This is a genomic window from Niveispirillum sp. GW835-FHT14G11, assembly GCF_058793615.1.
On the sequence record NZ_JBXAFZ010000010.1, the window covers coordinates 1 to 57671 of the forward strand.

Here is a 57671-nt window from a genome sequence, read left to right on the forward strand (position 1 = left end):
CAGCAAAGGCAATCGCCGAACTCTTGCCATGGAATTGGAAGGCAAAACCCTGAATGGGCCTACGCCGGATGCTTACCGCCATCATATCACCTGCTCAAATGAAAGGGGGGAACCAGCGGTTCCCCCCTTTCATTCATTGCGGGTCAGAAGCTGATCTTCGCATCCACCCCGAACGTGCGCGGCTGCTTGTAGGAGCCCGCCGCATAGTTCAGCGATCCGAAATCGATGGCGAAGTCTATGTTCCGCTGATTGGTCAGATTGTCACCCCAGATCCCGATCTCCATTTCGCCCCCCTGCACCTGGATTTCAGACAGGGAGAGGCGCGCCTTCAGATTATGATCCGGCCGTGATCGCACCTGCTTGTTGAAAACATTGACCCGATCCAGATTGTTGTAATAGAGCGTGCTGCGATAAGCATAATCGACACGCGCCGTGAGACGCCCGAGTTCGACCGGTGTCGAATATTGTCCCCCGACATGCGCGTTGAACTTGGCCGATTGCGGCATGCGGGCTTCATCCGCCACATCGATCAGCACGTTGGTCAACGGGTCCCGATACAGATACTGCTTGTACTTGGGATCGGTGTAACCCAGCGACCCGTCGAAGGTCAGTCCCTCTACCGGCGCCACGGTCAGTTCGGCTTCAACCCCGCGCAATTGCACCTTACCGGCATTGACGATCAGCGAATTGACGCCGCCCGAACCGGCGGCGAACTGGTTGATCTGCTGATTGTCGTAATCGGTCTGGAACAGGGCGAGGTTGAAGCGGACGCGACGGTCGAACAGCTCCGTCTTGACGCCCCCCTCATAGGCCATCACGTCCTCGGGTTCAAACGCGTTGATCACGACGGCTCGTGGGCTCATGCCACCCGAACGATAGCCGGTGGAGAGCCGGACATAGCCCATCACGTCGTCAGTAAAGCGGTAATTGGCCGACAGCAGCCAGGACAGGTCATCGTAGCTTACCTTGCCATGCAGGTTCGGCACGACGTCACCGCGCAGATCGAGGGTCTTGCGATCCTCGGTGTAGCGCAGGCCACCGGTCAGTTCGAGCCTTTCCTCGAACAAAGCGGGCTTCCAGCTGACCTGACCGAAGGCAGCCTTCGAGGACGCCGTACCGCCGAACGCCTGGACCGGGGTCAGGTTGAGACCGAGGAGCCGCAAGCCGGGATTAAGCGCCGCGACGGCGTCCGCCACGCTCTGCGGAAAGCCGGCAAAGCCCAGCGCTGCGACAGGCAGCGCCACGGTCAGGGCCTGCTGGTTCGATTCCGAAGATTTCTCATAAAAATAATAGGCGCCCGCGACATAGCTGAACTCTCCGACCGTGCCCAGGGCCTGGAGCTCCTGGCTGAACTGCCACTGCTTCTGCGGGGCGTTGTTGCCGTTCAGCAGCGTTACCGGCTGCACCGAGGTCAGCGTCGGGGACGTGAAATCGATCACCCGCCCCCGCAGATTGCCGTTCCCACCCAGCGTCAGGATCGTATCCTGAAAGAAGGTGCGGTAGGAACTGATCGATTTCAGCGTCATTTCCGGCAGCGCTTCATATTCGACCGTCAGGCCATGGCCCTTGATCTTGGCGGTGGCATCATAACGCGTCTTGCCATCGCGATCCCGGAAGCCTGCCATCAGGCCGGTGCCGAGGCGATCGGGGCTGATCAGGAACGGATCGCCACCCAGCGATGCCGATTGGCCGAAATAGGCGATCGTGTCCGGCGTTGCCTGCAGAACCTGGAAATAGGGCGAGGAGCCGCGACGGTCATTATAGTCGAAACTGTAATTGACCGTGGCCTTCTCGAAATCGGCCTGGATGTTGGCGATGAATGCATCACCGTTCAACGCGCCCGGATCGTCGCTGGCGGGACGCAGCCGGTTGTCGACATAGCCGTCGCGCTGCCGGTGCATCGCGGAAAATGAAGCTTTGAATGGCGTGTCGGCGATAATGCCGGTATCGACCCGGCTGCGCAGATACCAGTCATTATAGCGGCCATAGCCGGCCTTGGCCTCGGCATGGAAATTGTCGGATGGCTTGCGCGACACAAGCTGGATGGCGCCACCCACCGTGTTGCGGCCGAACAGGGTGCCCTGCGGCCCGCGCAGAACCTCGATCCGTTCCAGGTCGACCAGATCGAACAAGGCACCGGCCGAGCGTGCGACATAGACGCCGTCCAGATAGATGCCGACCGCCTGTTCGGCGACCGACGAAGGTTCCTGGTTGCCGATACCGCGGATATAGACCGAGGCCGCCGTCGGGCTGGTCGATTGCTGTAGGATCGTCAGATTCGGCGTGAATTGCGGAATGGACGTGACATCCTTGATATTCTGCTGTTCAAGAAAGTCACCGCTGAGCGCCGTCACTGCCACGGGAATGGTCTGAAGCGATTCAGACACGCGCCGCGCCGTGACCACGATTTCCAGAAGACCGGAGAATTCATCCTGCGCGGGCGGCGCGCTTTTCTCCTGCGCCTGCACCGCCACAGGCGATACCAGCATCATAGCGGCAATGGCCGCCAACCGGCGGCTCCATGAAGCGTACATAATCCCTCCCATTTCCTTGATTTTCGGTTGTCGGCGGCCGTCTGCGCAGCCTTTCCGCAGGCCGCTCATGCGGCCTGTGATTTGATTTTTAATACGCATGATAAAACTTATCAAATCATATTATGTCTTTTTGCGTATGTTGCGCGCGATTCTGGAACGATATATGCGAAGCCACGTCAAGCGTCGAAGTTACCGCATCAGGGTGGCGACGCAGGCCCGGCTTCCTGCTTGACGATATCCAGGAACAGCGGGCGCTCCCCGCCGCCATGCACGGCCAGTTGCGCGCCACTGACATAGGCTGCCCCCGGCGAGGCGAGGAACAGGACCGCCTCAGCCACGTCACCGCCGCGCCCCATCCGCCCCAGGGGCAGAGATGCAGCAATCCGTTCCTGAGCGCGCGACGACCCATAGGTCATCTCCGCGCTCTCCGTTTCGATCAGGCCGACGATGATGGCGTTGACGCGCACCTCCGGCCCCCATTCCTGGGCCAGGCTGGTGGTCAGGCTGAGCAGGCCCGCCTTGGCGGCACCATAAATCGCCGTATCGGGCGATGGGCGCACGGCGCTGACGCTGGCGATATTGATGATCGACCCGCGCGATGTCTTCAGATGCGGATAAGCCGCCTGCGACACATGCAGCGGGGCCAGCAGGTTCAGTTGCAGGATACGTTCGGAAAAGCGCGGGCTGGCCGTTGCCGCCGCCGCCTGCGGCGACCCGCCGGCATTGTTGACCACGATGTCCAGCCGGCCATGGCGGCCAATGATCGCGGTGACCAGGGACGCCACCTGGACCGGATCGCGGATGTCGCATGCCTGGAATCCAGCCTCGCGGCCATCCTCCATAATCGACGCCTCCGGTGCGGACCTTCCGCAAGTTTCCACAACACAGCCCGCTGCCAGCAGCCGGCGCACGATCGCCGCGCCGATCCCACGCGTGCCGCCGGTCACCAGCGCGACCTTGCCGTCCAGTCGAATACCCATGTCGGTTTCCCCTTCCTCTGTCTCCCGATGGGCGGCGGCGATCCATGCGCGACCGCCGTCATCTGGATGGGAGATTAATATCATGCGTAAAACTAATAACATTTTGATCTACATCATCAACATTCTTCGTAATTTAATTGATCATTTGCGTAGATAAATTGATGCAGATATGATCCGCACCGACTTGCCCCTATGGGAAGGGGCGATGTATGATGGCGCATATATCGAACGAAAGGGTACCGACATGGTGACGTCAGCGGATTATCGACTGGGAAGCTTCGACTATCCACGCGGCTGGTTCATGATCGGCACGTCGGATGACGCGACCAAGAGCCCCAAGCCCATCCGCTATTTCGGCCAGGACCTGGTGCTGTATCGCGGCGAGAGTGGCACCGCCTATGTGGTGGAGGCCTACTGCCCGCACATGGGCGCGCATCTGGCCAAGAACGCCACTTCCTATATCGTGCGCGACGGGGAACAGATCGAAGGTGAGTCCATCCGCTGCCCCTATCATGGCTGGCGCTTCGGCGCCGACGGGGCCTGCGATCACATCCCCTATTCGCAGCAGCGGCCGAAGGCGGCGAAGCTGCGCACCTTCACCACGGTGGAACGGGCCGGTATCATCTGGATCTGGCACGACCCGGAACAACAGGAACCAGAATATCCCCTGCCCGACTTTGGTGGCCACTGGGACGAGGCTGGCTGGGTGCGCTGGAAGATCGACCATATGGGCGATCTCACCAGCCATCCGATCGAGATCGTGGACAACATGGCCGATCTGGCCCATTTCACGCCGATCCACGGGTCGGTCAACACCACCTATTTTGCCAATGAATTCAAGGGACATGTGGTCTATCAGTATTTCTCTTCGGGCCACCGCACACTGGTGAGCGCGCCAGGGGCGCAGCTCCATACCTCCACCTGGTATACCGGCCCGGCCATCCTGCAGTCTGAAATGAAGGGTGACTTCAATTCGCTGATCATGATTGCCCATACACCAGTGGAAGAAGGCTGCACCCGGGTTTGGCACGGGCTGATGGTGCAGGTGAATGACGGCAGCAGTCCCATCACCGACGAACAACGGGCAGGCGCCCTGGCCTATCAGGAAGGCAGCCGCCTGGCCCTGGCCCAGGATGTGGAGGTGTGGCAGTACAAGCGCCCCTGCATCAACCCCATGGTGGTGGCGGGCGACGGCCCCTTCGGCAAGCTTCGCACCTGGTACAAGCAGTTCTTCCAGCCGCGCGACAAGGTCGAGGAATGGCAGAAGCGGGTCAATGGTCTGGTCGTCAGCATCGACAAGCGTGACGGCAATCAGGCCGCCTGAAGCAGGAAGCAATCCATGGCGAACAGAAGCGAGCGCCCCGTGGCATTGGTCACGGGCGCCAGCCGGGGTGCGGGGCGCGGCATCGCCGTGGCCCTGGGCCAGAAGGGTTTCCGGGTCTATGTCACCGGACGCACCATCACCGAGGGTCAGGCGCCGCTGCCCGGTACCATCGGCGCAACGGCGGCGCAGGTCGACGCTGCGGGCGGCGAAGGCCGGGCGGTGCAGGTAGACCATGCCGACGAACAGGCCATCGCTGTCCTGTTCGACCGGGTCGCCACGGAGAGCGGCCGGCTCGACATCCTGGTCAATAATGTGGCGTCGCTGCATGACGATCTGGTGAGGCCGGGCCCGTTCTGGGAGAAATCCACCGGGCTGGTGGATATCCTGGATGTCGGCCTGCGGTCGCATTATCTGGCGAGTTGGCATGCAGCAAGGATGATGGTGCCGGCCCGTGACGGGTTGATCGCCTTCACCTCCTCCTTCGGTTCCGTCTGCTACATGCACGGGCCCGCCTATGGCGCGCAGAAGGCGGGCGTGGATAAGTTCGCCGCCGATATGGGGGTGGATTTCCGGGAAACGGGCGTGGCGGCGGTAGCGCTGTGGATGGGGCCATTGCTGACGGAACGAAGCGCCCGCACGCTGGCCGAACATCCCGCGCAATATGAGAAATTCATGGCCGATGCGGAGACGCCGGAATTCAACGGACGGGTGATCGCCGCCATCCATGCCGATCCAGCCCGTGCCGACCTGAACGGCCAAACGCTGATATCGGCGGAAATTGCCGGGCGCTATGGCCTGACCGACAGCAATGGACGTATCCCGCCCTCCTATCGCGCGATGCTGGGCGACCCACGCATCCCGCACCCGGCCATCGTCACCTAACAAGACCACCAAGGGAGAGGGGGAGGCGGCAACCGCCCCTTCCCCCCTCTCCTTCCTCAGCCCTGCCGCCCCAGGATCATGTCCGCTGCCTTTTCGGCGACCATCATCGTTGGGACATTGGTGTTGCCACCGGGCACGCGCGGCATGACCGACGCGTCGACGACGCGCAGCCCCTGGACGCCGTGCACTCGCAATTGCGGATCGACCACGGCCATCGGATCGTGCCCCATGCGGCAGGTGCCGACGCTGTGGATGTCGGAAATGGCGCTGGCCCGCAGATAGGCGTCCAACTCCGCGTCCGACCGCACATCGGCACCGGGGGCCAGTTCCTCACCACGCAGCGGATCGAACGGCGCCTGTGCAAATATATCGCGCACGGCGCGGATGGCGGCCCGGCCCATGGCCAGATCTTCCGGCGTCGACAGGATGTTGGGATCAATGGCCAGCGGGTCGGACGGCGACGGCCCCGTCAGGCGGATCTCGCCAACGCTGTGCGGGCTCAGCAGATCGATATGGGCGAAATACCCGTGCTGCATGATCAGCTTGCGCCCCATCGCCTCGTACAGCGCCATGGCGAAATGCACTTTCACGTCCGGTTCCGCCGATCCGGGCATGGTGCGCAGATAGGCGGACACCTCGGCCGGCGGATTGGCCAGGGGCCCTCGGCGGAACAGCAGGAAATTGACGATCCCCTTCGCCGCCACCAGCGGGTTGAAGAAATTGAACATGGAGATGGGCTGGGTGCAGGCCTGCTTGACCGTGACCGCCACATGGTCGCGGTAATTCTGCCCGACGCCGGGAAGGTCATGCACCACCGGCACGCCGTGCGCTGCCAGATGCGCGCCCTCCCCGATGCCGGACAGCATCAGGACATGGGGCGAATGGATGGCCCCGGCCGACACGATCACCTCACGCGTGGCCTGCGCCGTGACCCGTGTGCCCTTACGGCTATAGGTGACGCCCGTTGCCCGCCGGTTGGTAACCACGACCCGCTCCACATGCGCCTCGGTCACGACATGCAGGTTGGGCCGCCCGCGCGCCGGCCGCAGATAGGCGCGTGCGGCACTCCACCGCCGCCCGGCCGATGCCGTCACATCAGCGGGGCCGACCCCTTCGCGCGCAGCGCCATTGGTATCGTCATTATAGGGAACGCCCGCCGCCTGCGCCGCCGCCGCAAACGCGCGGGCCAGCGGGTGGACGATGCCCGGCCGGGTGACCAGTACCGGTCCGCCACGCCCGTGATAGGTGGCGTCGCCGCCCGGCCGGTAATCCTCCAGCTTGCGGAAATAGGGCAGCACATCGTCAAAGCTCCACCCCTCGTTCCCCAATTGCCGCCACAGGTCATAATCGCTGCGCGCGCCCCGGTCATAGACCATGCCGTTGATCGAGGAGGAGCCGCCCAGCACCTTGCCGCGCGGGGTATACATCTGCCGGTCACCGGCATGTTTCTGGGGAACGCTGACATGCATCCACTGGAACAGGCCACCATACATGATCGGCAGCAGGCCGCCGGGCGCCTGGATGAAGACACTGCGGTCATGCCCGCCCGCCTCGATCAGCAAGACCTTGTTGCGCGGGTCCGCGGACAGCCGGCCGGCTAGGACGCAGCCCGCCGAGCCCGCGCCCACAATGATGAAATCATAGGTGTCGGCCATGTTCTCTCCCCACGGCGCCCGGTGGCGCGGTCTATGCTATTGGCAAGCTGTTGGCATGTCAGCACCCGGTCAGTCGCCGGGATATCTCCATGACGCGAAGAATATCATGGAGGCCGGCCGGGATATCATATAAACATTGCCCGTGATATTGATGATTTGCGTAGCATACATCATCAAACCGAATGAACAACACGATCACGACAGGGGTAGGGAATGGCAGGGGCAGACCTTTGGGATCACGAGGTCGACGTGCTTGTGGTGGGCTCCGGCGCTGGCGGCCTGACCGCCGCCATCAACGCCGCCGACGCGCACGGCAAGGTGCTGGTGATCGAAAAGGCGGCGGAATTCGGCGGCACCTCGGCCACGTCCGGCGGCGGCATCTGGATTCCGTGCAGTGATGAGGCGCGTGCGGCCGGCCTGGAGGATAGCGCCGAGGACGCCTTCACTTATGTCCGCCCACAAAGCGCGCCCAATGTGCCGGACGGGGTGATCCGCGCCTTCATCCGCCACGCCCCGGAAATGCTGCGCTGGCTGCAGGTCAATACACCCGTGCGGTATGACAGCGTGCCCTATCCCGATTACCATGTCGAGTATCCGGGCGGGAAACATGGGTTCCGCACCCATCTGCCGCGCACCTTCGACGGTCGCCAATTGGGTGACGATATCCTGAAGCTGCGCGGCCCCTCGCCCGCCGCCAGCCTGGGTGGCGTCATCAACTGGAGTTTCGCCGACACCCACTATCTGCTGTTCCGCAACAAGGGATGGCAGAAGGTGCTGGCCAGGATGCTGTGGGACTATGTCAGCGACCTTCCCCACCGTTTCCGGTCACGCAAGGATCGGCGCCTGACTCTGGGCAACGCCCTGGTCGGCGGGCTGTGGATGGCCATCAAGCAACGCGGCATCCCCGTCTGGCTGGAAACGCCGCTGCTGGATCTGGTAGTCCAGGACGGGCGCGTGACCGGTGCCGTCGTCATGCAGGACGGCAAGAAGGTACGAGTCGGGACAAGTCGCGGGGTGATCCTGGCGGCCGGCGGGTTTGAGCGCAATCGCGAGATGCGGGCCAAATATCTACCGGGTTCCGATGATCCGGAGATCAGCGGCTCGCAGGTCAACAATACCGGCGACAGCATCCTGGCGGCCGACCGGATTGGCGCCGGCATGCGCAATCTACAATCCACATGGTCGGCCCCGGTCTTCCGCGTTCCGGGTGAGGATCGGGCCCGCCTCTCCTCCATCGAACGCGCCCTGCCCGGCTGCATCATGGTCAACCGGCAGGGCAAGCGGTATCTGAATGAGGCCGCGTCCTATCATGTGGTGGGCAAGCAGATGATCGCGATGGAGCGGGAGGGTGGCCAGACCAACCCCTCCTGGTTCGTGTTCGACGCCACCTACCGCCACAAATACCCGGCCGGCGCGCTGCTGCCGCTGATCCCCGACGCCCTGCACCCGGCGGGGGTGCGCCAGGTGCTGAAGAAGGCCCCGACGGTGGAGAAGCTGGCCGAAGCCATCGGCGTGCCGCCGGCCACCCTCAAGGCCACGCTGGAACGGTTCAACGCCGATGCGCGCAAAGGGGTGGACAGTGAATTCGACCGGGGTGGCCCCGCTTATGACCGGATGTATGGTGACCAGCGGGTGAAGCCAAACCCCACGCTGGCCCCCATCGAGAAGGGGCCCTTCTATGCGCTTCCTATCCATGGCGGCGATATCGGCACCAATGGCGGCATCGTCACCGACGAACATGCCCGCGTCCTGGACCGCGACGATCAGGTGATTGCCGGCCTCTATGCCGTGGGGAACAACGCCGCCTCTGTGATGGGCGAAAGTTATCCCGGTGCCGGTGTCACCCTGGGGCCGGCCATGACCTTCGGCTATATCGCGGGCCGGCATGCGATGGGTGCCAACCAGCCCTGACCGATAGGTCAGGGCCCTGGATCCCGCGCCGTCTCATCGCGGCGGCGCGGGCGGGACTTCAATGTCGGAGCGGGCGGCGACCAGCACCTGCTCGGCGCCCTTCTCGTCCACCTGCTTGACCAGCATGGACATGCGGCGGCTGACCGACCGGGTGATCCGCCACTGATCCCCGACACGGACGAATTCATCCTCGTAATTGACGGCCAACTGGGTGTGCCGTCTGGTGTCGGTGTCGATCTGAAAGAAGTGCAGATCGAACCATCCGGTGGCCTTGTCCGGGCCGGTCAGTTCGACGATGGCATTGCTGAGATGATGCATGTCCACGATGTTGGGCCGGCAGCCCCATTGCTGAAAGATCGCGGCGAAGGCGTCCGGGTCGGTGAACAGCGGAAAACCTTCGAAATCGATGACTGCATCGGCAGTGAAACAGTTCCTGACGATCTCCGGTTGCTTGCGGTCGCAGGCGCGGACATAGCGCGCCTTCAATGCCTGGATCGCCTGGATATCCTCCAGCCGCGCAATCCGGGCCTCCAGATCAGGGCTCATAACGCCTCTCCACTCAATGTTCTGCGTATATTTTTTAACAGATTTATACGCATTCGTCGAATGAAATTGAAGATTTGTTCGTATTGACGCACAATATGCCCAACAGCAGACAGTATCATTCATAGACTCCGGGAGAGAGCGCACCATGGCCGATCAACAGGCAATGCCGGCCCATTTTGACCGTGACGCCCTGTTGCGGGCAGCATCCGACCGCGCGGGTCTGGACGATTTCGGCGACACCTGGTTCCTGGAGCCGATGGACCGTTACATCGCCGCCGCCAATCAGGAAGGCCGCCTGACGGCACAGGGCCTTGCCATGCAGACAGAGGTGATTATCAAGGGGCTGACCAGCCGGCTGCGCATGGTGGACGACATCAAACGCCACCCCGACATTCTTGACGAGCGGGTGGAGGTCGCCGGCATCATCCTGGGACTTCCGCGTACCGGCAGCACGATTTTCCACCGCCTGCTGGCCCAGGCACCCGGCATGACGGCCATCCGCTGGTTCGAGGCGCAGAATTTCGCGCCATTCCCGAACGAAAAGCCCGGCGACCCGGTCGAACGCCGCGCCTATGCCCAGGCGATGATCGACGGCTGGCTGAACGCGGCCCCGGAACTGGCCTCCATCCACCCGCTCGACCCGGAGGCGCCGGACGAGGAAATCCTGATCCTGGGCCAGATGTTTGTCAGCACCATGGTGGAGGGCATGACCTTCGTGCCCAGTTTCGCCCGCTGGCTGAACGCCTATGACCAGTCCCGTGGGCATGAGGACCTGAAGACCATTCTGAAATACCTGCAATGGCAGGAGCCGTCGCGTCGCGGCAAACGCTGGATCCTGAAAAGCCCGTCGAACCTGCCCTATGCCGAATTGGCGGCCAAGGCGTTCCCCGACGCGCTGCTGATCATGACCCACCGCGACCCGCTGCAGACCGTGCCCTCCTATGTCAGCATGCAGGCCACCCTCTACAAGCTCGGCGCCCGGATATCGGACGCGGAGGTTGGTGCATTCTGGCTGGCCCGCCTGATCGAGTGGATGCAACGGTTCGAGACGGCGCGCGTGCGCATTGGCGAGGAACGGTTCATCGACATCGATTACCGTGCGGTGGCCCGGACGCCACTGCAGGAGGCCAGGCGCGTACTGGACCGAATGGGCATCCCGACCGGTCCCGACACCGATGCCGCCCTGACCGAATTCATGGAAGGTAATCAGCGGGAACAACGACCCGCGCATGACTATTCGCTGGAACGTTTCGGCTTGGACGAGGCGGCGATCAAGCAGGCCTTCGCGGATTACCGCGCCCGCTATATCCGATGATCCGGACGACATCACATGACCATGACGCTGGAAGCCCGGATCGACCGGCTGGAATCGCTGGACGCCATCCGTCAACTGCCCGCGAAATACGCGCTGGCGCTGGACATGCGCGATTCAGACGCCTGGGTGGGGTTGTTCCCCGAGGATGTGAAGGTCGGCGGCGGCAAGACCGGTCGCAAGGCGCTGCGCGACTGGTTCGACGAGACGCATTCGATACAGTTCGACGGCACCTCCCACCATATCGGCGGCCATATCATCGATTTCGATGATGCCGACCATGCCCAGGGCGTCGTCTATTCCAAGAACGAGCATGAAAGCGGACCGGAATGGGTCATCATGCAGATGATGTATTTCGACAAGTATGAGCGGATCGACGGGCGCTGGTATTTCCGCCGCCGCCTGCCGCTCTACTGGTACGCCAGCGACCTCAACAAGCCGCCCATCGGCCAGCGCAAGATGCGCTGGCCCGGCGTGCCGCCCTACGAAGGCAGCTTCCACGACCTGTTCCCCTCCTGGAAGGACTATTGGGCGCGCGACGGCAAGCCCCATGATGGCCCCGTCGCCCCACCCGCCCCCCTGGACCGCTTCATCGAGACCATGCGCCGGGACGCCCCCCTGCCCCGCCCGCGCGTGCGGAGTTAGGGCCTACCCTTGATCAGATGGCTGAAAGCGACCGGGAAAGTTTCCTCGCAAGGAAACTTTCCCGGTCGCACGCCATGTTCCCTTCGACCCGGCCCCTACCAGACCAGCTTCAGCGATTCAAAGCCCATAACGGCGCCGCCGAAGGCGGAAAAGGCTTCCTGATCCTCGGCCAACTGGAAGTCGGGGATCTGCTTCAGCCATTCCTGAAGCGAGATCATGATTTCCCGCTTGGCCAGATGCGATCCCATGCAGCGATGAGGTCCGACACCAAAGGTCACATGGTTGTTGACCTTGCGGTCGAGGTCGATGGTCTGCGGGTTCTCGAAAACCGCCGGATCGCGGTTGGCCACCGTATTGGGCAGCACTACGCGGTCGTTGCGCTTCAACTGGATGCCCCGGAATTCGCAATCATGCGTGACCCGGCGATAGAGGTTCGAGACGGCGTTGATGCGCATCAACTCCTCAATGGCCAGCAGGAAGGCTGCCGGATCATCCAGCTTGTCGCGGAAATGCGCGCGGGCGGCCGGGGTGGTCGCCAGATAACGCCAGACATAGGCCATGGTGTTGGTCACAGTGTCCAGCCCGGCCACGAACAGCAGGAAGCCGCAATTCAGGATATCGTGCCAGGCATGCTGCTTGCCCTCTGGCGTGCGGGCATTGACGATGGTCGAGGCGATGTCATTGCCTGGATTGCGTTCCTTCTCCCGGAACAGTTCCTCCAGCACACCATAGATCTCCGTCACGTTCGCGGCGCGGATGGCCGGGTCGGTGCTGCGGAAGAAGGTATTGGCGATGCGCAGGAATTCTGGCAGCCGTTCTTCGGGCAGGCCGAACAGATCCAGGAAGGTACCGGTGGGGAACTTCGACGCATAATCGGCGATGAAGTCGCAACCACTGCGACCGGCAAAACCGGAGATCAGCCCCTCTGCCCGGTGCTGAAGCCCCTCCGTCATCCGGCGCACGGCCAGCGGCGTGAACATCGGGGCCAGAAGCTGGCGGAAGATATTGTGATCGGGCGGATCGACACCCTGCGGCTGCATGGTGGGAAACGGCTCGATCGGTGGGATCGGCGTCTGATGGGTGGAAAACACCGTATGGTCGCGATAGGCTTCGACGATATCGGCGTAATTCAGGAACACCCAGTGGCCGCCATTATGCGGCGTATAGAAGATGGACGGCACTTTCCGGCGGACCAGCCCGTGCCAGATCTCCGCCGGGTCGTTCAGTCCTTCGGGGATATGGAAGAAATCGAAATCGACGATCAGGTCGACGGGCACATGATCGGGCGGGGACGGTTGCCACAGCAGGCTCATGACGCGGCTCCCTTCACGATGCGCAAGGCGCCTTCCGGGCAATTGCGGATGGCCAGCCGCACCTTGGCCTCAAGCTCGGACGGAAATTCCGGCTCGTTGATGACGCATTTGCCCAGGACCGCGTCGGTGGAGAACACCTCCGGACACAAATCCTCGCAGCGGGCATGTCCCTGGCAGACCGCCAGGTTGACGACCACTTTCATTGATCATTCCTCCCTAAAATCGTTGCCCGGATTTTAGCAGCGGCCCACTCCACCTCCCATTCGAGGGCTGGAACAGAAAGGGACATTCGGCGCTAATCGTGCTAATGGCTTTTTCCCCTGCTCCGGACTGCCACCATGGATTTCACACCTGCGACCCTTCACCAGATCGCGCTTGCCGATGGGCGGCTGGAACTGGTCGAATGGCACTTCCCTGACATGATCGATTTCCGGCGCACGGAAACCGATCTGATGCTGGAAATGTCGTTGCCGCCGCATTCAGCGGACGCATCGGCAGAGTTCCCCGACATCGCGCCGGGCCAGCACTGCTTCATGGGGACCTTGTTCGTCCGTTACCCGGATGTGGCCCTGCATGGCCGGGGCGAAGGCGGCCATATCCGCGTCATGCGCGCTGTCTTCGCCCCCACCGTTGCAGTTTCAATCCTGGGGGGTGACCGCCCTCCGCCCCTGCGGTTCCTGCAATCACTGTTGGATATACGCAGCGACGGCCTGCGCGCGCTTATGCGGCTGGCCTATCGCGAACTCACCAATGAGGTGGATCGGTCGGTCGATGCGCTGGATGCCCTTTTCAGTCTGCTGGTGATCGAGATGCGCCGCCTGTTCGAGCGGCAACCCCATACTCCGGCCAGCGGTCGGATGGCCGCCTGGCAATATCGACGGATACGCGAACGGGTCGCCGAAGGGGGAGAACCGCCATCGGCCGCTGACCTCGCCGCCTTGTGCGGCGTCAGCCCTCGCCACCTGCATCGGCAGTTCCAGGCCCTGACCGGCACCACCATCGCCAAATATGTGGAGAATTCACGGATCGAACGCGCCAAGGATTTACTGGTCAGCACCGATTGGCCGGTGAAGAATATCGCCTTTGCGTGCGGGTTTCCGCATCCCAACAGCTTCGCGCGTGTCTTCCGGCGGGTGACCGGCCTGCCGCCACACATTTTCCGGCAACGCGCGACGGGCGCCGGCGTTTGAGGAAAACGCAAGGTTAGCAGGGCGTTTCCGGTCACCGGAAATACGCTCTAAGCGACCCCGAACGATGGCGCTTTACGGGCAGAGCGGCCCATTGCCCGCGCCACCAGCAGGAACAGTGCCGCCACCGCCCCGCATGCGCCGATGACGATGATCGTCACCAGACCATAATCCCCCGTGATGTCGCGCACCCAGCCCGCTGCCGGCGGCAGGCAGAAGGTCAGCGGCAGGGTGAACAGGCCGAAAAAGCCAATCGCACGTGGCAGGGCGGCGATGCCGAAGGCCTGGGCTGCCATGATATTGACCGGCGGATAGATTGCCGGACCGCAGATACCCAGGACGAACACCGCCGGGATCATGGCCGGCAACCAGCTTGACGTGCCGATGACCAGCCAGCTTGCGGCAAAGCCGCTGCCCACCAGCGCAAGGGTCCGCGCCGCGCCGATCCGGTCGGCCAGAAAGCCCGACAGCATGGACCCCAGGATAGCCGCCGCCCCCATTACCGAAACAAGCAAGGCCGCCAGATCGACCTGCACACCCTTTTCCACCGCGAGCGCGACCATGTGGGAAATGCCGGTGATCCCCGCCGCGTTCAAGGTTCCGCCGCCCAGCACCATCACCCAGAATAATGGGCGGGAAAGAACGGCGCGCGCGTCGGCAGGCGCGGTCGTGGCATGGTCGCCTTTCTTCCCGTCAACGGTTGAACGGGGAACCGACGGTGGGTCGGCAATACCTAGAAGGAAAGGCAGCAGCAGCAGATGCAGCGCTGCCAGCGCCAGGAAAAATGACGGCAGGCCGAAACGCTGGATGATGCCCAGGCCCAGCAATGGAATGAGCGCGATCAACAGCGGGACATTGGCAAGACCCACGGCCCGGCCACGCCGCTGCGGATACCATCCACCCGCCAGCAGGCTGGTCGGAACGGACCCGCACAGCGCCAGACCTGGGCCGATCAGCAGGCCATACGCGGCAAGCACCACCGTCATATTCGGTGCAGCCGCAAGCAGTACGTAGCCGCTTCCCGATAACAGCAACCCCAGCAGCATGGTCGTCCGCAACCCGTTACGGATGATCAGACGCGCCGACACCGGACCCAGAAGCCCCATGGCAAGGACGGTGAGGGCTAGACCCATGGCGGCTAACCCGCGCGTTGCCTCAAACCGCTCCTGGATGGCCAGTACGCTGACACTGAAGCCCCCGAATGCACATCCGATCACGACGTTCTGTGCCAGGAAGGCGCGCAGCAGCATCCAGCGCGCCTGTCCAGCCAGGGGAGTGGTGGCGACATCCCGCAATGATCCAGACATTCTATCGCTCCGCGCTGATTCGCCGATTTCGTTGATGACTGACCATAGCCTCATCCATATGCGTCGTGATATACTAGATCTAATACGCATTGTGAAAGAATTTGAGAGACCATGGTGGATATCTTCTCACCCGTGCGGCTGGGCGCGATCAACCTGTCCAACCGCATCGTCATGGCGCCAATGACCCGCGACCGGGCGGGGTCGGGCGATGTACCCACGGCCCTGATGGTGGAATATTACCGGCAGCGGGCCAGCGCCGGCCTGATCATCACCGAAGGGGTGCAGCCCAGCCCTGCCGGCAAGGGCTACTGGCGGACGCCGGGCATCCACAGCACGGCGCAAATCGCCGGCTGGCGCGAGGTGGCGGGCGCAGTGCAAGGTGCTGGCGGAGGCATGGTGATGCAGATCATGCATGTGGGTCGCGTCTCTGTCCGCGCCAACAAGGATGCCGATGCTGACACGGTGGCACCATCCGCCATCGCGTCGCGCGATCCGGTTCCTGGTCCCGATGGCGTACCCGTGCCACCGGAAATGCCCCGCGCCCTGGAAACCGCCGAAATCCCGGCCGTGATCGCGGAGTTTGTCCAGGCTGCGCGCAACGCCCGCGCCGCCGGAATGGAGGGGGTGGAATTGCACTGCACCAGTGGTTATCTGCCCATGCAGTTCCTGTCGACCGGCAGCAACCAACGCACCGACAGATATGGCGGCGGCGCTACCAACCGCATCCGCTTCGTGGTGGAGGTGCTGGAGGGCATGGCCGGAGCCATCGGCGCCGACCGGGTGGGTTTCCGCATATTCCCCAACAACCCCTACAATGACATGCACGATGACGACCCCACCACAACCTATGGCGCGCTGCTGCGGGCGGCCGGTCCACTGGGGTTGGCCTATTTGCATGTCATCCACGCCCCGACGCCGGAACTGGACGCGCTGGCCCTGGTCAGGTCGCACTGGACCGGCCCCGTGATCGCCAACAACAATCTGAAGCGCGACACGGCCCAGGCCCTGCTGGATGGGGGGGGCGTTGACGCGGTGTCCTTCGGTCGGCCCTACATCAGCAACCCTGATCTGGTCGAACGTTTCTACCGCAATGCCCCGCTTTCCCGTCCGGATCGGGATACGATTTATAGTGGGCATGGTGATGACGCACGGGGATATACGGACTATCCGCCCCTATAGGTCGGGATCGGCTCACCCGGCGCTTTCAAGCCCCGGTACCGGCGCCATTGCGGGCGCATTGTGAATATAGCTCATCTCTTCACGCCGCTCGGTTATCCGCCAACCATCCGGCGTACGTACCAGCGTGTCCTTGTACCACAGCCCGATGAAGAACACCTGATCGGCCCCGTCAGCTCCCCGATGGACCATGGGGTTGAACAGAATGCTGCGGCAAGCGGCATGGTCGCCATTCAATGTCAGCTTGGAGGTGGCGACCATGTGCTGGAATGATGGAAAGCGCTCCAGCGCCATGGGCAGCCATCGTTTTATCTCGGGGTAATCGCCTTTTATGCCTCCGGCCTCACTATAGTCGATCCGGGCATCGGGCGTGAACACATGGTCCAGCCCGTCCCAATCCCGTTCATCAATCGCGTGGGCGTACCGGGCCAGAAGATCCTGAATCTCAAGCCGGTCGGAGATTTCCTGTAACGACAACATGCGTCACTCGCTATATGCGTTTTATGAACATATAGACATTACGCATATTCACAGCACATGGCCATGATTGTTTGCCTGTACCCAGTTCGAAACCCTTGTCACGCCAAAGCCAAAACGCTGGCCAAGATGAAGCGGATCAGGTCGGACTGGCCGCGGGCGCCCATCTTGGCATAGATCGTCTTGGAATAGCTGCGCGCCGTCTGCTCCGACAGGCCCAGATGGGCGGCTGCTTCCACAATCGTCATGCCACGGCTGAGCGCATAGGCCAGCCGCGCCTCGCTGGGCAGCAAGCCGAACAGTTCGGCGATCTGCTCGTGCCGGTCGGCAACCGACTCGCTGTCGCCATGCAGATAGGCAATGGCCACCGGGGCCGGGCCGGTGGGAGCCAGTTCCCGCTGGGCCGGCACGACCAGCATATCCACCCACGGGTCGCGGCTCACCGGCAGGGCGCGGGGACGGGCCTGGACATTATCCGCGCATTCCCGGATCACAACGTCCAGTTCCTTGCCCAGCGCCACCCGCCTGCCCGTCAGCCGCCCCTGCCGATCCCGGCACAATTCCGGACAATGGCGTAGCAGATGCTCAGCATGCGCGCTCGCCTCCACGATGCGCCCCTGCCGGTCCAGGCTGATCCATCCGAAATTCAGGCGCTGCACCGCCTGCGTCGCCACGCTGGCCCGGAACCGTTCCTTTTCGATCGCAACATAGGTGCGTAAAGCACCTCGTATATGGGGGACCAGCGCGCTCAACAAGGCGCTGTTGGCGGCGGTGAATTCCGGTTCGTCGCGCGCCGCGCACAGCCAGGCACTGACGCCCTGCGGCTCGGTGACCCTGACGATCCGGCCCCGGCGCATGCCGCTTGGCACCAGCAAATCCTGAAAAAACGTGCAATGCCGCGGGTCCTGCATGTCCAGCAGTTCCGACAGCGCATAGACGCGCCCCTCTCGCAGCCGGAAATACGGCAAGGGATCGCTGTAAATCTGTTGCTGGTAAAGCTGGCGCAATGCCGGGGGCGAACGGCTGCCGGCAAACAGTTCCACCGGATCGCCAGCATTCCGGTCCGGCGGACGGAAGATCAGGCTGACATAATTTGCCTGCAACTGTGCCCGCAAGCGCTCCAGAAAGCTCGACCAGAGCGGCTGTTCAAACGGCCCCTCATGGATCGCGGTCAGAAGATCGTCGCCCGTTGGCAGATTCATCGCGATCACCCCCCAGATGGGGGCTTTATACCGGTCGGGAACATGGCATGTCGAGGGACGACAAACAGCGTCTTCTGACGAACAAGAACAGGTTGAGGACATGACCATCCCAGAGCTCACCCACCTCCAGCGCCTTGAATCCGAGGCTATCCACATCATGCGTGAAGTGGTGTCTGAGGCAGGAAAACCCGTCATGCTCTATTCGGTGGGCAAGGACAGCGCCGTGATGCTGCATCTGGCGAAGAAGGCCTTCTATCCGTCCCCGCCGCCCTTTCCGTTATTGCATGTCGATACGACGTGGAAATTCCGCGACATGTACGCCCTGCGCGACCAGGCGGCAGCGGATGCGGGCATGGAACTGCTGGTCTACCAGAACCCGGAGGCGGTGGAGCGGGGCATCAATCCCTTCGATCACGGCGCCCTGCATACCGACATGTGGAAGACGGAGGGGCTGAAGCAGGCGCTGACCCTGCACGGTTTCGATGCGGCCTTTGGCGGCGCGCGACGGGACGAGGAGAAGAGCCGGGCCAAGGAACGCATCTTCTCCTTCCGCACCGCCTCGCACCGCTGGGACCCGAAGGCGCAGCGGCCCGAACTCTGGCGGCTTTACAATGCGCGCAAGGCCAAGGGTGAATCGATCCGCGTCTTCCCGATCAGCAACTGGACCGAACTGGACATCTGGCAATATATCCATCTGGAAGGCATCGACATCGTCCCCCTCTATTTCGCGGCCCCGCGCCCCACGGTGGAGCGCGATGGATTGCTGCTGATGGTGGATGACGACCGGTTCCGTCTGAATGAAGGCGAAGTGCCGGTGCAACGGTCCATCCGGTTCCGCACGCTGGGTTGTTACCCCCTGACGGGGGCGGTCGAAAGCCAGGCGAGGACCCTGCCTGAGATCATCCAGGAAATGCTGCTGACCACGACCAGCGAACGGCAAGGCCGCGCCATCGACAAGGATGCCGGCGACGCCAGCATGGAGAAGAAGAAGCAGGAAGGCTATTTCTGACGCTGCGCGTCGCCTTCCCTTTCAGATCAATGCAATGCCGGCCAAGCCCCGGCATGACGAGGTAGCGACATGACCGCTTTCCGACCCCTGACGGCCGATCCCGTCTACAGGACCGATGCCCTGATCGCGCAGGATATAGACACCTACCTTGAAACGCACCGTCACAAGACGATGCTGCGCTTCATCACCTGCGGATCGGTCGATGACGGCAAATCGACGCTGATCGGTCGCTTGCTCTATGACAGCAAGATGATCTTCGAGGATCAGTTGGCCGCCCTGGAGGCGGACAGCCGGCGTGTCGGCACCCAGGGGCAGGAGATCGACTTCGCGCTGCTGGTCGACGGCCTGGCGGCGGAGCGCGAGCAGGGCATCACCATCGACGTCGCCTATCGTTTCTTCGCGACCGAAAAGCGCAAATTCATCGTGGCCGACACGCCGGGGCACGAACAATATACGCGCAACATGGTGACCGGCGCGTCCACGGCCGATCTTGCCATCATCCTGATCGATGCGCGCAAGGGCGTGCTGACGCAGACCCGCCGTCACTCCTATCTGGCGCATCTGATCGGCATCAAGAACATCGTGCTGGCCGTGAACAAGATGGATCTGGTCGGGTACAGTCAGCCGGTATTCGATGCCATCGTGAAGGATTACGCTGCCTTCGCGCACACGATCGGCATCCATGACTTCTTGGCCCTGCCGATTTCCGGCTTCAAGGGCGACAATATCACCACACCCAGCGCGAACACGCCCTGGTATCAAGGTCCCTCCCTGATGCAGCATCTGGAAGCGGTGGAGATCGACGCGACCGCCGACGCGCGCAAGCCGTTCCGCATGGCCGTTCAATGGGTCAACCGCCCCAACCTGGATTTCCGTGGCTTCTCCGGCCTGATCGGTACCGGGTCGGTCCGGCCCGGCGACGCCATCCGCATCCTGCCGTCGGGCAAGACATCGACGGTCCGGCGCATCGTCACGCTGGACGGCGATCTCGATCAGGCCGTGGCCGGGCAGTCTGTCACCCTGACATTGGCCGACGAGGTCGATTGTTCGCGCGGCGACGTCATCGCTGCCGCCGACAGCCCGCCCCAGGTTGCTGACCAGTTCGAGGTGAGGATCGTCTGGATGGACGAGGCGGAGATGCTGCCCGGCCGTCCCTACTGGCTGAAGATTGGTACCCAGACAGTCACCGCGACGATCCAGCATCCCAAATATCAGGTCAATGTTAACACGATGGAACACCTGGCGGCGAAAACGCTGGATCTCAACGCCATCGGCGTCGCCAATCTATCGACCGACCGGCCGATCCCGTTCGATGCCTATGCCGACAGCCGCGACCTGGGCGGCCTCATCCTGATCGACAAGATGACCAACGCCACGGTGGCGGCGGGCATGCTGCATTTCGCGCTGCGCCGGGCCGACAATGTACATTGGCAGGCCCTGGACGTGACGCGCGAGCATCATGCCGCCATCAAGAACCAGAAGCCCGCCGTGCTGTGGCTCACCGGCCTGTCGGGGGCCGGGAAATCGACCATCGCCAATCTGGTGGAACGGAAGCTGGCGCGGATGAACCGCCACACCTTCCTGCTGGATGGCGACAATGTGCGCCATGGGCTGAACCGCGACCTGGGCTTCACCAATGCCGACCGGGTGGAGAATATCCGCCGCGTGGGCGAGGTGGCGAAGCTGATGACCGATGCCGGCCTAATCGTCATCACCGCCTTCATCTCGCCGTTCCGGTCCGAACGCGACATGGTTCGCCAGATGATGCAGCCCGGTGAATTCATCGAGGTTCATATCGACACAGCCCTGGCGGACGCCGAAGCGCGTGACGTCAAGGGCCTTTACGCCAAGGCGCGCGCCGGCAAGCTGAAGAACTTCACCGGCATCGACAGCCCCTATGAACCACCGGTCGACCCCGAAGTGCGCATCGACACCAGTGTGATGACCGCCGAGCAGGCCGCCGACGCCATCATTGCCCGCCTGATCCCGTGAGCACAGACCCCATGACCAACGCAAATACCATGACCGACGCCGAACTCGCAGCACATCTGGCCGAAACGGCCGGGCGCATCCTGCTGGAGGTCCGCGCATCAGGGCTGTTCGATCCAAAGGCGCTGGGCAAGGCTGGCGACCAGACGGCCAACCAGTTCCTGGTCCATGCCATCCGGGCGGCCCGCCCCGATGACGGCCTACTGTCGGAGGAGGAGAAGGACAATCCCGAACGGCTGCACAAATCCCGCGTCTGGATCATCGATCCCGTCGATGGTACCCGCGAATATGGGGAGGTGCGGCCCGACTGGGCGGTGCATGTCGCCCTGGCCATCGACGGCGCACCCTTGATCGGCGCCGTTGCCCTGCCCGGCCTTGACGGTGGCATGGTCCTGCGCTCCGACCGCACCGTCAGTGTCCCAACAGCGCCGGAAAGGCTGCGGATGGTCGTCTCCCGCACCCGGCCGGCGAAGGAAGCCGTAGCGGTGGCGGAAATGCTGGGGGCAGAACTGGTGCCGATGGGCTCGGCCGGCGCAAAAGCCATGGCGGTGATCCTCGGCCAGGCCGACATCTACCTGCATTCCGGCGGCCAGTATGAGTGGGACAGTTGTGCCCCCGCCGCCGTGGCGCGCGCCCACGGACTGCATATCTCACGCATTGACGGGTCGCCGCTGGTCTATAACCAGCGCGACACCTATATGCCCGACCTGCTGATCTGCCGGCCCTGTCACGCGCCATCCGTGCGCGCAGCCCTGGATGCGGTCAACTCCGGGGCCTGAACCGTGTGGAGTGCTGCCATACCCCCGGATGGGAGTGTGGCAGCACCCCGATGACCTTACAGCTTCACCACGCGGCAGGTCGGCACGGGATGGGCCTCCGCCTCGATCCAACGCCAGAGCGCGGTGCCGCTGCGATGACCGGCCAGGTCAATCCAGTTGCCGAAGCCCGGATCGACATCGGCGCAGACCAGAACGACGCGGCCATCCGCCTCGTACCGCGCCTTCGATCCGTTGATCCAGATCCTCTGGTTCACATGGTCGAGCGATTCCATCCACCAATTATCAAGCTGGAAATTCCAGAACCGGCATTTCGGCGGTGTGGCCTCCAGAACCAGCGCCTCGCCGGGCTGGAGGTCATAATAAAGGTGCCCGTACCAGATCTTCGGGTCGCCACCGGCCCGCCAGAAAATTGACTGGTCGGCCTCATAGAAACGGTTGGGCGTGGCCTTGAACCATTCCGACCAGTTGGCGAAGGTGTTGGCGGTACCGCGCACCCAGGCCGCTACCCCGCTTAACTGCGCCTCGATCTTTTCCGGGGTCAGCAGGGCCGGCACCTTAGGCTCCCCCACCCGCTCAATCCGGATATCGGCCGGCACCTGCGTGGCCTTGTCGTCAAAGGTCTGACGGATGATCAGCAGCGTCGTATCGTCCGCCATGGGCAGCCAATTGCCGGGCTTGGGCTCCCGGCTGACCAGGATCTCGAACCCGCCATCGGCGTCGAATACCATGTCAGAAAACTCGATCTCCCCGGTTGAGGCCATGGTGCCGTCGATGGCGTAACGGTTGGCCTTGCTGCCGATGCTGAGATAGGGAACGGTGCCGCGCGTGCCCCGGATACGATAATCCCGGTCGCCCCTGACCACGACCTGTTGATACAGATTGTCCGGATTGTCGGCCCCGATCTTGATCGTGTCGTCGGTCAGCAGGAAGATGCGGGGGAAATCAGGGTCGGATGAATCCACCAGCATGTTCAGTGCCGTGCGAGTCAGACGGCTGAGATAACGCACGCCTTCCGCCTGATCCAGCGGGTTGGTCGGCGCCTGCTCGCGCAGAAGCACCTCCCCCGCCTCTGCCAGACGCTCGCAGAAACTGCGCCATGTCTGGGCCAGACGCACGTCGCCGGCATTACCGGCGGACATATCCTCGCTCACGTCCCGCTCCCCCCGCCTTTTATGCCTCCCCGGATCACGGGGCCATCCATTCCCCGCCATTCACATCCAGCACCGCACCCGTCACCATCTTCGTGTAATCCGATACGAACATCAGGACAGTGCGGCCACACTCCTCCTCTGGCGGGATCACGCGCAGGGGAATGTTCTGCGCGACACCGGCGGCAATGGCCTCCACCGTTGTTCCGGCGTGTTGCGCCATCTCCTTCAGGGCGTTGCGCACCGGCGCTCCCCACAACCACCCCATCCGCGTGGCATTGACCCGGATATTGTAGGGGCCGAGTTCAGCCGCCAGTTGGCGCGAAGCCGTCACCAGCGCGCCCTTCGACACCGCATAGGAGAGCGAGCCACCGGGCAGATGCTTCTGCGCCTGCATCGTGGCGATATTCACAATCGCCCCGCCACCCTGCGCCTTCATCTGCGGTGCCACCGCCTGTGCCATCCGTACGGCGCCCAGGCAGGTGACGTCGATGACCTGGGCCCATTTCTCCACATCCGTGGTTTCCAGCGACCCCATCTCCCCGCCGGCATAGGCGCTGTTGACCAGACCATCGATCCGACCGAACGCATCAATGGTCGCCGCTACCAGCCGCGTGCAGTGACCGGCATCGCTGACATCGGTCTGCACGGCGATGGCCTGCCCGCCCGACGCCGTGATGTCCGACACCACCGCGTCAAGGAAGTCCTTGTTGCGCGCTGCCAGCGCCACCTTGGCGCCCTCCGCCGAAGCGATCCTGGCCATGGCCTGTCCCATGCCCGGCCCGACGCCGGTGATGACGACGACCTTATCCTTGAGCAGCATTGTTTCCTCCGTGAGAACCCGCCGCCGGCCCGAAATGGCGCGTCAGGCCACCTGCAACTGGGCGATTTCCTCGGCGCTGAGCTTGACGCCGATGGCCTTGACACTTTCAGTCAGTTGCTCCGGCCGGCTGGCCCCGATGATGGGGATGGTCTGCAATGGCTGGTCGATCAGATAGGCCAAGACAATCTCGTTGATGCTGACGCCATGCTTGACCGCCAGGGCCTGTGCCACGGCCAGCCGTGCCCGGTTTGTGTCATTGACGTAGAATGCCTTGAGATGATCGGGCAACGCCTCTTCCCCGTCGGCATCGACCTTGGTGAAGAAGCCCCGGCTCTGACCGCAATAGGGGATCATGGTCAGCCCGGCCTGGTGGGCGGCGGCCATGCCATCCTCGTAATACAGCACATAGCCCTGAGCGGCGGCAGCTTCGGCGTTGGGCTTGCCCAGGCCCCAGAAGGGCTGTACTGCCGCGAACCCAGGGTGCCCGACCGACTTCGCATAGGCCTGGGCTTCCAACACCCGGTCCGCCGACCAGTTCGACGCACCGAAATAGCGGATGCGGCCGGCCCTCTGATGTGCAATCAGGCTGTCGATCAACTCACCCACCGGGACGGCCGGATTGTCAGCATGCAGCCAGTAGAGATCGATCTGGTCCACGCCCAGATGATCCAGGCTCTCATTCAGATCCTTGGTCACGTCAGCGGGATTGGCCCGGTTGCGCCAATCACCGGCGCGGTAATCCATCTGCCCGCCCTTGGTAGCGATGACAATCTTGCTGCGGTCCTGGGTCTTCAGCCAGGCGCCAATGGCCCGCTCGCTGGCACCGGCGGGGGCGTCCGGTATCCAATCACCATAGGAGCGGGCGGTATCAAAGAAATTGCCGCCCAGCGCCACGAACCGGTCGAGCAGGGCGGAAGATCGCGCCTGATCCAGGGCCGTGCCCATCATGTTGGTGCCATAGCAGAGCGGGCTGACCTGCAGCGTGGTATTGTTGAGAACGATCTTCTCAAGCATGGATCTGTCCTTCCTGATGCGCGGACGGCGTTATGGGCCGACGCGGTTCATTGCGCCGACGCGGCGATGATATCCTTGATGGGCGTGGCGGCATCCCGCAGCCGCTGTGGGTCGATCGACATCCCGTCAGCCACCAGCTTCTTGCCCTGTACGTAATCCTTCATGCAGTTGACGCAATCGATGGCGATCACCCTGCCCTGTTTCAGATAGATCATGGAGAAGCTGCGTGTCGCCGGATCGCCACGCAGGATGCATTCGTCATGGCCGACCGACAGGCCGACGGTCTGCAGATGCAGGTCATATTGATGGGACCAGAACCAGGGCACGGACCGGTATTCGATATCGCCGCCCATGATGTCCTTGGCCGCGACAATCGCCTGATCGGTGGCATTCTGGACGGATTCCAGTCTGATCCAGGCACCGTCCGCAAAGGCGTTCCGGTGCGATGCGCAATCCCCGATGGCATGAATGTCGGGCAGGCTCGTCCGGCATCGCGCATCCACTGCAACACCGTTCCCGCCCTCCGCCCCCGCCGTCAGCAAGGGTTCAACAGCGGGGATGATCCCGATCCCGACAATCACCATGTCGGCTTGCATCACCTCGCCATTGGCAAGACGGATGCCCACAACATGGCCGTCCTTGCCCTCAATGCCGGTCACCTGGACATTATGACGGATCTCGACGCCCTGGGCCCGGTGCTCAGTCTCATAGAAGCGGGACAAGGGCTCACCGGCGACACGCGCCAGAACCCGGTCCAGGGCTTCCAGCACGGTGACCTTCTTGCCCAACTTGCGGAGCACGGCGGCCGCCTCCAGCCCGATATAGCCGCCCCCCACGATGGCCACACGCTCCGTCGCCGCCAGCGCCGACATGATGTGGTCGACATCCGCGCGGGTCCGCACGGTATGTACGCCGCTCAGGTCATGGCCGTCGCAAGTCAGGTGGCGCGGCGCACCCCCCGTGGCCCAGATCAGCCGGCCATACTCAAGCACCGAACCGTCACTAAACGTCACGGCATGTGCCGTGGCATCCACTGCCACAACCCTGCGTCCCAATCGCAGCTCGACCCCTCGCTCCTGCCAGAAATGCCGAGGCCTGATCAGCAGCCTGTCAAAGCCCTTATCCCCCGACAGATATTCCTTCGACAAGGGCGGACGTTCATAGGGGGGCTCCAGCTCATCGCCGATGATGGTGATGCGCCCCTGGAACTGCGCCTGCCGCAAGGAAATCGCCGCTTGCGCGCCGGCATGGCCGCCGCCCACGATCACCACATCCATCTGGTCGACCCCGTCCTCATCCATCCCCCAAACCGGCACAGCACCCGATGCATGGCGACGGATCAATCCTCGGGCGCCAGGGTGACACGCAGGCCTTCAACCTTGTCGGTGATGCTGATCTGGCACGACAGCCGCGACTGCGCCGTCTTGTGGGCGGAGCCTTCTAGCAGGTCACTCTCCGATTCCGTCACCGGCGTCACCGTCGCGGCAAAGGCGTCATCCACATAGACATGACAAGTGGAACAGGAACAGCAGCCGCCGCACAGCGCCAGCATCTCGTCGACGCCCGCGTCCCGGATCGCTTCCATGACCGTTGTGCCGACCTGCCCCTCGATCTTGATCTCATCCCCGGCACGGGTCACCACCGACATCGTTACCACAGCTTCCATCCCTTGATTTTCCTCCCCGGCGCCGTGTATCAGCCCAGGTTATTGCCGCCGGGTGCATGTGCCCCTTTTCGCGCAGGGTACCTACCGCCCAATCCACATGCAATACGATATTCGAATGATATGGACGTAAAGTTCTTCAATATGCGTAGATACGCCGACATTATTCAACGCTTCATGCCATAATCCGCCTTTCTGGCATGCCCTGCCCGCAGCCAGCACAACCACAACCTCCGGCGAGGCGGTCCGCGCGCAACATCGGCAGGCGCGCATAGCAGGGGTCGTCCGGGCCGGCTGCCCCCCTTCCCACGCCCGTCGTCCCGAAATCGTCGCCCGGCGCCACGACGCGATCTTCCGACCAGTCCAGGATGAAGGAACGATGTGTGAAGCGCCAAACGCCAGCCCGCCGCGCGTACCGGTCGATATAACGGCCATGGGCGGTGAACTCGCGGGGTGCCGTCCTGGGTCAGATGCCATGCCCTGGCGCCGATCTCACCCTCCGCCAGCTCGCCGTCGATGAGATGCAGCATGTTACCGACTGAATGCGCGGTTGCCCGCCAAGTCGCCATCATCGACGGCAGCCAGGCGACATAGCCATCCGCCAATCCGTGATAGAACGGGCTGTGATCATCGATCGTATCGTCGTGATAGAGGCTGCGCATCAAAGCATAGTCGCGACTGTCGATGCCTGCTATGTCGCCGATCTGGTCCGGCTGAGCCCGGCGGGACGCATGCGCGTCCTGGCGCAGTACGAGGCGCTGCGGGAGGATATCCACCTGATCGCCGAACAGGATCGCGCCGCCCGGCACGACCATTACGACTGGAGCGCCATTTTCATGCTGGTCCGCCCGCTGGACATGGAGGATGTGACCCGCGACCTGGGATAGGGGCCAGCCGCCTTGCCCGGCCTCAAAACGCTGCTTCCACGCCAGCATTCTGCTGCTGAAAGCTGACAACAGCCCGCAGCGCCTCGCCGGATTTCATCAGCGCGAAGCCCTTGTTCACATCGGCCATGGGCAGGCGGTGGGTCACCAGATCATCCAGATTGAGCCGCCCCTCGACATATAGGTCGAGCCATTGGGGAAGCTGGCTGCGCGGCTTCACATTGCCCATGAAGGAGCCCTTGATCATGCGGCCGAGTTGCAGGTTGAACGGCAGGATGCGCATCTCCTCACCTTCCGGCGGCACACCCAGCACTGTGCAGCAGCCCCAGCCGACATGGGTGCAATCCATCGCCTGACGCATCACGCCGGCATGCCCGACGCATTCGAAGCTGTGGTCGACACCGCCATTGGTCAGGGTACGGATGCGCGCGACCGCATCCTCCTCATTCGGATTGACGAAGTCGGTCAGACCGAAACGGCGCCCCTGCGCGTCACGGTCGGGGTTCAGGTCCACGCCAATGATGCGCGAAGCACCTGCCAGACGCGCCCCCTGCACGACATTCAGGCCGATCCCGCCCAGCCCGAATACGGCGACCGCGTCCCCCTTCCCGACATGGGCGGTGTGGATCGCCGCCCCGACGCCCGTCGCCACCGCACAGCCCAGCGTGCAGGCAAGGTGAAAGGGCACGTCCTTGCGGATGGCCACGACATTGCTCTGCTTCATCACCACGAAACGGGCCAGCGTGCCCACCCCGGCATAGGATGACACCGGCTGGCCGTTCAGGGAGAAGCGGGAGGCTGGCCGGCCCAGTTCCGCCAGGAAGGTCTCGCACAAATTGGTCCGCCCCGACCGGCAATGGCCGCAGGTGCCGCATTCACCGATGGCCAGCGGGATCACATGATCGCCGATACCGACATTGGTGACATGCTTGCCGCATTCCCGGACGATCCCCGCCCCCTCGTGCCCCGCCACGATGGGAAAGGGGAAATGGGCCGTCTGGCCTTCAAGCTGGCTGAGGTCGGTGTGGCACAGCCCGCTGGCCATGATCTCCACCAGCACCTCGTCATCGGCCGGTGGCCGGAGGTCGAGCATCTCCAGCCGCAACGGTTCACCCGGCGCGTGACAGACCATAGCCTCGACCTTCAGCATCCTCCGCCCTCCTTCATCGCGGTGCCGGGATGCACGCACCCGTGCCCCCGCCCGCCTGTCATTCCCAATAGGTGATCGAGCCGGCATGGGCACGGGTGGCAAAGGGCCGGGGATCGCGCCCGCGCCATTGCGCGTTCAGCACTTCCACGCTGACCATGCCGTCATATCCTCTGGCCCGGAACAGGCTGGCAAAACGGGCGACGTCGAGCACCCCGTCACCGGGAAAGGTGCGGCGGGACATCATTTCCATATGAAGATCCCCCGTCACCGCCGGCAGCGCGTCGCAGAATTCAAGATAGGCGATGGCGTCCAGCGGTACCGTCTCCAGCGCCTGCCAATCATCCGGTCCATGCGCGTGGTGCCAGATATCGATCATGGCACCAGCCTGCGCCACCCCGACATGGCGCACCATCTCCAGCGTCTCCGCCAGGGACGACAGCGGCAGGGTGGGCAGATACTCGATGGCGATACGGATACCGGTCCCACGCGTGGCGGCACAGGCCGTCTCGATGGCCGCCAGACGTGCCGATCCCCGCGGGGCCGCGACATTCACCTGGATGAAAGGTGCGCCCAGGGTTTGCGCCGCCCGCACGGCCTGCGCCAAATCGGGGCCGGGGTCACCCTCGGCGTCCAGAAGGGCGGCAGCGGCGATGAAGCCGCACCCGACCCCCGCATCGCGCATGCGCCGCGCCAGATCATTCAGACTGTTGCCGCCGGCCTCCCAGGCTTCAAGCGAAAACCGATCCGGCGCAAACAGGGTGAAACCCGCCGCCGCCGACGCGTCGATCCAGGCCGGCAGATCGGCCCTACCCCCGAACCAGGGGGAGCCGTTGAAACCGTTGAGACAAAGAGAAACCATCGGCATGCCGTCCCGCGTCACGCACCGATCTCCTCGATATCGTCGGGACCGAAATAGGCCCGCAGGCTGGTGATCAGGCCCCCATCGTCGAAGGTGCAGACGTCCAGGGACCGAATACGGGTCCGCTTACCGCCTGGCGGGGTGAACTCGACCTCGAACACCACAGCCGCCTCCGCCGCATAGGAGCCCCGGATGGGCGCCACGGGGGTGATGCGCGCGCCATAGGCCACACCATTTGTAAACAGCGCTTCCATCTCCGCCCTGTTCTTGACGGGCGTGCCAATCGGGTCCTCCATCCACGCATCCGGGGCGAACAAGGCCATCAGCCCATCGACATCGTCGGCATTGGTCCGGTCGATATAGGCCTGCAGCGCCGCCTTCATCACGGATTGGTCGGGCATCATCGGGTTCTCCCTAACGCAAAACAGGCATGGAGCGGTGAACGATGCTGCAACCAATGCGCCGACCCGACCTCGGCGAGCAAGGTCAGATTTTCGCAAAATGCGTAATATATTCTGGATAATGCAGCGATTATCTAAATTGATACACCACAGAATCTCCACTTATGAGGAAAACTGGGATCGCATCCGGCGTCCGCCGCACCGCGCCGGCTGTTGCGATGGACGTCATGGCAATCCGCATATAATTTTGCAATATGCGACGAACAACGCTTTTCATAAAGCGCATTCATTGGTATCATGCGTAATTATCATAGCGTTTATCATTGCAAATGGAGATTCCAGTGGGCGAGTCCAGTTTTGATCCGTTCGCCGTTTATGATCGGGAGATCCTGGTCGCGTCGGACCCGGTCGACATCGGCGCGCCCGCGTCTGTGGTCTGGAATATCCTGACCGACATGCCGCGCTATGGTGAATGGAACCCGTTCTGTGTCAACGCCGTATCGACGCTGGAAATGGGCGCGCCGGTCCGAATGACGTTGGTCGATTATGTCAATCCGGGCCAGTTGCTGACCATTACCGAATATATCTGCGCTTTCGAGCCGGAACGGCTGCTGTCCTGGGAACAGCTCTATGATCCTGCCTGGCCCTATACCGCGCGTCGCGATCAGGTGATTACCCCACTTGGGCCTGACAGATGCCGTTACCTGTCCACCGATGCCTTCACCGGGGAGAATGGCATCCATGTCATGCGCTTTGCCGGCCCATGGGTCCGCCGCGCTTTCAACGACACCGCCCGCGCGCTGAAGACACGGGCGGAGACAATGTACAGGGCTCGCGCCGCATGATCCCAGGTTGACACCACCGGCGGGATCAACGCTCCAGGCTCTGCATCATCTCAATCGAAACCGACATAAAAACATTGGGAGGACAAGATGATCATGCAGATGACAAAATCACCGGCGAAGTTTGGTCCACTGGCCGCGCTTCTCGTCTTGGCGGCTTCGTTGGCCACCCTGTCTGTCAGCCAGGCATCCTGGCAGCAGAAGATGGACAATCTCCTCCAGCCGCCCGCAACCCAAAATCGGGGCGATAGCATGCCGGCCTTCGGAATGAAGCCTGTTCCCCAACTGTTCGATGAGTTGTCGCGACGCCGCTGACCCCGGACCTCCCTCAAAAGCATGATGGTGATCACCCCGTCATGGCTAACGCCATGACGGGGTGATGAAGCTTTCCTTATCCGCTGAACAGTTCCGATAGCGGCGGCGACGTATTGGGGTCCCAGGCATGCCGGGGACCGATGCTGAGACCGCCATCCACCACCAGATGTGTGCCGGTGACGAACCCCGCTTCGGGCGCCGCCAGATAGAGGGCAGCCTGCGCGATGTCATCGGGCATGCCGGCCCGCTGGATGGGCTGGACGGTCGCGCTCGCATCAGCCACGCGCGCGGCCATCTGATCGGCCACGTTTCGTTCAAGGCCGATCGACGCCCCAAAGATTGATGTCGCGATCATGCCAGGGCAGATGGCGTTGACCCGGATACCTTTGCCGGCCAGTTGCACTGCCGCCGCCCGGCTGAGTTGCAAAAGCCCCGCCTTGGCCGTGGTATAAGTAACGGGACCCCATCCCGGTTGCAGCGCCGCCACGGAGGCGATGTTGATGATCGAACCGCCGCCACCGGCTGCCATCACCGGTTCGGCATGCTTGATGCCCAGCATGGGCCCACGCAGCAGCACCGCGAAGTTCCAGTCCCAGCGGTCGGCATCGATATCCGCGAAGGTCACCATCATGTCGCAGATGCCGGCGTTGTTGACCAGCACGTCCAGCCGGCCGAATGCCGAAACGGCCTTCTGAACCGCCGCCGCGATCTCCGTCTCCTTTGTGACGTCGCAGTGAGCATAGGTGAGGCGTCCGGGAAAACGCGCCTCCAGTCGCGCGCCCTTCTCATCCTGGATGTCGGTGGCGACAACACGGGCGCCCTGATCCAGGAACAGTTCCGTGATGGCCAGCCCAATGCCCGACGCGGCGCCGGTGACCAGGGCGACCTTGCCCTCCAAACGACCAGTCATCTTGTTCATCCCCATGATTTGAATTCAGAAGGCATCCGGGCGCATCAGCGCGTCGGTACCACCATCGTTGAAGATCACCTGCCCCAGCAGGTAGTGCCCTTCCAGGTCCAGCAGGAAGGTGATCAGCTCCGCGATCTCCTCCGGCTTGGCATAGCCACTGACGGCCATCGGGTTCGCCATGGCGATCAGCTTCACCATCTCCGGGTCGACCAGCAGCGGCGCCGTCATCGGTGTCTCCACCACGCCCGGAGCAACACCGTTCAGCAGGATGCCCGACCCTGCCCATTCCGGGCGCACGGCGGCACGGCGCAGCCACAACGACAACGCGCGCTTGGATGTGGAATAGGACAGTTCCGGCCGCGCCGTGATCTCTGCCAGGGCCGTCGCCTCGTCCTGGGCAAGGCAGGCGTCCACCGTAGCGGCATCGAACGGCAGCAGGGCAGCGGTGGAACAGATGGCAACGGCACGTGGCCGGCGGCCCCGCGCCAACAGAGGCCGCAAGCCGTCCAGTGTGCCCACCGCCCCGAAATAATTGAGCGCCAGCGTGTCGGCCGGCCGGTCGGGACGGGATATCCCCGCCCCCGCCACCACACCGTCCAGACCAGCGGGCGCCATCTCACCGGCAAGCGCCACCATTCTGGCGCGGCCCTCGACCGTGGACAGGTCGACCTGGATCTCCGCGTCGCGCAGATCGACACCGATCACACGGTGACCCGCCATTTCCAGCCGCTGCCTGGTGGCGAGGCCGATTCCCGATGCCGATCCCGTGACGAGAATGTTGCGGACCATACCTTGCTCCTTCCCTGTTCCATTGTCGATCAGGGCAGAGCCAGAGTCTGAAGCCTCCCACTGCCATGAATCGTTCGCATGTGACGATTTTTATGATGACGATATGTCGATATGCGTTGTTGAAGAATGTTATCATAACGCATGTTGACTTTGTGAGTGAATACTTACAAAATCGGCCGGTCGACATTGCCGGAGAGCGAGCGACGCATGGGAGGTCAAGGCCATGAGACGGCGCGCATCCGCACTGGATCGCCTCCGTAACTCATTGCCGAAGCCGCCGCTTCACACCCCGTGTGGGGCGGTTTGGGCGCCATATTAGCGATGCCCGGCCCGTGCACGAACATCTCCGGCCTGTCAAACATCAAGGCAACGTGGGGTCAAGCCCGCGAACGAAGTGCCGAAAAGGGGGGAAACAATGGTGAAGCGTGATCGTCGGGTCCTGGCGTTACTGATGTCCAGCGCGGCTTCTCTGATGCCCGGCGCCGTCCTGGCCCAGGCCGCGCAATCAAGTGCCGATATGCTGGTGCTGGAAGAAATCGTGGTGACGGCCAACCGCCGCGCCGAGAATATCCAAGCCGTGCCGACGGCCATCACGGCGATCGGCGGTGCCGCACTGCGCGAACAGAATATCGCCTCCCCGCAGGACCTGCTGGGCAAGGTGCCGGCTGTGATGATTACAGCCAACGGCACGACGCGCAACGCCGAAACCATCATCATCCGCGGCCAGGGGCAGACCTATCTGGCCCCCGTCGGCGTGGTGACCTATTTCGCCGAAGTGCCGCTGATCCAGGGTTCAGTCATCTCCAACCAGGGCGGCCCCGGCACCTTCTTCGACCTGCAATCACTGGAAGTGCTGCGCGGGCCGCAGGGCACGCTGTTCGGCAAGAACACCACGGGTGGTGCCGTCCTGCTGGGTCCGGCCAAGCCCAAGGACAAGTTCGAAGGCCATGTCCAGGCGCAATTTGGCAATTACAACGACCGGGAATTCGACGGCGTGCTCAACGTGCCGTTCGATGAAACGCTGGCCGTGCGCCTGGCGTTCAAGACGGTGGACCGCGACGGCTTCACCAAGGATGTGGGCCCCGGTCCGTTCGGGTATGTGCTGACCGACAAGGGACCCTCCGCCGGATTTGCCGGCGAGGAGTATGACGACAAGCATTATGACACGGCGCGGATCGGTATCCTGTGGAAGCCGACCGACAATTTCGAGAATTATCTGGTCGGCTATTATTCCAAGAGCCATGACAATGGCAGCGGCCTCACCTTCACCAGCATGCGTAACGGCACCAACCTGACGACGCTGGCCGGCAATCTGTTCTATCGCCAGCAGACCGATCCGCTGTACGGTTCCTTCGATCCGACCATCGCCCAGTCGATCCTTGCCTGGCAGAAGACGCTGGGACCGCGTGAAACCGCACTCAATACCGACCTCTTCTCCAAGCTGGAAGTCTACAGCGTCACCAACACGCTCAGCGTCGATCTGACCGATCAACTGACCTTCCGGGGCATCGTCGGCTATCAGCGGATGAAGCATCGCTATGCCTGGGACCTGGACGGCTCCATCCTGGCGCTCAGTTCGCAAATCCCGGCCACCGTCCCCGCCGGCTCGCCCGGCCTGTACGGCATGGCCGGCGACGCCACTTCTTTCACCGACCTCAGCCAGATCAGCGTCGAACCGCAGATCCAGGGCAACTTCCTGGATGGCAAGCTGATCGGCGTCGTCGGAGCCTTCTATTCCAATGTGCAGCCGGAAGGTCCGCAGGCTCAGGGCAGCTTCAATTTCGGCACCCCCGGTGTCGTGCTGTTCGATGTGGAAACCAGAAGCAAGGCGCTATACGGCCAGACCGACCTGGACCTGGGCGCCGTCTCGCCCGGCCTGGACGGGCTGAAGCTGACGACCGGCCTGCGCCGGACCTGGGACGAATATGACGCCAACCGCTACGGCCCGACCTATTTCAACATCCCCACGGCGAGCGCGTCCGACAAGAACAGTGCCACCACCTGGAATGTCGGCCTGAATTACCCGGTCACCGATGGCAGCCTGGTGTTCGGCAAGATCTCGCGCGGATACAAGGCCGGCGGTTTCAATCCGGTTGGCGTGCGCCAGGAAGGCCTGACCTATGGCCCGGAACGCGTCACCAACTATGAAATCGGCTCCAAGAACGATTTCAACATCGGCGACGCGGCCGCCCGCCTCAACATCGCAGCCTATCACCTGAATTATGACGGCATCCAGCGGGCCGGCGCCGACAACGCCTTCAATAATTTCCAGAACCCGGCGGGCCTGGACCAGGGCGCCCGCACGTTCAATGCCGGTACGGCGCGCATCCGGGGCATCGAAGTGGAAGCATCCATCGTCCCGGTTGACGGCCTTGAACTGTCGGGCAGCTACGCGCTGGCCGATGGCAAGTACAAGACCTTCCTGATCGATGTACCACCCGATCCGCTGGTGACGACGAAGGATACCTGCACCGGGATCAAGCCCATCCCGTCGCCCTATATTCCCGGCGCGCAGGCCATCAAGGCCGATCTGTCCTGCATCCCCTTCCCGTTCCTGCCGAAGAACCAGTTCAGCCTGAACGCGCGCTATGAGCATCCGCTGCCGGGCAATGCCGGATCGCTGGTGGGCGTGGCCGGCTATTCCTGGGTCGACCGGCAGTACTCGACCTCGGTTTCCACGGAAGTGGGCGAACCCGACGCCTGGCTGGACAGCTATGGTGTGCTGAACCTCTCGGTCGAATGGCAGGATTTCATGGGCTACCCGATCGATCTGCGGGCCTTCGCCACCAACCTGACCGACAAGACCTACCGCATCAGCAATTCCAACCTGACCGATACGTCCTTCGGGTCGTCCTCCAGCACCTATGGCGAGCCGCGCATGTACGGCCTGTCGGTCCGCTACCGCTTCGGCGACTAACCGTTACCGGGGGCGCCCCGGCGATGGCGGCGCCCCCCCTTACAGGATTTGACCCATGTCCAAGGAAGAAGAACTGTTCGGCGGCGGCGTCGCCGTCATCACGGGCGCCGGGGCCGGCATCGGGTCCGGCATCGCCCGGCGCGTCGGTGCGCTGGGCATGCATGTGGTGGTCACCGATGTGTCGGGCGACCGGGCCGAGGCCACGGCATCGTCCATCCGTGCCGCCGGCGGCACGGCAGAGGCGCTGGTGCTGGACGTATCGAAGCCGGCCGAACTGGACGGCGTCGCCACCGATATCTTCGCCCGGCATGGGGCCGTGCGCCTGCTGGTCAACAATGCCGGCATCGAAACCATCGGATATGTCTGGGAAATCCCGGCGGACCGCTGGGAAGCCACGCTGAACATCAATATCCATGGCGTCGTCCATGGTGTGCGGGCTTTCGTGCCGCATATGCTGAAGGCCGGACAGCAGGCCTATATCGCCAATCTGGCCTCGGTCGGGTCCTTCGGCATCATGCCAACCCAGACCGCCTACATCATGAGCAAACACGCCATCCAGTCGTTCAGCGAGTGTCTGTATCTGGAAATGCAGTTGGCCAAGGCCCCCATCCAGGTCAGTTCCGTCCTTCCCGGCATGCTGAAGACCAGCATTTTCGACGTCGAGGCCGGCAAGGGCGAACCCGCTGCCGCCGCCCGTCACCGCGCCGTGATGCGCGAGATGATGGCAACCTATGGCATGGATCTGGACGAGGGTTGCCGCCGCATCGTCGAACAAATCGCGCAAGGGCGCTTCTGGGTCTCCACCCACCCCGACATGACCGCCGACATGATCGCCGGCCGCGTCGATTTCCTGAGCCGTCAGGCCGACCCGGCGCTCAACGAACAGACAAGACAGCTTCTGGACGCCTGACCGCATCAACCGTGTCGGGCCGCAGGGAAACAGGGGCCGGCACGGACCGGCCAGGAGAGGATGAATGGCAACCCAGGTGACCAACGCTCCGACGACGGACCGCACCCTGCCCATAAATGACCATGCTGGACTGCGTCAGGCGCTGGAACAGGCGAACCTGCCCACACTCTTGATGGTCTATGTCCAGTATACGCATGATGCGGCCATGTTGGACCGGTTCCAGCCCTTCATCCAGTCACCCTATACGCCCGAGCCCGTGGCCCCGCCGCCGGAACTGGCGGCGGAACTGCGGGAAAAGCTGTTTGACCTGCTGACACAGGTGCCGGCCCCGGTCGAACGTCCCCTGCCCCGCGACCTGATGCGCCGCATGATGAGCGTCAATGTCGCCGAGCCGGTGGACGAGGAATTCGTGCCCATGCTGCTCGACCAGATGGGGTTCGACATCCCGGCCCCGCGCCTGGACCAGCCCGGCCGCAAGCGTCCCGCCGGCTTCAAGGTGCTGGTCATCGGTGCCGGCATGACCGGCATCCTGGCCGGGATCAAGCTGGCCGAGGCCGGTTACGACCATGTCATCATCGAAAAGAACCCCGATGTCGGCGGCACCTGGTACGAGAATCTCTATCCCGGCGTGGGCGTCGACACGCCCAGCCATTTCTATTCCTTCTCGTTCGAACTGAACCCAGAATGGAACCATTACCACCCCAAGGGTCACGACATGCAGGCCTACCTGCTGCGCGTGGCCGACAAATATGGCATCCGCGATCGCACAATCTTCAACACCAGGGTCGTGTCCTGCCATTATGACGAGCAGGCCGGTCTCTGGCGCGTCACCACCCGTCACCAGGACGGGACGGAGACCGTGATCGACGCCAATGCCGTGATCAATGCGCACGGGCCGCTAAACCGCTGGCAGATGCCGAACATTCCGGGCCTGGACAGTTTCGCCGGTCCCGCCATGCACACGGCCGCCTGGGACAATGGCGTCGATCTGACAGGCAAGAAGGTGGTGATGATCGGCACCGGTGCCAGCGGGCACCAGTTGGCCCCCGCCATCGCCCCCATCGTGGATCACCTGACCATCTTCCAGCGTTCCCGCCACTGGGTGATCCGCAACCCGGAAATCGGCAGGGCGGTGGACGAGGGCATGAAATTCGCCCTGCGCCACATCCCGCATTTCGGGGAATGGTTCCGCTTCCGCGTCTTCTGGTTCGCGGGCGACGGCCTGTTCATCAATGTGCTGAAGGACCCGACCTGGCAAGACGACATGTCGGTGTCGGCCCATAACCAGACCATGCGCCAGTTCGCGCAGTACCAGCTTCAGACAGCACTCGCCAACCGGCCGGACCTTTATGAAAAGCTGCTGCCCGACCATCCCATCTTCTCCAAGCGCATCCTGCTGGACGATGGCTGGCTGGACGCCATTCAGCGCGACAATGTGACGGTGGAGACCCGTCATATCGACCATGTGGAGCCCGACGGTGTCGTGCTGACCGACGGCACGCGGGTGCCGGCCGATGTGCTGGCGCTGGCCACCGGCTTCAACGTATCGAAGATGCTGGGAACCCTGTCGGTCGTCGGCCGTGACGGGGCGGACCTGGGCGCTATCTGGGGGGAGGAGGACCCGCGCTCCTACCTGGGCGTGACGGTGCCGGGCTTCCCCAACTTTTTCTATACGGTCGGCCCCAACAGCGCGCCCAACCACGCCGCAGGCCAGAACCTGATCTCCGAAACCCAGATCCATTACATCATCGAATGCCTGGACGCGGTGGTCGCCGCCGGTGCCAAGGCCATTGAGCCGACGGTGGAGGCGTTCGAGGAATTCAACACCCGCATCGACAAGCGCATGCAGGAGATGATCTGGACCCATCCCAAGGCCAACAGCTACTACAACAATTCCAAGGGCCGCATCTTCCTGTCCTGGCCCTACCGGCTGGTCGATTACTGGGCGGTCACAAGACAACCCGACCTGACGCATTTCAACCTGCTTCGGTGAGAGCCTCCCCTCGCCGGTCTGGGCGGGCCGGTGGTGACATCGGCATCGCCGGCCCGCCCTTCTTTATAACAGCCGCCTCCCAGCCGTGAGAGTTTCCACATTGTCCATTCCCTCCTCCCCCACCGCCCTGTCCGGTATCCGTGTCCTGGACCTCAGCCGCGTGCTGGCCGGTCCCTGGTCGTCGCAGATCCTGGGCGACCTGGGGGCCGAGGTGATCAAGGTTGAACAGCCCGGAAAGGGTGACGACACCCGCTCCTGGGGTCCGCCCTATCTGGATACCGGGTCGGGCGATCCCGATCCGTTCAGCGCCTATTATCTGGCCTGCAACCGCAACAAGCGTTCGGTCGCCATCGATATCGCCAACCCGGAAGGAGCGGCCCTGATCCGGCAATTGGCACGGCATTGCGACGTGGTGCTGGAGAATTTCAAGGTCGGCGGGCTGGCCCGCTATGGGTTGGATTACGAAAGCCTGCGGGCGGAAAATCCGCGTCTTGTCTATTGCTCCATCACCGGCTTCGGTCAGACGGGTCCTTATGCCCCGCGGGGCGGCTATGATTTCCTGATCCAGGGGATGAGCGGGCTGATGAGCGTGACGGGACAGCCCGACGGCACCCCCGGCGCCGAACCGCTGAAGGTGGGCGTGCCCGTGTCGGACCTGTTCACCGGGCTTTATGCCACCATCTCCATCCTGGCAGCCCTGCGCCACCGTGACCAGACCGGCCAGGGGCAGCATATCGACCTTGCCCTGCTGGACACGCAGGTATCGCTGCTGGCCAATCAGGCGATGAACTGGCTGGTCGGCGGGCAGGTGCCACGGCGCCTTGGCAATGGCCATCCCAATGTCGTGCCCTATCGCTGTTTTGCGGCGGCGGACGGCCATATCATCGTCGCGGTTGGCAATGACGGGCAGTTCCGCAATCTCTGCCGCCTGCTGGGCCGGCAGGATCTGCTGGACGATCCACGCTTCGCCACCAATGCCGGTCGCCAGACCAACCGCAGGGAACTGGAGGCCACGCTGGCCGACAGCATCAAGGTCTGGCCATCGGCGGACCTGATCGACAGGCTGGCCGAGGCCGGCGTGCCCGGCGGCCCCATCAACCGCGTCAATCAGGTCTTTGGCGACCCCCAGATCGAAGCGCGCGGGTTGGTGCGCCGCATCGATCTGGATGATGGCACCAGCGTTCCGATGGTGGGCTTTCCCGCGAAGCTTTCCGAAACCCCCGCCAGCTATCGCCACCCCCCGCCCCGGCTGGGCGGACAGACCGGGTCGGTGCTGCACGACATCCTGGGGATGGATACCGGGACGGTCGATGATTTGACCCGACGCGGGATCATACAGACACACGGCGCGTGAGAGGGAGATACCGCATGGAAAAGGGCAACTGGATTGCCGGCAACCAGGTGGGAAGTGCCACCGTCCGCCGCAATGAGAACCCGGCCCGCCCGGACCTGGATGTCGGCCATTTCGCCTGGGCCACATCCGAACAGGCGGCGGATGCGCTGGCAGCGGCGCGGGCGGCTCTGCCCGGCTGGGCCGCCTTCAACCCGCAGGCCCGGTCCGACATCCTGCGCCGCGTGGGCGACGAGTTGCTGGCCCGCGCCGACGAACTGGGCGCCATCCTGACACGGGAGGAAGGCAAGACGCTGAAGGAAGGGATCGGGGAGGTGAAGCGCGCCGCCCAAATCTTCCATTACGCCGCCGGCGAGCCACTGCGCAGCCCCGGCGAATGCTTGCCCGGCCTGCGCGACGGCATGACGGCCCTGGTGACGCGGGAACCGGTGGGGGTGGTGGCGCTGATCACACCCTGGAACTTCCCCATCGCCCTGCCGGCCTGGAAAACGGCCTATGCGTTGGCCTTTGGCAATACGGTTGTGTTGAAGCCGTCGGAGGTGACGCCGGCCAGCGCCTGGGAACTGGCCAACATCCTGCACCGCGCCGGTCTGCCACCAGGCGTGTTCAATCTGGTAGTGGGTGACGGCGCCGTGCTGGGTCCCGTGCTGGTCGATGGCGCCGACGCCGTCAGCTTCACGGGATCGCCCGGCGTGGGCCGGTCCATCCTGGCCCGGTCATTGCCGCGCATGATCCGGGTGCAGTTGGAACTGGGCGGCAAGAACCCTTTGGTGGTGGCTGACGATGCCGACCTGGATCTGGCCGCCGATATTGCCCTGCAGGGTGCCTTCCATTCCACGGGGCAACGCTGCACGGCGACCAGCCGCATCATCGTGGATACCAGGGTGCATGACGCGTTCACCGAGCGGCTGCTGACCCGGCTGCGCGCCCTGAAGGTCGGCGACCCGATGGATGCCACGACCGACATGGGGCCGGCCGTCACCCAGGCGCAGTTGGAAAAGAACCTGCGCTATGTCGATGTCGCCAGGGCCGAGGGCGCGGAGCTGGCTTTTGGCGGCAACCGTCTGGACGGGCTCGGCTGGTTCATGCAACCGACCCTGTTCACCGGCACGCACAACGCCATGCGCATCAACCGGGAGGAGGTGTTCGGCCCCGTCGCCTGCATCATCAGGGCCGACGGGCTGGATCAGGCGCTGGCCATCGCCAATGATGCCGACCACGCTCTGTCCAGCGCCATCGCCACCCGCAGCCTGAAGACTGCCGAGACGTTCCGACGCCGCTCGCGCGCCGGCCTGGTCATGGTGAACGCGGCCACGGCCGGCATTGATTACCACGTCCCCTTCGGCGGACGCGGCCCCTCCGGTTACGGCCCGCGCGAGCAGGGCAGTGCGGCGGCCGAGTTCTTCACCGAGGGCAAGACCGCCTACATCAACCATGGCGTGACCGGCTGAGCCGTCGCCGCCCGCAAGGATGCCTGAGATGCAGGAAAAGATCGCTTTCATCGGCCTGGGCGCCATGGGACTGCCCATGGCCTCCAATCTGGTCCGCAAGGGCTTCGCCGTCACCGGCTTCGACCTGGACCGGGACAAGCTGGACCGGCTGGTGGCCCTGGGTGCCAGACCGGCGGCCAGCGTTGCCGAAGCGGTGGCCAGGGCCACCATCGCCGTCACCATGCTGCCGGCCCCGCCGCATGTGCGCGCCGTGATCCTGGGGGCCGATGGCGTCCTGTCTACCCTGGCGCCCGGTAGCCTGCTGATCGACATGAGCACCATTGATCCGCAGACCACCGACGATGTCGCCAAGGCCGCCGCCGCAAGGGGCGTGGCCTTCATCGACACGCCTGTCGGGCGGCTGGTCAGCCACGCTGAACGCGGTGAAAGCCTGTTCATGATCGGTGGGGCGGATGCCGATTATGAACGGGCCCTGCCGCTGCTGCAGGCGATGGGCACCACTTTCCTGCGCTGCGGCCCGGTCGGGTCCGGCACGCGGACAAAGATTGTCAATAATTACCTGGCCGTGATCGGCGCGCAGTTGACGGCGGAGGCCTTGCTGCTGGGCACCAAGCTGGGACTGCCAGTTGAGGTGATGAAGGCCGTCGCGGGCGGCACCACCGCCACCAACGGCCAGTTGATGATCAATTTTCCCAGCAAGGTGCTGGTGGGCGACACGACCCCCGGCTTCACCATCGACCTGGCCTACAAGGATCTGCAATTGGCCCTGTCGGCGGCCGCGCAGCAGCGCCTGGGCCTGCCCGTGGGTCAGGCCGCCGCCAGTGCCCTGGGTGCTGCGCGCGGTGGCGACTATGCCGGCCGCGATTTCACAGCCCTGCTGGATTATGCGTGCGAGATCGCCGGTGTCACCCCGCCGCGCCTGAAGGCCTGATATCATGAGCGAGACCAGCGAGATCATCGAAGGCATGGCCGGTCGCCTGTTTGCCGACCTGTCCAGCCCGGAACGGCTGCGCGCCGCAGAGACCGGCGCATGGGACGTCGCTGCATGGGATCAGCTTGCGGAACTGGGCCTGCCGCTGGCCCTGGTGCCGGCGGAGGCTGACGGCGTTGGCCTGTCCTGGCCGGAGGTCGCCGGGCTGGTGCAATTGGCCGGTGCCGCTGCCTTGCCCCTGCCCCTGGTGGAGACAATGTTGGCCAACCGGCTGCTGGCGGAATCCTGCCTGCCGCTGGCGGAAGGGCCGGCTACCCTGGCGCCCGTGCATCGGGATGACAGCTTCACACTTGACCGTGAGGGCCCGGCCTGGCGCCTGCACGGAACGGCACACCGCGTTCCGTGGGCGGCCCACAGCACGCAGATCGCCGTGCTGGCCGCCTTCGATGGGCGCCCCCATGCCATCCGCCTGGACACCGCCACCACTGAGTTGCGGTCCGGTGCCAATCTTGCCGGCGAGCCGCGAGACGATCTGACCGTCGATGTCATCCTGCCCGATACGGCCGTGGCACCCCTGCCCGCCGGCACCGATGTCGCTCTGATCGAACAATGGGGGGCCACGCTGCGCGCCGCCGCCTTGGCCGGGGCATCGCGCCGGGTGCTGGAAATGACCGTCGCCTATGCCAATGAACGCACGCAATTTGGGCGCACCATCGGCAAGTTCCAGGCCCTTCAGCAATCGCTGGCCGTGATGGCGGGACAGGTCGCGGCGGCGACTGGTGCTGCCGATCTTGCTGCCGACGGGCTGCAAAAGGGCGAGGTTTTGTCGGTCGCGGTCGGCAAGGCCCGGGCGGGAGAAGCGGCGGGTACCATCGCCGCCATCGCCCATCAATCCCATGGCGCCATCGGCTTCACGCATGAACACAGCCTGCATTTCCTGACCAAGCGCCTGTGGTCCTGGCGAGAGGAATTCGGGAACGAAGCCTATTGGCACCGCATGGTCGGGCGTCGGATGGCGGCGGCCAGGGCCGATGGGCTATGGCCCCTGATCGCCTCGCTGTAAGCCCGCGCTGGAGAGACATATGCACGATTTCGCCTTTCCGGCACCGCCCCCGTCCCAGGACACAGACGCCCTGCGCGCAGAGGTGCGGGAATTTCTGGCCAAGGAACTGGCCGACCTGCCGGCCGCGCAACGCATTCGGTCCTGGAGCGGCTTTGACGCTGACTTCAGTCGCAAGCTGGCCCAGCGCGGCTGGGTCGGCATGACGCTACCCACCGAATATGGCGGTCAGGGCCGATCGGCCCTGGAACGATATGTCGTCCTGGAGGAACTGCTGGCCGCCGGCGCGCCTGTCGCCGCCCATTGGATTGCGGATCGCCAGAGCGCACCCTTGCTGCTAAAGGTCGGGACAGAGGAGCAGAAGCGCACGATCCTGCCGCGCATCGCAGCGGGCGAATGCTTCTTCTGCATCGGGATGAGCGAACCCGACAGCGGGTCCGATCTCGCTGCCGTGCGCACCCGTGCCATCCGGACCGAGGAAGGGTGGCGTGTCAATGGCACCAAGCTGTGGACGACCTATGCCCAGCATTCGCATTACATGATCCTGTATTGCCGCACGGGTAACACCGATGACCGCCATGGCGGCACGAGCCAGCTTCTGGTCGATCTCTCGCTGCCCGGCATCACCATCCGCCCCATCGCCGATCTGGCCGGCGATCGGCATTTCAACGAGGTGGTGTTCGAGGACGCGCTGCTGCCGCCCGACAGCCTGATCGGGCCGGAGGGCCATGGCTGGAAGCAGGTGATGAGCGAACTGGCCTATGAACGCAGCGGGCCGGAACGGTTCTTGTCCACCTTTGTGCTGCTGGTCGAACTGGTCCGCGCCCTTGGGCCCGACACCTCCGACCACGCCACCCTGATCCTGGGCCGGCTGGGGGCCCATCTGTCGGTGCTGCGCCGGCTGTCACGGTCCGTTGCCGGCATGCTGGAACGGGGTGAAGACCCGGCGCTGCAGGCATCCCTGGTGAAGGATCTGGGTGCTGTTGTGGAACAGGAAATTCCCGAGATCGCCCGGCAATTAATCAGCAGCGAACCCTCACGCGCTTCGGATGACATGTTCCAGGCCGTGCTGGGCCATGCCATTCTGAACGCACCCTGCTTCTCGCTGCGGGGCGGCACGCGGGAAATCCTGCGTGGCATCATCGCGCGCGGCCTTGGCCTGCGCTAAGCCTTATTCTATCTGTTTGCGGGTGTCCCCATGTCCGACCTTGTACTGTTTGAACAAACCGACGGTATCGCCGTCCTGACCCTGAACCGGCCGGAAACCCGCAACCCGATCTCCGATCCCGACATGATCGAGGCGGTGCTGGACGCGCTGGAACGGATCGATACCGACCTGTCGGTGCGCGTCGCCATCCTGACAGGGACCGGCAGCGCCTTTTCCTCCGGCGGCAACCTGAAAACCATGGGTCAGCGGGGTGGCTTGAACGACCCGCTGCCGGCCAAGACCCGGCGCAACTACAAGCATGGTATCCAGCGCATCCCGCTGGCCTTCGCCAAGCTGGACGTGCCCGTCATCGCCGCCGTCAACGGTCCGGCCATCGGAGCCGGATGCGACCTCGCCTGCATGTGCGACCTTCGCATCGCCGGCGAAAGTGCGCGCTTCGCCGAAAGTTTCGTGAAGGTCGGCATCGTGCCGGGCGATGGCGGGGCCTGGCTGCTGCCACGCGTCGTGGGCTTCTCCAAGGCGGCGGAAATGGCGCTGACGGGCGATGTCATCGACGCGGCCGAGGCGCTGGCCTGTGGCCTGGTGTCCAAGGTCGTGCCGGACACCGAATTGCTCGACACGGCCAAGGCACTGGCCCGCCGCATCGCTGTCAACCCGCCGCATGCCGTGCGCATGACCAAGCGCCTGCTCTGGCAAGGCCGCGACACCAGCCTGGAGGCATTGCTGGAAATCTCCGCCTCCATGCAGGCCCTGGCGCATGCGACGGAGGATCATAAGGAAGCGGTGGCCGCCATGCTGGGCAAGCGCGCACCGCATTTTACTGGTAACTAAGTACATACTTTCATGCACATCCGCCGATTTCGACCTTCCGTATGGTAAAGGCACGGGCTATATCTGTTACATTATGAGAACCCGTCTCAACAGCTCCGACCGCCGCACCTCCATCGTCAATGCCGCCAAATCGGTATTCGCACGCTATGGCTTTGAAGGCGCCAAAACGCAACAGATCGCCGCCGCCGCGGCCGTCTCGGAGGCGTTGCTCTATCGGCACTTTCCGTCCAAGGTGGCCCTGTACCGGGCCGTGCTGCGCGCCACCATTGAGGATCAGGAGCGCAGCATCGCCAGTATCGGCATGCCGTTGCCGGGTGCCCGGGGCCTTGTCGCCATGCTGGTGTCACTGTTCCACAGCAGCGTCCTGGGCGTGGACTCACCCAATGCCGATGGGGTGCGCATGATGTTCGCCAGCCTGGCAGGTGATGGCACCTTCGCCCGGCTGGTCTATCGACGGGCCGTCAGGCGCACCTTGGCGGCGACGGATGCGGCGATCCGCCAGGCAATCAGCGATGGCGATGCGGTGGAAACCGGCATCAGCACGCCCGAGCTGATCGACCTGATCGCCCATGTGGGCCTGATGACCCACGCCATGCGCATGGCCGAAAAGGGGCGGCCAAGCACGCCGGAGACGGACCAGGATTTCATCCGCAAGGCCGTATGGTTCGCCGGCCGTGGCATGGGCCTGACGGACGTGGCCCTGGCCGCCCACTATCCGGTCGTCATGGCGGAACTGGCCGGTGCCACGGCACCGGCCATGCCGGCCAAAACGCCGAAGACGCGCAAGCCCCGGAAGAAGGCTGAAAAGCAAGCAGATTGACCCGGGTGCGCACTGCTGCCTTGACATCGTTCCCACGCTCATTGTCCATCGGTGCATAGGCCCCGCCCATCGGTGGAAGCCGGTTCCCTATCCACCCGTTATGGCGCGCGCAACCCGGCGACCGGAGAAAATGCAATCCGCCGCCGACAGGCCACTGACATAGATATTGGAACAGATGCCGACTGCATTGCGTCCGGCGGCATACAGGCCGGCCACCGCCTTGCCGCCCGCGTCCAACACCGACCCCGTATCCTCATCCACCAGCAGCCCGCCCAGGGTCAGGGTGGGCAGCGGCGACAGCTTGGCGTCGATAGAGACATCAATGGCATAGAAGGGGCCGCTTTCCAGCACCGCCATGTTCTCCTGTCCCTTGCGGAACGGATCGGGAGCCCTGCCCGTGGCAGCGTGGTTGTAGGTATCGACCGACACGGCAAAGGTGCCCGGATCAAATCCGCATTTGGTAGCCAACTCTGTCAGGCTGGCCGCCTTCTTGCGGCCGAACCACATGGCCAGCATGGCTGGATATTTCTGGAAAGGGAGGATCTTCTCTTTGGTGACCTGTCGCCAAGCCTGCTCATACAGCGCCCTGTCCAGGATCAGCCAGCCCTTGCCCCCGTGCTCCTCACACATCTTCAGACCGATGGCAGCGCCATACAGCATCTCGTTGACATAGCGCTCCCCGCGCCCGTCGACGATCATCCCTTTGGCCCAGGCCAACGGCGGGTTGATGAAGCGCCAGGCGGAGACATGGTGCATACGGGCCACCGACCCGCCCGCCGTCTGGCCCAGGCGAATGCCGCTGCCATCATCGCCCATGGACCCTAACGGCATGCCCCGCAGATAGTTGGGGGCGTGGTGGGCTACCATGTCGCGGTTGAAGATGAAGCCGCCGGCCGACAGGCATACGCCGCGTCGGGCCCGTATGAACCGTTCCACCCGGTGCGCCTGCTCCAGCGCCTGTGCCTTGGCCAGCAGCCGGCCTGCGATCAGGTTGGTCAGGCCGGCACCGGGAAAGGCCGGCGGGAACATCAGCAGGAACTTGGTGCCCTTGGCCTCCAGCCGGTCATGCTCGGCAGCTTCCGCCGTGCCAGGCGGTATCTGCAGAAGACGCACACCCAGGACCCGCCCCTGTCGGTCCATGACAAGTTGGCGGCATTCCGCCTTGGTCATCAAGCGCACGCCTAGGCGTTCGGCCGCCTCCTTCAAGGGCTGGAACAAGCCGACGCCATAGCCGATCGCCGTGTTGGCCGCCGGCAGGAAGACACGGTGACCACGCGGCGCGGGCTTGGCCACGGCGGCAAAGGCCGGCGCCTGGCAACTATCAGAATGATAGAGGTAGTAATCGGAATAAGGGTAGGAGGTCTTGCTCATATAGGTGCGGCTGTTGAAGACGACGCCGCGTTGCTTCAGCCATTCCACCATGGCTGGGCTTTGTTCGCAGAAGTGACGGAGGGTGCGGTCGGACACCACGCCCTCCGTCTCCAACCGCAGATAGCGGTACATGTCCTCTACGCTGTCTTCGACCCCCGCCTCCCTCTGGACCGAGGTCCCGCCCCCGGCATAGAGCACGCCGCCATTCATGGCGGTAGCCCCGCCCCCATGGAAGCGGTCAACGGCGATGACGCTGGCCCCGCCTTCCACCGCCTCCAGCGCGGCGGCAACGCCGGCCCCGCCATAGCCGATGACGACAAGGTCGGCCTCGTCATGCCAAGTCATGGCATCCGGTCCATCAACGACAAGTGCCGCCTCGACAGCCGAATGCCAGCCGGGAGAGCCCGGCTTCTCAGAAACGTCGCCCATTGGTCCCCCCCTGCGGATGGCATTGCCAATTCTGACAGTTCCCCGCAAATGGGGGATTCCTGCTGTCAATGCGCAGCGGCTTGGCGTTCCTTCAGGATATCGAGCGCTACGTCGACGATCATGTCCTCCTGCCCGCCAACCATGCGCCGACGCCCCAGTTCCGCCAGGATGACACGGGTGTCAACGCCATAGGTCTTGGACGCGGCTTCGGCATGACGCAGGAAGCTGGAATAGACACCCGCATAGCCGAGACTGAGTGTCTCGCGGTCCACCCGCACGGGCCGGTCCTGCAGCGGCCGCACCAGTTCCTCCGCCGCGTCCATCAGGGCATAGAGGTCGCATCCATGCTGCCAGCCCTTACGCGCGGCGGCGGCGATGAACACTTCCAGCGGCGCATTGCCGGCCCCTGCCCCCATGCCGGCCAGGCTGGCATCGATGCGCACGGCCCCGTTCTGCACCGCCACCAGGGAATTGGCCACGCCCAGCGACAGGTTGTGGTGGGCATGCATGCCGCGCTGGGTTTCCGGTTTCAGCACCCGATCATAGGCCTGAAGGCGCGCGGCCACGCCGTCCATGTCCAGGGCACCGCCACTATCGACTACATAGACACAGTGCGCGCCATAGCCTTCCATCAGCTTGGCCTGTGCGGCCAGCGCATCCGGTTCGATCATATGGCTCATCATCAGGAAGCCGGAGACATCCATGCCCAGGTCACGGGCGGCACCAATATGCTGCTTGGAAACGTCAGCCTCCGTGCAATGCGTGGCCACCCGCACGGACCTCACGCCCAGCGCATAGGCTCGCTGCAACTCCTCCACCGTGCCCACACCGGGCAGCAGCAGAGTGGTCAGCACCGACCGTTCCAGCACCTCGGCCACTGCCTCGATCCACTCCCAGTCGGTATGGGCGCCGAAGCCGTAGTTGAAGCTGGTACCGTTCAGGCCGTCGCCATGCGCCACCTCGATGGCATCAACCCCGGCGCGGTCTAAAGCCTTGGCGATGGCACGCACATGATCCAGTCCGTACATGTGCCGGATGGCATGCATGCCGTCGCGCAGGGTCACGTCCTGGATATAGATCTTTTCGTTCACCGGGTCCTTCATGCGGCCCTCCCCTGGCGCAGGCGCTGCGCGATCAGATTGCCCGTCGCTTCGGCCGCCGCCGTCATGATGTCAAGATTGCCCGCATAGGGCGGCAGGTAGTGGCCAGCACCTTCCACCTCCAGGAAAACGGAGGTCTTCAGGCCCGCGAATTCACCCAGGCCCGGGATCTTCAGACGGTTATTGTCGCCATATCGCTCGAACTGCACTTCCTGCTTCAGGCGATAGCCGGGCACATAGCGCTGAACGGTGGCCACCATCTCCTCTACAGACCGGCGGATGGCATCCTCGTCATGACCAAGGCTCAGTGTATAGATTGTGTCGCGCATGATCATGGGCGGCTCGGCCGGGTTCAGGATGATGATCGCCTTGCCGCGCTGCGCCCCGCCCACCTTCTCGATCGCCCGCGATGTGGTGCGTGTGAACTCATCGATATTCGCCCGCGTGCCCGGCCCCGCCGACCGGCTGGAAACAGACGCGACGATTTCCGCATAAGGGACGGTCGCCACCCGTGACACCGCCGCGACGATGGGGATCGTCGCCTGACCGCCGCAGGTCACCATGTTGACGTTCAGCGCGTCCAGATGTGTGTCCATGTTCACGGCCGGAACCGTAAAGGGTCCCAAGGCCGCCGGCGTCAGATCGACAACCCGCTTGCCATCGGCCTGCAACAGCGCGTCATGCGCCTTGTGGGCATAGGCCGAGGTTGCATCGAACACGATGCCGATTTCGGCATAGTCCGGCAGGGCACGCAGCCCGTCGATGCCAGTGTCAACGGCACGCACCCCCAGGCGCCGCGCCCGTTCCAGCCCTTCCGACGCGGGGTCGATCCCCACCATGGCCGCCAGTTCCATCTCCTTGGAACGGCGGACGATCTTGACCATCAGATCGGTGCCGATATTGCCCGAACCGATGATCGCCACTTTCACCTTGGTCAAAGGCGATCCCTCCTTGTCTGCGTATTCATCTCATTCAAAGGCGATGCTGGCCCCACCGATGCCTTCCAGTTCCATTTCGAACCGGTCACCGGGCCGCGCTGGCTCCAGCGGCACCAGCGAGCCCGACAACACCACCTCCCCCGCCTTCAGCGGCACACCGAAGCTGCCCAGGGTATTGGCCAGCCAGGCCACGGCCGCCTGCGGCGATCCCTGTACTGCCGACCCATAGCCTTGCGACAAGAAGGCGCCGTTCTTGCGCACCACTGCCTTCACAGCAGAAAGATCCAGGTCGCGCGGACCGATGCGGGCATTGCCCAGCACGCACACCCCACATGACGCGTTGTCAGCCACAGTATCGACGATACCGATGCGCCAGTCGCGGATGCGGCTATCCACGATCTCGAAGCAGGGAACCACCGCCTCCGTGGCGTCCAGCACATTCTCGGCCGTGATGCCGGGTCCCCTCAGATCCTGCTTCAGAATGAAGGCCATCTCAGCCTCGGCGCGCGGTTGGATCAGGCCGGATGCCGCGATGTTCACGGTGGTGCCATCGACGATCATCATCCGGTCCGTCATGAAACCGAAATCCGGCTGGAACACGCCCAGCATATCCTGTACGGCCTTGGACGTGACGCCGATCTTCTTGCCGACAACCGTTTCACCATCCGCTTCCCGCCGCCGCAGAGTGGCCAGCGAGATGGCATAGGCATCAGCCACCGTGAGGCCGGGATGACGCGCGATCAATGGTTCGACCACATGCCGCCCCCGCAGGGCCGCATGCAGTTCTGCAGCCAGTATCTCCACCAGGGCAACCTGCTCAGCGACTGAGAAATCCGATGCCATGTCGATTGAACTCCCGGAAGCCCTACCATCGCCAACCGATGGCTGGCCCTGTTGATCGAAACGAAGCCTGCATTGACATTGGTGAGGGGGCGCTTCAGGCTCGCCAATCGCCGCAGCAATCGCAATTGCATGATCGATTTTCGTAGAGATTAATAGTTTTTAGTACGTATTATGTCAATTCTCATTTCGATATCCATTGACGGAATTTCATAATATCGCGTAGCTTCACGATCATTAAATTCCGCAAAATTGCGAAATTGCACCTGCCAAAATCACTGGAGGCGTAGCTGTGGAGGAAACGCTGCTTGCGGCCCCGGTGAGCCAAGCAAGACCGTAGGGAGTTCAATCATGTACCCGTCTCGCCCCAGCGCCCAGGCGCTGCTCTGTTCCGTCGCCGCACTGGCGCTGGCGGTTTTTCCCGCCGCCGCCCAGGACATGATGGTGGAGGAGATCGTCGTCACCGCCCAGAAGCGTAGCGAGCGCTTGCAGGAAGTGCCCATCGCCCTGACCGCGATGGATGCCGACATGCTGGAGGCCAAGGGTGTCGCCAACATCTCCGCCCTGGCAGCTCATGTCCCCAATTTGCAGATCCGCGAAAGTCCGGGCACGACGACCGGCGCGCAGATCAGCATCCGGGGCGGCGTCACCATCAACCCGTCGCTGAACTGGGAATCGACCGTCGGCATCTATGTCGATGGTGTCTATATCGGCAAGACCCAGGGGGCCATCTTCGACATGGTGGACCTGGAGCGGGTGGAAGTGCTGCGCGGACCGCAGGGCACGCTTTATGGCCGCAACACGCTGGCCGGCGCCATCAACATGGTCAGCGCCAAGCCCAAGGGCGACGGATCGGCCACGGCCAGCGCCACCATCGGCAATTACGGCCTGTGGAAGGGCAAGGCCAGCGTCGACCTTCCCTCCTTCGGCCCGCTGCGGGTAAAGCTGTCGGCCCAGCGTGCCAAGCGGGATGGTCTGGTCGATATCGTCGCCAACCCCTACCCCAACGTCCTGGCCGCCGGCAAGCCCTCGACCGGCCATTTGCAGACGCTGGACAGCAGCAGCGTCCGCGCCGCCGTGGCACTGGACCTGTCGGAAAACCTCGTCCTGGATTACAGCTTCGATTACAGCCTGTTCGACCAGACGCCGAAATATTCCCAGGTCACCCGCGTGTCGGCCGGCAGCATCTTCGACCCTGCGTCGCCGGCCTATGCGGGCGGCAAGGTCGGGAACAGCTATTTCGGTTTCCCGCTGGACCTTTATGTGAATGCTGACCGGCAGACCACGGCCAGCATCGACGGCCCCTCCTTCGAGAAGTCGCGTATCCAGGGACACACGCTGACGGCGACGCTGGAGTTGGATGACGTGACCCTGAAATCGATCAGTGCGGCCCGTGACCTGGCGTGGCGCGACGGGCTGGATCTGGACGGCTCCCCCCTGCCCCTGGCCCATACCCAGCGCATCTCCGACTACAGCTCCCGTTCTCAGGAGTTTCAGGCCGTAGGCAGTGGCGGCCGGGTGAACTATGTCGTCGGCCTCTATTATTTCGAGGATGATGGCAAAACCAACAATCCCCAGACCTATTTCGGCGCCACCCATCTGGACAGCCGCATGGCCTTCACCACCAAGGCCTATGCCGCCTACAGCCAGGTTGATTACAAGCCGCCCATCCTTGATGACCGCCTGACCCTGACCGGCGGCCTGCGCTATACGCTGGAGGAAAAGTCCATCGACCGGCTGGTCCAGCAATTGGGCAGCCCCAACATCGTCATCGTGCCGGCGGGCACGACAGCCGACAAGAATTTCGCCGCCTGGACGCCCAGCGTCACGGCCAACTTCGCGGTGGATCGCAACCTGAACCTCTATGCCCGTTATGCCGAAGGCTACAAGAGTGGTGGCTTCAATGCAGAGGCCGGAAACGTGGCGGAGGTGAAGCGCCCCTACAGCGCGGAAAAAGTCGCCTCTTATGAGGCCGGCGCCAAGGCGACATTGTGGGACGGCCGCCTGCTGTTCAACAGCGCCTTGTTCCTGAACCGGCATTCCGACATGCAATTATCGGTCTTCACGGCCACGGGCGCGGCGGAATCGTCTGTCCGTAACGCCGGCAAGGCCGAGATCAGTGGTCTGGAACTGGAAACGACACTACGGGCGACACCCTGGCTGACCTTGCAGGCCGGCTATGGCTATCTGCATGCCAAATACCTGTCCTATATGGATGGCGGCGTCGACGTGGCTGATAACCGCGCTTTCCCCTTCACACCCAAACATTCCGGCAATGCCAGTGTTGATGTGCTGCTGGGTGAACTGGCGGGCGGCACCCTGCGGGCCCTGGTGGATGTCAACGCAGTATCCGGCCATTACACCTTCCCCTATGCCATCACGCCCGATGGTATCGGATCGGGCCAGTTGGCCAAGGATACGGCAGTGGGCGGCTACGCCGTAATGAACGCCAATCTGATCCTGTCGGAACTGGAGATCGGCAGCGCCAGCGGCGAGGTAAACCTGTGGGTCAAGAACCTGCTGGACCGCACCTACGAGGCCAATGGCATCGATTTCGGACCTGGTTTCGGCGGCCTGACCACCAGCTATTACGGTGATCCACGCACCTACGGCGTCACCATGACGCTGCGTTGGTAATCCCTTGGGCCGGCGCCCCGCGCGCCGGCCCGCCACAGTCTGGAATGAAGGCCCGATGAAATACTTCCTTCTGACCCTGTGCCTTCTGGCCGCCTCCCCGGCCCTGGCCAACGCCAATCTTGAGATTGCCGAAGCCATTCCGCTGGAGACCGGAAGCGTGCCGAATGCCAACGGCCCCGAAATCTGGACCGGCAAGGAAGGGGCGCGGACGGTCCGGAATGTCACCGAAGCGACCCTGACCCCGGTCCTGCCGGCACCGGGCCAAGGCAATGGCACCGCTGTCGTCATAGTACCGGGCGGCGGCTTCATGACCCTTGCCATGGATTTGGAAGGCTGGCAGGTGGCTCGTTGGCTGGCCGATCATGGCATTGCCGCCTTCGTGCTGAAGTACAGGATAGACCCAACCCCAACCGCACCAGCGGAATTCGCCAAATTCGCCACACAGCGCATGACAGACTGGGTCGGTAAACCCGGCGAAGGATTGCGGATCGTGACGCCGCCCTATGCGGTAGAGGATGCGCGGGCCGCCCTGAGATTGGTACGCGACCGATCAGTGCACTGGCATGTCGATCCCAACCGGATTGGCCTGATGGGCTTCTCCGCAGGTGCGCGTACAACGCTGGCCGTCGTTACATGGCCATCACAGGAACCGCAGCCGGCGTTCATTGCCCCCCTCTACCCACCCATGGAGGCAAGGGACGTTCCCCCTGACGCCCCACCTATGTTCCTGGCCATGGCAGCCGACGATCCCCTTTCAGGCCGGGCCGGCTTTGGTATCGTGGAAGCCTGGATCAAGGCACGGCGACCATATGAACTCCATGTCTACCAGAAGGGTGGCCATGGCTTCGGCCTGGGCCGGAAGGGGACGACCAGCACGCAGTGGGGCAATGCCTTTCTGGCGTGGTTGGAGGGTATTCGTTGAAAGGAACCTCCAATGCGCCCCAGAAGGCATTAGGTCGTGGTGACAAATTAGGAAATAGGGGATTCCCCTCGTCTATGTGACCTGCTCCCCAAAGTGTATCCGGCTATAAATAGAGTCCTCTGGTTTGGTTTGTGTGTTGATGGACGTTCAGGAGCGGGGGCATGCCCCCGCTCCTGAACGTTGCGAACTGGGCGGGCGACATCCCGCCCAGGGTGGAATGGGGTCGAATATTGTTGTAGTCGCATCGCCAGTCGGCCAGCACCTGCCGGGCGTGCCGCAGCGTGTGGAACAGGGTTTCATTCAGGCATTCATCGCGCAAGCGTCCGTTGAAGCTTTCCACGAACGCGTTCTGCGTGGGCTTGCCCGGCTGGATGTAATGCCATTCAACGCCGGTAGCCTGCGTCCAGGCCAGGATCGCTCTGGAAATGAACTCGCTGCCATTGTCGCTGACGATCATCAGCGGCTTGCCGCGGGCGGCGATGATGGCGTCCAGCTCCCGCGCCACCCGCTTGCCCGACAGCGAGGTGTCCGTGACCAGGGCCAGGCATTCGCGTGAGAAATCATCCACCACCGCCAGGATGCGGAACCGTCTTCCATCGCTGAACGCATCGGACACGAAATCCAGGCTCCAGCGCTGGTTGGGCGCTTGGGGTACGCTCATCGGCGCCCGTGTGCCCAGCGCGCGTTTGCGGCCCCGCCGCCGGCCCACCGCCAGCCCTTCCTCCCGATAAATCCGCAGCAGCTTCTTGTGGTTCACCGCCATCCCCTCCCGGGCCAGCAGACAGCCCAGACGCCGGTAGCCAAACCGCCGCCGCTCCGATGCCAGTTCCCGCAGCCTTTGCCGCAAGGCACCGTCATCCCCCCGACGCGACCGGTAGCGGATCGTCCGGCGATGCACCTTCAGAACAGAGCAGGCCCGCCGCTCGCTGACACCGAACGTCGCCCGCAGATGGGCGACCGTCCGGCGCTGTGCGGCGGGCCTCACCACTTTTTTCCCGCCACCTCGCGCAGCATGGCGTTATCCAGCATCGCCTCGGCCAGAAGCTTCTTCAGACGGCTGTTCTCATCCTCCAAGCCCTTCAGACGCTTGGCCTCAGACACCTCCAACCCGCCGTATTTCGATTTCCAGGCGTAGAATGTCGCCTCCGATATCCCATGGCGGCGGCAGATATCCACCGTCTTATGACCGGCCTCCTGCTCCCGCAGGATCCCGATGATCTGCTCCTCGCTGAAACGGCTCTTCTTCATCTCATAGCCCTCCTCGGTCAGGAGGCCTCTACTTCACATCGGACACTTTTCCAGGGAGCAGGTCAACATCCTTCCACGAGATCGCCACCCTGCGTATCGAGTTGAAGGATAGCGATCCCCTTGGGGATCGGTTGATCACCAGTAGTCGGTCTTTGAGACGGGAGGGAAAGGCCCGGGGAAACGCGGTGGTGGCTTGCCAAGGAAGCGCCTGCAAGGCGCGTGAAGGCATTATGGCGCGTGAGCGCCAGTCCCCCCCGGCGCAAATGGCGCCGGAACAGAGGCGGCCCGGTAGCGCCTCCTGGGCGGGGCGCGCAGCGCCCGGGGTCGAGAGGTGATGGGAGGGGGATTTGGCGGGCGATTTGGACTTTGGGTCAAACAATGGTCCGCCCGGAATGACTGAAGCAGCGACTTCCTCATTCTCGCTGCTGCCAAATTATGGTTGCCCACCTTTGTCAACAGACCCTAAGCTGAACAGAAGGCAGTGCCAATTATTTCTCATGTAGCCTTCGCCCAACCTGCGAGGCTTTCCCTAATTTGGATCAGGTCTTCCATTGAACTCCCTTTGACGGACTTCATCGTAAAGAGGCGTTCAAGAGAGGATTCCAACAATATTTGCAAGGATCCGGATTCGTCCGATTCCCTTAAGATAGAGAAGACTTCCCGGCTCTCTGATTTCCTCAATCTCCTTCTGATCCACGAATTTTTATAATTCAAAATTTCGTTCATACCCCATTCCATATCTTCATTTGGAAAAATTCGGATAAAGGCAAAAGTCATTGGAATTAACCAATCCTTTTTGCTGGCCCTAAAAAAACTATTTACAAAATCTACTGTCATAGAATTGTCATCATCAATAGTTTCGTGTATAATTTTAAATACAATGTATATATGATCTAGAATTACTTCATCATCATACTTGTTGTTCTCATGTGTATCAGATGATGAAGAATATTTGATCAATGATTCATACGCCATGTCGAATTCGCTGTGCCTAAAATAGTCAGATGTCGTTCTGATGTGCCGGATCATGGATTTTATTTGATCAACAGATACGGCTTTAAGTCGCATCTTCCCTGTCCTCGATGCGAGCCAGTTCTCCAATGCCGGGCGCAGGCATTTGCGCCCGAAAGCCAGGGCCATGGTTACGCCGGATAATCCACCGAACCCGCGCGAGGAGGAGCGGTGGAGCGATGCCGCCAGCATTGCATCGATCTTGTCGAACAAGTATGTTCCACATCGCCAGTACATTGGCAGGGCATGCGCCATGGCTTTCTCCCGTTCGACCGTGCGATCCCGGTTGTATCGGGCGAACCAGTCCATCAATTCCTCCAGATATCCTCCAGATACCCGTCCTATAGCGTCGTGATCCCGGGCGAGAAAATAGACCTGGGCTGCCACGTCATTGGGATGGGACAGCTCATGGAGGGGAACAGGGTCGAAACCCTTCCACTGTCCGGTCTTGATCAACAGCGTGTCGCGAATGCCGCGCTCATCGGCGGACAGGCTGGACGAGTGGTAGGTGCACAAGGCTGGAGCAATATGCAGAAGGCGTTTGTCCGCATGTTCATCCCCCAAGCCAGTGAGGGGGCGCCCCTTTGCGACAATATGCTCGCAGGCCAACGACAGAGGCAGTTCGCGGATCTCCGCGTTGGACAGCAGTTTCTGTGCCGTCCAGACGGCAAGATAGCGCTGCGTCCTGCTGCCAGGTTCGAAATCATCGGCCGCATC

The 57671-nt window shown here is 63.2% G+C and carries 51 protein-coding genes (1 of these 51 running past the window's edge); 25 read left to right on the top strand and 26 right to left on the bottom strand.

Features of this window, described 5'->3' with window-relative positions; all coding sequences use genetic code 11:
• Positions 1–143: 143 nt before the first annotated feature.
• Both AC1Q7F_RS18565 and AC1Q7F_RS18570 read right to left on the bottom strand, forming a co-directional pair.
• Positions 144–2534, bottom strand: a complete 2391-nt coding sequence (locus AC1Q7F_RS18565; RefSeq protein ID WP_492509555.1) for a TonB-dependent receptor — start codon at positions 2532–2534, stop codon at positions 144–146.
• Between the two features lie 197 nt (positions 2535–2731).
• Complete coding sequence (locus AC1Q7F_RS18570; protein ID WP_492509557.1) at positions 2732–3514, bottom strand: SDR family oxidoreductase; 783 nt, start codon at positions 3512–3514, stop codon at positions 2732–2734.
• A 205-nt stretch (positions 3515–3719) separates the two neighbouring features.
• On the opposite strand from AC1Q7F_RS18570, the gene AC1Q7F_RS18575 reads away from it, so the two are divergent.
• Entirely contained in the window at positions 3720–4838 is a 1119-nt protein-coding gene (locus tag AC1Q7F_RS18575; protein ID WP_492509559.1) for an aromatic ring-hydroxylating dioxygenase subunit alpha, read from the top strand.
• A 15-nt stretch (positions 4839–4853) separates the two neighbouring features.
• Positions 4854–5720, top strand: a complete 867-nt coding sequence (locus AC1Q7F_RS18580) for an SDR family NAD(P)-dependent oxidoreductase (protein ID WP_492509561.1) — start codon at positions 4854–4856, stop codon at positions 5718–5720.
• A 56-nt stretch (positions 5721–5776) separates the two neighbouring features.
• Here AC1Q7F_RS18580 and AC1Q7F_RS18585 read toward each other — a convergent pair whose 3' ends face one another.
• Complete coding sequence (locus tag AC1Q7F_RS18585; protein WP_492509563.1) at positions 5777–7375, bottom strand: GMC family oxidoreductase; 1599 nt, start codon at positions 7373–7375, stop codon at positions 5777–5779.
• Between the two features lie 213 nt (positions 7376–7588).
• On the opposite strand from AC1Q7F_RS18585, the gene AC1Q7F_RS18590 reads away from it, so the two are divergent.
• Positions 7589–9286, top strand: coding sequence for an FAD-dependent oxidoreductase (locus AC1Q7F_RS18590; RefSeq protein ID WP_492509565.1), 1698 nt, complete (start codon positions 7589–7591; stop codon positions 9284–9286).
• Between the two features lie 33 nt (positions 9287–9319).
• Here the strand turns inward: AC1Q7F_RS18590 and AC1Q7F_RS18595 are convergent, their stop codons facing one another.
• Entirely contained in the window at positions 9320–9832 is a 513-nt protein-coding gene (locus AC1Q7F_RS18595; protein ID WP_492509567.1) for a nuclear transport factor 2 family protein, read from the bottom strand.
• 145 nt (positions 9833–9977) lie between these two features.
• Between AC1Q7F_RS18595 and AC1Q7F_RS18600 the strand changes: the two genes are divergently transcribed.
• Positions 9978–11147: a sulfotransferase family protein gene (locus AC1Q7F_RS18600; protein WP_492509569.1), complete on the top strand. Its 1170-nt coding sequence runs from the start codon at positions 9978–9980 to the stop codon at positions 11145–11147.
• Positions 11148–11162: 15 nt separating this feature from the next.
• A complete protein-coding gene (locus AC1Q7F_RS18605; protein ID WP_492509571.1) occupies positions 11163–11789 on the top strand; it encodes a nuclear transport factor 2 family protein in 627 nt (208 codons plus the stop codon).
• A gap of 95 nt (positions 11790–11884) precedes the next feature.
• On the opposite strand, the gene AC1Q7F_RS18610 is transcribed toward AC1Q7F_RS18605, so the two are convergent.
• Both AC1Q7F_RS18610 and AC1Q7F_RS18615 read right to left on the bottom strand, forming a co-directional pair.
• On the bottom strand, positions 11885–13102 hold the full coding sequence (locus tag AC1Q7F_RS18610) for a cytochrome P450 (RefSeq protein WP_492509573.1): 1218 nt from the start codon (positions 13100–13102) through the stop codon (positions 11885–11887).
• Positions 13099–13305 carry a ferredoxin gene (locus tag AC1Q7F_RS18615; protein ID WP_492509575.1) on the bottom strand — a complete coding sequence of 69 codons (207 nt, stop codon included), beginning with the start codon at positions 13303–13305 and terminating at the stop codon, positions 13099–13101. Before AC1Q7F_RS18615 ends, AC1Q7F_RS18610 begins: the two co-directional genes overlap by 4 nt.
• 135 nt (positions 13306–13440) lie before the next feature.
• On the opposite strand from AC1Q7F_RS18615, the gene AC1Q7F_RS18620 reads away from it, so the two are divergent.
• Positions 13441–14292, top strand: a complete 852-nt coding sequence (locus AC1Q7F_RS18620; protein WP_492509577.1) for a helix-turn-helix transcriptional regulator — start codon at positions 13441–13443, stop codon at positions 14290–14292.
• Positions 14293–14339: 47 nt separating this feature from the next.
• Here the strand turns inward: AC1Q7F_RS18620 and AC1Q7F_RS18625 are convergent, their stop codons facing one another.
• Entirely contained in the window at positions 14340–15539 is a 1200-nt protein-coding gene (locus AC1Q7F_RS18625) for an MFS transporter (RefSeq protein ID WP_492509579.1), read from the bottom strand.
• A gap of 168 nt (positions 15540–15707) precedes the next feature.
• Here AC1Q7F_RS18625 and AC1Q7F_RS18630 point away from each other — a divergent pair, with 168 nt between their 5' ends.
• Positions 15708–16775, top strand: coding sequence for an alkene reductase (locus tag AC1Q7F_RS18630; protein ID WP_492509581.1), 1068 nt, complete (start codon positions 15708–15710; stop codon positions 16773–16775).
• 12 nt (positions 16776–16787) lie between these two features.
• Here AC1Q7F_RS18630 and AC1Q7F_RS18635 read toward each other — a convergent pair whose 3' ends face one another.
• Positions 16788–17252: a nuclear transport factor 2 family protein gene (locus AC1Q7F_RS18635; RefSeq protein ID WP_488947242.1), complete on the bottom strand. Its 465-nt coding sequence runs from the start codon at positions 17250–17252 to the stop codon at positions 16788–16790.
• Positions 17253–17350: 98 nt separating this feature from the next.
• Positions 17351–18451, bottom strand: a complete 1101-nt coding sequence (locus AC1Q7F_RS18640; protein WP_492509584.1) for a helix-turn-helix transcriptional regulator — start codon at positions 18449–18451, stop codon at positions 17351–17353.
• A gap of 16 nt (positions 18452–18467) precedes the next feature.
• On the opposite strand from AC1Q7F_RS18640, the gene cysD reads away from it, so the two are divergent.
• The 3 genes from cysD (at position 18468) to AC1Q7F_RS18655 (ending at position 22228) form a co-directional block, all read left to right on the top strand.
• Positions 18468–19460, top strand: a complete 993-nt coding sequence (gene cysD / locus AC1Q7F_RS18645; RefSeq protein ID WP_492509586.1) for a sulfate adenylyltransferase subunit CysD — start codon at positions 18468–18470, stop codon at positions 19458–19460.
• A gap of 69 nt (positions 19461–19529) precedes the next feature.
• Positions 19530–21452 (top strand): sulfate adenylyltransferase subunit CysN, encoded by a 1923-nt coding sequence (gene cysN, locus AC1Q7F_RS18650; protein WP_492509588.1) that lies wholly within the window; start codon positions 19530–19532, stop codon positions 21450–21452.
• Between the two features lie 11 nt (positions 21453–21463).
• Positions 21464–22228 (top strand): 3'(2'),5'-bisphosphate nucleotidase CysQ, encoded by a 765-nt coding sequence (locus AC1Q7F_RS18655; RefSeq protein WP_492509590.1) that lies wholly within the window; start codon positions 21464–21466, stop codon positions 22226–22228.
• Positions 22229–22284: 56 nt separating this feature from the next.
• Here AC1Q7F_RS18655 and AC1Q7F_RS18660 read toward each other — a convergent pair whose 3' ends face one another.
• The 6 genes from AC1Q7F_RS18660 to AC1Q7F_RS18685 all read right to left on the bottom strand — a co-directional run bounded on the left by AC1Q7F_RS18660 (position 22285) and on the right by AC1Q7F_RS18685 (position 27538).
• Positions 22285–23379 carry a DUF1214 domain-containing protein gene (locus AC1Q7F_RS18660; RefSeq protein ID WP_492509592.1) on the bottom strand — a complete coding sequence of 365 codons (1095 nt, stop codon included), beginning with the start codon at positions 23377–23379 and terminating at the stop codon, positions 22285–22287.
• 34 nt (positions 23380–23413) lie between these two features.
• Complete coding sequence (locus AC1Q7F_RS18665; RefSeq protein WP_492509594.1) at positions 23414–24199, bottom strand: SDR family oxidoreductase; 786 nt, start codon at positions 24197–24199, stop codon at positions 23414–23416.
• Between the two features lie 42 nt (positions 24200–24241).
• Positions 24242–25213: an aldo/keto reductase gene (locus AC1Q7F_RS18670; protein WP_492509595.1), complete on the bottom strand. Its 972-nt coding sequence runs from the start codon at positions 25211–25213 to the stop codon at positions 24242–24244.
• A 47-nt stretch (positions 25214–25260) separates the two neighbouring features.
• Positions 25261–26556 carry an NAD(P)/FAD-dependent oxidoreductase gene (locus AC1Q7F_RS18675; RefSeq protein WP_492509597.1) on the bottom strand — a complete coding sequence of 432 codons (1296 nt, stop codon included), beginning with the start codon at positions 26554–26556 and terminating at the stop codon, positions 25261–25263.
• Positions 26553–26879 carry a 2Fe-2S iron-sulfur cluster-binding protein gene (locus AC1Q7F_RS18680; RefSeq protein ID WP_492509599.1) on the bottom strand — a complete coding sequence of 109 codons (327 nt, stop codon included), beginning with the start codon at positions 26877–26879 and terminating at the stop codon, positions 26553–26555. The genes AC1Q7F_RS18675 and AC1Q7F_RS18680 overlap by 4 nt, the downstream gene beginning before the upstream one ends.
• A gap of 164 nt (positions 26880–27043) precedes the next feature.
• Positions 27044–27538 (bottom strand): nuclear transport factor 2 family protein, encoded by a 495-nt coding sequence (locus tag AC1Q7F_RS18685; RefSeq protein ID WP_492509601.1) that lies wholly within the window; start codon positions 27536–27538, stop codon positions 27044–27046.
• Between AC1Q7F_RS18685 and AC1Q7F_RS18690 the strand changes: the two genes are divergently transcribed.
• A complete protein-coding gene (locus tag AC1Q7F_RS18690) occupies positions 27500–27763 on the top strand; it encodes a hypothetical protein (protein WP_492510050.1) in 264 nt (87 codons plus the stop codon). The genes AC1Q7F_RS18685 and AC1Q7F_RS18690 overlap by 39 nt on opposite strands.
• A 22-nt stretch (positions 27764–27785) precedes the next feature.
• Here the strand turns inward: AC1Q7F_RS18690 and AC1Q7F_RS18695 are convergent, their stop codons facing one another.
• The 3 genes from AC1Q7F_RS18695 to AC1Q7F_RS18705 are packed head-to-tail and all read right to left on the bottom strand — an operon-like array spanning position 27786 to position 30170.
• Complete coding sequence (locus AC1Q7F_RS18695; RefSeq protein WP_492509603.1) at positions 27786–28910, bottom strand: zinc-binding dehydrogenase; 1125 nt, start codon at positions 28908–28910, stop codon at positions 27786–27788.
• A gap of 58 nt (positions 28911–28968) precedes the next feature.
• Positions 28969–29790, bottom strand: a complete 822-nt coding sequence (locus AC1Q7F_RS18700; RefSeq protein WP_492509605.1) for a sugar phosphate isomerase/epimerase family protein — start codon at positions 29788–29790, stop codon at positions 28969–28971.
• Positions 29787–30170: a nuclear transport factor 2 family protein gene (locus AC1Q7F_RS18705; protein WP_492509607.1), complete on the bottom strand. Its 384-nt coding sequence runs from the start codon at positions 30168–30170 to the stop codon at positions 29787–29789. Before AC1Q7F_RS18705 ends, AC1Q7F_RS18700 begins: the two co-directional genes overlap by 4 nt.
• A 341-nt stretch (positions 30171–30511) precedes the next feature.
• On the opposite strand from AC1Q7F_RS18705, the gene AC1Q7F_RS18710 reads away from it, so the two are divergent.
• Complete coding sequence (locus AC1Q7F_RS18710; RefSeq protein WP_492509609.1) at positions 30512–31015, top strand: SRPBCC domain-containing protein; 504 nt, start codon at positions 30512–30514, stop codon at positions 31013–31015.
• Positions 31016–31102: 87 nt separating this feature from the next.
• A complete protein-coding gene (locus AC1Q7F_RS18715) occupies positions 31103–31327 on the top strand; it encodes a hypothetical protein (protein WP_492509611.1) in 225 nt (74 codons plus the stop codon).
• 76 nt (positions 31328–31403) lie between these two features.
• On the opposite strand, the gene AC1Q7F_RS18720 is transcribed toward AC1Q7F_RS18715, so the two are convergent.
• Positions 31404–32237 carry an SDR family NAD(P)-dependent oxidoreductase gene (locus AC1Q7F_RS18720; RefSeq protein ID WP_492509613.1) on the bottom strand — a complete coding sequence of 278 codons (834 nt, stop codon included), beginning with the start codon at positions 32235–32237 and terminating at the stop codon, positions 31404–31406.
• 24 nt (positions 32238–32261) lie between these two features.
• Positions 32262–33026, bottom strand: coding sequence for an SDR family oxidoreductase (locus AC1Q7F_RS18725; protein ID WP_492509615.1), 765 nt, complete (start codon positions 33024–33026; stop codon positions 32262–32264).
• A 418-nt stretch (positions 33027–33444) separates the two neighbouring features.
• On the opposite strand from AC1Q7F_RS18725, the gene AC1Q7F_RS18730 reads away from it, so the two are divergent.
• The 10 genes from AC1Q7F_RS18730 to AC1Q7F_RS18775 all read left to right on the top strand — a co-directional run bounded on the left by AC1Q7F_RS18730 (position 33445) and on the right by AC1Q7F_RS18775 (position 46458).
• Positions 33445–35943 (top strand): TonB-dependent receptor, encoded by a 2499-nt coding sequence (locus AC1Q7F_RS18730; RefSeq protein ID WP_492509617.1) that lies wholly within the window; start codon positions 33445–33447, stop codon positions 35941–35943.
• 55 nt (positions 35944–35998) lie between these two features.
• Complete coding sequence (locus AC1Q7F_RS18735) at positions 35999–36853, top strand: SDR family NAD(P)-dependent oxidoreductase (RefSeq protein WP_492509619.1); 855 nt, start codon at positions 35999–36001, stop codon at positions 36851–36853.
• Between the two features lie 64 nt (positions 36854–36917).
• Complete coding sequence (locus AC1Q7F_RS18740) at positions 36918–38846, top strand: flavin-containing monooxygenase (RefSeq protein ID WP_492509621.1); 1929 nt, start codon at positions 36918–36920, stop codon at positions 38844–38846.
• Between the two features lie 100 nt (positions 38847–38946).
• A complete protein-coding gene (locus tag AC1Q7F_RS18745) occupies positions 38947–40200 on the top strand; it encodes a CaiB/BaiF CoA transferase family protein (RefSeq protein ID WP_492509623.1) in 1254 nt (417 codons plus the stop codon).
• A gap of 14 nt (positions 40201–40214) precedes the next feature.
• On the top strand, positions 40215–41648 hold the full coding sequence (locus AC1Q7F_RS18750; protein WP_492509624.1) for an aldehyde dehydrogenase family protein: 1434 nt from the start codon (positions 40215–40217) through the stop codon (positions 41646–41648).
• Between the two features lie 28 nt (positions 41649–41676).
• Positions 41677–42579: an NAD(P)-dependent oxidoreductase gene (locus tag AC1Q7F_RS18755; RefSeq protein WP_492509626.1), complete on the top strand. Its 903-nt coding sequence runs from the start codon at positions 41677–41679 to the stop codon at positions 42577–42579.
• 4 nt (positions 42580–42583) lie between these two features.
• Positions 42584–43642, top strand: coding sequence for an acyl-CoA dehydrogenase family protein (locus AC1Q7F_RS18760; protein WP_492509628.1), 1059 nt, complete (start codon positions 42584–42586; stop codon positions 43640–43642).
• A 19-nt stretch (positions 43643–43661) separates the two neighbouring features.
• Positions 43662–44807 carry an acyl-CoA dehydrogenase family protein gene (locus tag AC1Q7F_RS18765; protein WP_492509630.1) on the top strand — a complete coding sequence of 382 codons (1146 nt, stop codon included), beginning with the start codon at positions 43662–43664 and terminating at the stop codon, positions 44805–44807.
• A gap of 30 nt (positions 44808–44837) precedes the next feature.
• Positions 44838–45638 carry a crotonase/enoyl-CoA hydratase family protein gene (locus AC1Q7F_RS18770; RefSeq protein ID WP_492509631.1) on the top strand — a complete coding sequence of 267 codons (801 nt, stop codon included), beginning with the start codon at positions 44838–44840 and terminating at the stop codon, positions 45636–45638.
• A 73-nt stretch (positions 45639–45711) separates the two neighbouring features.
• Entirely contained in the window at positions 45712–46458 is a 747-nt protein-coding gene (locus AC1Q7F_RS18775; RefSeq protein WP_492509633.1) for a TetR/AcrR family transcriptional regulator, read from the top strand.
• An 87-nt stretch (positions 46459–46545) separates the two neighbouring features.
• Here AC1Q7F_RS18775 and AC1Q7F_RS18780 read toward each other — a convergent pair whose 3' ends face one another.
• From AC1Q7F_RS18780 to AC1Q7F_RS18795, 4 genes are all read right to left on the bottom strand, one after another.
• On the bottom strand, positions 46546–48258 hold the full coding sequence (locus tag AC1Q7F_RS18780; RefSeq protein WP_492509635.1) for an FAD-binding protein: 1713 nt from the start codon (positions 48256–48258) through the stop codon (positions 46546–46548).
• 65 nt (positions 48259–48323) lie between these two features.
• Positions 48324–49361, bottom strand: a complete 1038-nt coding sequence (gene dmpG / locus AC1Q7F_RS18785; protein ID WP_492509637.1) for a 4-hydroxy-2-oxovalerate aldolase — start codon at positions 49359–49361, stop codon at positions 48324–48326.
• Positions 49358–50287, bottom strand: coding sequence for an acetaldehyde dehydrogenase (acetylating) (locus AC1Q7F_RS18790; RefSeq protein ID WP_492510044.1), 930 nt, complete (start codon positions 50285–50287; stop codon positions 49358–49360). Before AC1Q7F_RS18790 ends, dmpG begins: the two co-directional genes overlap by 4 nt.
• Positions 50288–50326: 39 nt before the next feature.
• Positions 50327–51139, bottom strand: coding sequence for a fumarylacetoacetate hydrolase family protein (locus AC1Q7F_RS18795; protein WP_492509639.1), 813 nt, complete (start codon positions 51137–51139; stop codon positions 50327–50329).
• A gap of 348 nt (positions 51140–51487) precedes the next feature.
• Between AC1Q7F_RS18795 and AC1Q7F_RS18800 the strand changes: the two genes are divergently transcribed.
• Together AC1Q7F_RS18800 and AC1Q7F_RS18805 are read left to right on the top strand one after the other, a co-directional pair.
• Positions 51488–53773, top strand: coding sequence for a TonB-dependent receptor (locus AC1Q7F_RS18800; RefSeq protein ID WP_492509641.1), 2286 nt, complete (start codon positions 51488–51490; stop codon positions 53771–53773).
• Between the two features lie 55 nt (positions 53774–53828).
• Positions 53829–54695 (top strand): alpha/beta hydrolase, encoded by an 867-nt coding sequence (locus AC1Q7F_RS18805; protein WP_492509643.1) that lies wholly within the window; start codon positions 53829–53831, stop codon positions 54693–54695.
• Positions 54696–54798: 103 nt separating this feature from the next.
• Here AC1Q7F_RS18805 and AC1Q7F_RS18810 read toward each other — a convergent pair.
• A protein-coding gene (locus tag AC1Q7F_RS18810) for an IS3 family transposase (protein WP_492509645.1) occupies positions 54799–55943 on the bottom strand; the annotation gives its coding sequence in 2 pieces (ribosomal slippage) (positions 54799–55694 and positions 55694–55943; 1146 coding nt in all).
• A gap of 495 nt (positions 55944–56438) precedes the next feature.
• Positions 56439–57671: the final stretch of an ATP-binding protein gene (locus tag AC1Q7F_RS18815; RefSeq protein ID WP_492509647.1), read on the bottom strand. The gene runs 2013 nt beyond the window's last position; 1233 of the gene's 3246 nt are visible here — the last part of the coding sequence; its start codon lies beyond the right edge, outside the window — the gene reads right to left on this strand; it ends in the stop codon at positions 56439–56441.

What these genes read in the sequence shown, in the direction of transcription:
- AC1Q7F_RS18565 (WP_492509555.1), bottom strand. Translation starts at nt 2,534, where the DNA reads ATGTACGCTTCATGGAGCCGCCGGTTGGCGGCCATTGCCGCTATGATG.
- AC1Q7F_RS18570 (WP_492509557.1), bottom strand. Translation starts at nt 3,514, where the DNA reads ATGGGTATTCGACTGGACGGCAAGGTCGCGCTGGTGACCGGCGGCACG.
- AC1Q7F_RS18575 (WP_492509559.1), top strand. Translation starts at nt 3,720, where the DNA reads ATGTATGATGGCGCATATATCGAACGAAAGGGTACCGACATGGTGACG.
- AC1Q7F_RS18580 (WP_492509561.1), top strand. Translation starts at nt 4,854, where the DNA reads ATGGCGAACAGAAGCGAGCGCCCCGTGGCATTGGTCACGGGCGCCAGC.
- AC1Q7F_RS18585 (WP_492509563.1), bottom strand. Translation starts at nt 7,375, where the DNA reads ATGGCCGACACCTATGATTTCATCATTGTGGGCGCGGGCTCGGCGGGC.
- AC1Q7F_RS18590 (WP_492509565.1), top strand. Translation starts at nt 7,589, where the DNA reads ATGGCAGGGGCAGACCTTTGGGATCACGAGGTCGACGTGCTTGTGGTG.
- AC1Q7F_RS18595 (WP_492509567.1), bottom strand. Translation starts at nt 9,832, where the DNA reads ATGAGCCCTGATCTGGAGGCCCGGATTGCGCGGCTGGAGGATATCCAG.
- AC1Q7F_RS18600 (WP_492509569.1), top strand. Translation starts at nt 9,978, where the DNA reads ATGGCCGATCAACAGGCAATGCCGGCCCATTTTGACCGTGACGCCCTG.
- AC1Q7F_RS18605 (WP_492509571.1), top strand. Translation starts at nt 11,163, where the DNA reads ATGACCATGACGCTGGAAGCCCGGATCGACCGGCTGGAATCGCTGGAC.
- AC1Q7F_RS18610 (WP_492509573.1), bottom strand. Translation starts at nt 13,102, where the DNA reads ATGAGCCTGCTGTGGCAACCGTCCCCGCCCGATCATGTGCCCGTCGAC.
- AC1Q7F_RS18615 (WP_492509575.1), bottom strand. Translation starts at nt 13,305, where the DNA reads ATGAAAGTGGTCGTCAACCTGGCGGTCTGCCAGGGACATGCCCGCTGC.
- AC1Q7F_RS18620 (WP_492509577.1), top strand. Translation starts at nt 13,441, where the DNA reads ATGGATTTCACACCTGCGACCCTTCACCAGATCGCGCTTGCCGATGGG.
- AC1Q7F_RS18625 (WP_492509579.1), bottom strand. Translation starts at nt 15,539, where the DNA reads ATGCTGCTGCGCGCCTTCCTGGCACAGAACGTCGTGATCGGATGTGCA.
- AC1Q7F_RS18630 (WP_492509581.1), top strand. Translation starts at nt 15,708, where the DNA reads ATGGTGGATATCTTCTCACCCGTGCGGCTGGGCGCGATCAACCTGTCC.
- AC1Q7F_RS18635 (WP_488947242.1), bottom strand. Translation starts at nt 17,252, where the DNA reads ATGTTGTCGTTACAGGAAATCTCCGACCGGCTTGAGATTCAGGATCTT.
- AC1Q7F_RS18640 (WP_492509584.1), bottom strand. Translation starts at nt 18,451, where the DNA reads ATGAATCTGCCAACGGGCGACGATCTTCTGACCGCGATCCATGAGGGG.
- cysD (WP_492509586.1), top strand. Translation starts at nt 18,468, where the DNA reads ATGGGGGCTTTATACCGGTCGGGAACATGGCATGTCGAGGGACGACAA.
- cysN (WP_492509588.1), top strand. Translation starts at nt 19,530, where the DNA reads ATGACCGCTTTCCGACCCCTGACGGCCGATCCCGTCTACAGGACCGAT.
- AC1Q7F_RS18655 (WP_492509590.1), top strand. Translation starts at nt 21,464, where the DNA reads ATGACCAACGCAAATACCATGACCGACGCCGAACTCGCAGCACATCTG.
- AC1Q7F_RS18665 (WP_492509594.1), bottom strand. Translation starts at nt 24,199, where the DNA reads ATGCTGCTCAAGGATAAGGTCGTCGTCATCACCGGCGTCGGGCCGGGC.
- AC1Q7F_RS18670 (WP_492509595.1), bottom strand. Translation starts at nt 25,213, where the DNA reads ATGCTTGAGAAGATCGTTCTCAACAATACCACGCTGCAGGTCAGCCCG.
- AC1Q7F_RS18680 (WP_492509599.1), bottom strand. Translation starts at nt 26,879, where the DNA reads ATGGAAGCTGTGGTAACGATGTCGGTGGTGACCCGTGCCGGGGATGAG.
- AC1Q7F_RS18685 (WP_492509601.1), bottom strand. Translation starts at nt 27,538, where the DNA reads ATGCGCAGCCTCTATCACGACGATACGATCGATGATCACAGCCCGTTC.
- AC1Q7F_RS18695 (WP_492509603.1), bottom strand. Translation starts at nt 28,910, where the DNA reads ATGCTGAAGGTCGAGGCTATGGTCTGTCACGCGCCGGGTGAACCGTTG.
- AC1Q7F_RS18705 (WP_492509607.1), bottom strand. Translation starts at nt 30,170, where the DNA reads ATGCCCGACCAATCCGTGATGAAGGCGGCGCTGCAGGCCTATATCGAC.
- AC1Q7F_RS18715 (WP_492509611.1), top strand. Translation starts at nt 31,103, where the DNA reads ATGATCATGCAGATGACAAAATCACCGGCGAAGTTTGGTCCACTGGCC.
- AC1Q7F_RS18720 (WP_492509613.1), bottom strand. Translation starts at nt 32,237, where the DNA reads ATGACTGGTCGTTTGGAGGGCAAGGTCGCCCTGGTCACCGGCGCCGCG.
- AC1Q7F_RS18725 (WP_492509615.1), bottom strand. Translation starts at nt 33,026, where the DNA reads ATGGTCCGCAACATTCTCGTCACGGGATCGGCATCGGGAATCGGCCTC.
- AC1Q7F_RS18735 (WP_492509619.1), top strand. Translation starts at nt 35,999, where the DNA reads ATGTCCAAGGAAGAAGAACTGTTCGGCGGCGGCGTCGCCGTCATCACG.
- AC1Q7F_RS18740 (WP_492509621.1), top strand. Translation starts at nt 36,918, where the DNA reads ATGGCAACCCAGGTGACCAACGCTCCGACGACGGACCGCACCCTGCCC.
- AC1Q7F_RS18750 (WP_492509624.1), top strand. Translation starts at nt 40,215, where the DNA reads ATGGAAAAGGGCAACTGGATTGCCGGCAACCAGGTGGGAAGTGCCACC.
- AC1Q7F_RS18755 (WP_492509626.1), top strand. Translation starts at nt 41,677, where the DNA reads ATGCAGGAAAAGATCGCTTTCATCGGCCTGGGCGCCATGGGACTGCCC.
- AC1Q7F_RS18760 (WP_492509628.1), top strand. Translation starts at nt 42,584, where the DNA reads ATGAGCGAGACCAGCGAGATCATCGAAGGCATGGCCGGTCGCCTGTTT.
- AC1Q7F_RS18765 (WP_492509630.1), top strand. Translation starts at nt 43,662, where the DNA reads ATGCACGATTTCGCCTTTCCGGCACCGCCCCCGTCCCAGGACACAGAC.
- AC1Q7F_RS18770 (WP_492509631.1), top strand. Translation starts at nt 44,838, where the DNA reads ATGTCCGACCTTGTACTGTTTGAACAAACCGACGGTATCGCCGTCCTG.
- AC1Q7F_RS18775 (WP_492509633.1), top strand. Translation starts at nt 45,712, where the DNA reads ATGAGAACCCGTCTCAACAGCTCCGACCGCCGCACCTCCATCGTCAAT.
- AC1Q7F_RS18780 (WP_492509635.1), bottom strand. Translation starts at nt 48,258, where the DNA reads ATGGGCGACGTTTCTGAGAAGCCGGGCTCTCCCGGCTGGCATTCGGCT.
- dmpG (WP_492509637.1), bottom strand. Translation starts at nt 49,361, where the DNA reads ATGAAGGACCCGGTGAACGAAAAGATCTATATCCAGGACGTGACCCTG.
- AC1Q7F_RS18795 (WP_492509639.1), bottom strand. Translation starts at nt 51,139, where the DNA reads ATGGCATCGGATTTCTCAGTCGCTGAGCAGGTTGCCCTGGTGGAGATA.
- AC1Q7F_RS18800 (WP_492509641.1), top strand. Translation starts at nt 51,488, where the DNA reads ATGTACCCGTCTCGCCCCAGCGCCCAGGCGCTGCTCTGTTCCGTCGCC.
- AC1Q7F_RS18805 (WP_492509643.1), top strand. Translation starts at nt 53,829, where the DNA reads ATGAAATACTTCCTTCTGACCCTGTGCCTTCTGGCCGCCTCCCCGGCC.